Annotated in this window: 48 protein-coding genes, 4 tRNA genes and 1 other RNA gene (1 of these 53 cut by a window edge); 25 read left to right on the top strand and 28 right to left on the bottom strand. The window is 70.7% G+C overall.

All coding sequences use genetic code 11. The features are described 5' to 3' along the window. Window positions 1-1,339, bottom strand: a 1,339-nt coding sequence (locus CF8_RS00545; protein WP_198016919.1) for a DNA polymerase III subunit gamma and tau, incomplete at its 3' end; no start/stop codon positions are given. Between the two features lie 115 nt (window positions 1,340-1,454). Continuing rightward, an RNA gene (gene ffs / locus CF8_RS21300) (signal recognition particle sRNA small type) lies at window positions 1,455-1,545 on the bottom strand. Window positions 1,546-1,661: 116 nt separating this feature from the next. On the opposite strand from ffs, the gene CF8_RS00550 reads away from it, so the two are divergent. After that, window positions 1,662-1,751, top strand: a tRNA-Ser gene (locus CF8_RS00550). Window positions 1,752-1,846: 95 nt separating this feature from the next. Here CF8_RS00550 and CF8_RS00555 read toward each other — a convergent pair. From CF8_RS00555 to CF8_RS00580, 6 genes are all read right to left on the bottom strand, one after another. Beyond that, a complete protein-coding gene (locus CF8_RS00555) occupies window positions 1,847-3,067 on the bottom strand; it encodes a S8 family serine peptidase (RefSeq protein WP_036489912.1) in 1,221 nt (406 codons plus the stop codon). Next, the gene (locus tag CF8_RS00560) at window positions 3,064-4,479 is read right to left on the bottom strand and encodes a type VII secretion protein EccB (RefSeq protein WP_010831194.1); all 1,416 of its coding nucleotides are present in this window, start codon (window positions 4,477-4,479) and stop codon (window positions 3,064-3,066) included. The genes CF8_RS00555 and CF8_RS00560 overlap by 4 nt, the downstream gene beginning before the upstream one ends. Window positions 4,480-4,481: 2 nt before the next feature. Beyond that, window positions 4,482-5,864, bottom strand: a complete 1,383-nt coding sequence (gene eccD / locus CF8_RS00565; RefSeq protein WP_010831195.1) for a type VII secretion integral membrane protein EccD — start codon at window positions 5,862-5,864, stop codon at window positions 4,482-4,484. 179 nt (window positions 5,865-6,043) lie between these two features. Beyond that, window positions 6,044-6,334, bottom strand: a complete 291-nt coding sequence (locus CF8_RS00570; protein ID WP_010831196.1) for a WXG100 family type VII secretion target — start codon at window positions 6,332-6,334, stop codon at window positions 6,044-6,046. Between the two features lie 36 nt (window positions 6,335-6,370). Beyond that, window positions 6,371-6,679 carry a WXG100 family type VII secretion target gene (locus CF8_RS00575; RefSeq protein WP_010831197.1) on the bottom strand — a complete coding sequence of 103 codons (309 nt, stop codon included), beginning with the start codon at window positions 6,677-6,679 and terminating at the stop codon, window positions 6,371-6,373. 134 nt (window positions 6,680-6,813) lie between these two features. Beyond that, complete coding sequence (locus CF8_RS00580; RefSeq protein WP_156887115.1) at window positions 6,814-8,172, bottom strand: hypothetical protein; 1,359 nt, start codon at window positions 8,170-8,172, stop codon at window positions 6,814-6,816. Window positions 8,173-8,337: 165 nt separating this feature from the next. Here CF8_RS00580 and eccCa point away from each other — a divergent pair, with 165 nt between their 5' ends. Next, on the top strand, window positions 8,338-12,336 hold the full coding sequence (eccCa, locus tag CF8_RS00585; RefSeq protein WP_010831199.1) for a type VII secretion protein EccCa: 3,999 nt from the start codon (window positions 8,338-8,340) through the stop codon (window positions 12,334-12,336). A gap of 185 nt (window positions 12,337-12,521) precedes the next feature. On the opposite strand, the gene CF8_RS00590 is transcribed toward eccCa, so the two are convergent. The 3 genes from CF8_RS00590 to CF8_RS00600 form a co-directional block, all read right to left on the bottom strand. Continuing rightward, window positions 12,522-12,749: a hypothetical protein gene (locus CF8_RS00590; RefSeq protein WP_010831200.1), complete on the bottom strand. Its 228-nt coding sequence runs from the start codon at window positions 12,747-12,749 to the stop codon at window positions 12,522-12,524. Between the two features lie 108 nt (window positions 12,750-12,857). Beyond that, window positions 12,858-13,334, bottom strand: a complete 477-nt coding sequence (locus CF8_RS00595; protein ID WP_010831201.1) for a nuclear transport factor 2 family protein — start codon at window positions 13,332-13,334, stop codon at window positions 12,858-12,860. Continuing rightward, on the bottom strand, window positions 13,331-14,905 hold the full coding sequence (locus CF8_RS00600; protein ID WP_010831202.1) for a helicase HerA-like domain-containing protein: 1,575 nt from the start codon (window positions 14,903-14,905) through the stop codon (window positions 13,331-13,333). Before CF8_RS00600 ends, CF8_RS00595 begins: the two co-directional genes overlap by 4 nt. Before the next feature lie 67 nt (window positions 14,906-14,972). Here CF8_RS00600 and CF8_RS00605 point away from each other — a divergent pair, with 67 nt between their 5' ends. Together CF8_RS00605 and CF8_RS00610 are read left to right on the top strand one after the other, a co-directional pair. Beyond that, entirely contained in the window at window positions 14,973-15,272 is a 300-nt protein-coding gene (locus CF8_RS00605) for a type II toxin-antitoxin system VapB family antitoxin (protein WP_010831203.1), read from the top strand. Beyond that, the gene (locus tag CF8_RS00610) at window positions 15,269-15,772 is read left to right on the top strand and encodes a LytR C-terminal domain-containing protein (protein WP_010831204.1); all 504 of its coding nucleotides are present in this window, start codon (window positions 15,269-15,271) and stop codon (window positions 15,770-15,772) included. Before CF8_RS00605 ends, CF8_RS00610 begins: the two co-directional genes overlap by 4 nt. A 3-nt stretch (window positions 15,773-15,775) precedes the next feature. Here CF8_RS00610 and CF8_RS00615 read toward each other — a convergent pair whose 3' ends face one another. Next, window positions 15,776-17,287, bottom strand: a complete 1,512-nt coding sequence (locus tag CF8_RS00615; protein ID WP_010831205.1) for a potassium/proton antiporter — start codon at window positions 17,285-17,287, stop codon at window positions 15,776-15,778. Window positions 17,288-17,378: 91 nt separating this feature from the next. On the opposite strand from CF8_RS00615, the gene CF8_RS00620 reads away from it, so the two are divergent. The 5 genes from CF8_RS00620 (at window position 17,379) to CF8_RS00640 (ending at window position 22,795) form a co-directional block, all read left to right on the top strand. Continuing rightward, the gene (locus CF8_RS00620; protein WP_010831206.1) at window positions 17,379-18,851 is read left to right on the top strand and encodes an FAD-binding protein; all 1,473 of its coding nucleotides are present in this window, start codon (window positions 17,379-17,381) and stop codon (window positions 18,849-18,851) included. Then, a complete protein-coding gene (locus CF8_RS00625) occupies window positions 18,848-20,026 on the top strand; it encodes a pyridoxal phosphate-dependent aminotransferase (protein WP_036489915.1) in 1,179 nt (392 codons plus the stop codon). Before CF8_RS00620 ends, CF8_RS00625 begins: the two co-directional genes overlap by 4 nt. Window positions 20,027-20,119: 93 nt before the next feature. Then, entirely contained in the window at window positions 20,120-20,548 is a 429-nt protein-coding gene (locus CF8_RS00630) for a hypothetical protein (RefSeq protein ID WP_036489917.1), read from the top strand. 4 nt (window positions 20,549-20,552) lie between these two features. Beyond that, window positions 20,553-21,476 carry a hypothetical protein gene (locus CF8_RS00635; protein WP_156887116.1) on the top strand — a complete coding sequence of 308 codons (924 nt, stop codon included), beginning with the start codon at window positions 20,553-20,555 and terminating at the stop codon, window positions 21,474-21,476. Next, window positions 21,473-22,795, top strand: coding sequence for a hypothetical protein (locus CF8_RS00640; RefSeq protein ID WP_010831210.1), 1,323 nt, complete (start codon window positions 21,473-21,475; stop codon window positions 22,793-22,795). The genes CF8_RS00635 and CF8_RS00640 overlap by 4 nt, the downstream gene beginning before the upstream one ends. Here the strand turns inward: CF8_RS00640 and CF8_RS00645 are convergent. From CF8_RS00645 to CF8_RS00660, 4 genes are all read right to left on the bottom strand, one after another. Further along, window positions 22,780-24,165 carry a vWA domain-containing protein gene (locus tag CF8_RS00645; protein WP_010831211.1) on the bottom strand — a complete coding sequence of 462 codons (1,386 nt, stop codon included), beginning with the start codon at window positions 24,163-24,165 and terminating at the stop codon, window positions 22,780-22,782. The two genes, CF8_RS00640 and CF8_RS00645, sit on opposite strands and share 16 nt — an antisense overlap. Further along, entirely contained in the window at window positions 24,162-25,028 is an 867-nt protein-coding gene (locus CF8_RS00650; RefSeq protein WP_010831212.1) for an AAA family ATPase, read from the bottom strand. The genes CF8_RS00645 and CF8_RS00650 overlap by 4 nt, the downstream gene beginning before the upstream one ends. A gap of 18 nt (window positions 25,029-25,046) precedes the next feature. Continuing rightward, window positions 25,047-25,134, bottom strand: a tRNA-Ser gene (locus CF8_RS00655). A 49-nt stretch (window positions 25,135-25,183) separates the two neighbouring features. Continuing rightward, the gene (locus CF8_RS00660; RefSeq protein WP_010831213.1) at window positions 25,184-25,558 is read right to left on the bottom strand and encodes a hypothetical protein; all 375 of its coding nucleotides are present in this window, start codon (window positions 25,556-25,558) and stop codon (window positions 25,184-25,186) included. A gap of 115 nt (window positions 25,559-25,673) precedes the next feature. On the opposite strand from CF8_RS00660, the gene CF8_RS00665 reads away from it, so the two are divergent. The 3 genes from CF8_RS00665 (at window position 25,674) to CF8_RS21790 (ending at window position 26,613) form a co-directional block, all read left to right on the top strand. Beyond that, on the top strand, window positions 25,674-26,123 hold the full coding sequence (locus CF8_RS00665) for a hypothetical protein (protein WP_156887117.1): 450 nt from the start codon (window positions 25,674-25,676) through the stop codon (window positions 26,121-26,123). 93 nt (window positions 26,124-26,216) lie between these two features. Further along, window positions 26,217-26,307, top strand: a tRNA-Ser gene (locus CF8_RS00670). A 165-nt stretch (window positions 26,308-26,472) separates the two neighbouring features. Continuing rightward, a complete protein-coding gene (locus tag CF8_RS21790) occupies window positions 26,473-26,613 on the top strand; it encodes a hypothetical protein (protein ID WP_156887118.1) in 141 nt (46 codons plus the stop codon). Window positions 26,614-26,618: 5 nt separating this feature from the next. Here CF8_RS21790 and CF8_RS00675 read toward each other — a convergent pair whose 3' ends face one another. From CF8_RS00675 to CF8_RS00685, 3 genes are all read right to left on the bottom strand, one after another. Next, window positions 26,619-27,647 carry a LuxR family transcriptional regulator gene (locus CF8_RS00675; protein ID WP_051204080.1) on the bottom strand — a complete coding sequence of 343 codons (1,029 nt, stop codon included), beginning with the start codon at window positions 27,645-27,647 and terminating at the stop codon, window positions 26,619-26,621. 119 nt (window positions 27,648-27,766) lie between these two features. Next, window positions 27,767-29,587: a phosphoenolpyruvate carboxykinase (GTP) gene (locus CF8_RS00680; RefSeq protein WP_010831216.1), complete on the bottom strand. Its 1,821-nt coding sequence runs from the start codon at window positions 29,585-29,587 to the stop codon at window positions 27,767-27,769. Between the two features lie 337 nt (window positions 29,588-29,924). Continuing rightward, a complete protein-coding gene (locus tag CF8_RS00685; protein WP_010831217.1) occupies window positions 29,925-31,760 on the bottom strand; it encodes a phosphoenolpyruvate carboxykinase (GTP) in 1,836 nt (611 codons plus the stop codon). A gap of 203 nt (window positions 31,761-31,963) precedes the next feature. Between CF8_RS00685 and CF8_RS00690 the strand changes: the two genes are divergently transcribed. Further along, window positions 31,964-32,036, top strand: a tRNA-Arg gene (locus CF8_RS00690). Window positions 32,037-32,114: 78 nt separating this feature from the next. Here the strand turns inward: CF8_RS00690 and CF8_RS00695 are convergent. Continuing rightward, window positions 32,115-32,600, bottom strand: a complete 486-nt coding sequence (locus CF8_RS00695) for a DUF6328 family protein (RefSeq protein WP_010831218.1) — start codon at window positions 32,598-32,600, stop codon at window positions 32,115-32,117. Between the two features lie 103 nt (window positions 32,601-32,703). Here CF8_RS00695 and CF8_RS00700 point away from each other — a divergent pair, with 103 nt between their 5' ends. From CF8_RS00700 to CF8_RS00735, 8 genes are all read left to right on the top strand, one after another. Next, complete coding sequence (locus tag CF8_RS00700) at window positions 32,704-33,663, top strand: TIGR03557 family F420-dependent LLM class oxidoreductase (protein ID WP_010831219.1); 960 nt, start codon at window positions 32,704-32,706, stop codon at window positions 33,661-33,663. 18 nt (window positions 33,664-33,681) lie between these two features. Then, complete coding sequence (locus tag CF8_RS00705) at window positions 33,682-33,954, top strand: DUF7218 family protein (protein ID WP_010831220.1); 273 nt, start codon at window positions 33,682-33,684, stop codon at window positions 33,952-33,954. Window positions 33,955-34,051: 97 nt separating this feature from the next. Further along, the gene (locus CF8_RS00710; RefSeq protein WP_036491790.1) at window positions 34,052-35,509 is read left to right on the top strand and encodes a S8 family serine peptidase; all 1,458 of its coding nucleotides are present in this window, start codon (window positions 34,052-34,054) and stop codon (window positions 35,507-35,509) included. A gap of 193 nt (window positions 35,510-35,702) precedes the next feature. Next, a complete protein-coding gene (locus tag CF8_RS00715; protein WP_036489921.1) occupies window positions 35,703-35,876 on the top strand; it encodes a CsbD family protein in 174 nt (57 codons plus the stop codon). Between the two features lie 126 nt (window positions 35,877-36,002). Next, a complete protein-coding gene (recC, locus tag CF8_RS00720; RefSeq protein WP_010831222.1) occupies window positions 36,003-39,371 on the top strand; it encodes an exodeoxyribonuclease V subunit gamma in 3,369 nt (1,122 codons plus the stop codon). After that, on the top strand, window positions 39,371-42,709 hold the full coding sequence (locus CF8_RS00725; protein ID WP_010831223.1) for a UvrD-helicase domain-containing protein: 3,339 nt from the start codon (window positions 39,371-39,373) through the stop codon (window positions 42,707-42,709). The genes recC and CF8_RS00725 overlap by 1 nt, the downstream gene beginning before the upstream one ends. Next, window positions 42,706-44,481 carry an exodeoxyribonuclease V subunit alpha gene (recD, locus tag CF8_RS00730; RefSeq protein ID WP_010831224.1) on the top strand — a complete coding sequence of 592 codons (1,776 nt, stop codon included), beginning with the start codon at window positions 42,706-42,708 and terminating at the stop codon, window positions 44,479-44,481. The genes CF8_RS00725 and recD overlap by 4 nt, the downstream gene beginning before the upstream one ends. Before the next feature lie 9 nt (window positions 44,482-44,490). Continuing rightward, window positions 44,491-45,090, top strand: coding sequence for an amino acid-binding ACT domain-containing (locus tag CF8_RS00735; protein WP_010831225.1), 600 nt, complete (start codon window positions 44,491-44,493; stop codon window positions 45,088-45,090). A 117-nt stretch (window positions 45,091-45,207) separates the two neighbouring features. On the opposite strand, the gene CF8_RS00740 is transcribed toward CF8_RS00735, so the two are convergent. Continuing rightward, window positions 45,208-45,648 (bottom strand): nitroreductase family deazaflavin-dependent oxidoreductase, encoded by a 441-nt coding sequence (locus CF8_RS00740; RefSeq protein WP_036491797.1) that lies wholly within the window; start codon window positions 45,646-45,648, stop codon window positions 45,208-45,210. Between the two features lie 56 nt (window positions 45,649-45,704). Here CF8_RS00740 and CF8_RS00745 point away from each other — a divergent pair, with 56 nt between their 5' ends. Then, window positions 45,705-46,640, top strand: a complete 936-nt coding sequence (locus CF8_RS00745) for a 1,4-dihydroxy-2-naphthoyl-CoA synthase (protein ID WP_010831227.1) — start codon at window positions 45,705-45,707, stop codon at window positions 46,638-46,640. 27 nt (window positions 46,641-46,667) lie between these two features. Here CF8_RS00745 and CF8_RS00750 read toward each other — a convergent pair whose 3' ends face one another. Beyond that, a complete protein-coding gene (locus CF8_RS00750; RefSeq protein ID WP_010831228.1) occupies window positions 46,668-47,828 on the bottom strand; it encodes a tyrosine-type recombinase/integrase in 1,161 nt (386 codons plus the stop codon). Window positions 47,829-47,890: 62 nt separating this feature from the next. Beyond that, window positions 47,891-48,118 (bottom strand): helix-turn-helix domain-containing protein, encoded by a 228-nt coding sequence (locus CF8_RS00755; RefSeq protein WP_084622738.1) that lies wholly within the window; start codon window positions 48,116-48,118, stop codon window positions 47,891-47,893. Between the two features lie 72 nt (window positions 48,119-48,190). On the opposite strand from CF8_RS00755, the gene CF8_RS00760 reads away from it, so the two are divergent. Next, window positions 48,191-48,871: a helix-turn-helix domain-containing protein gene (locus CF8_RS00760; protein ID WP_156887119.1), complete on the top strand. Its 681-nt coding sequence runs from the start codon at window positions 48,191-48,193 to the stop codon at window positions 48,869-48,871. On the opposite strand, the gene mobF is transcribed toward CF8_RS00760, so the two are convergent. From mobF to CF8_RS00785, 5 genes are all read right to left on the bottom strand, one after another. Further along, window positions 48,836-51,451 carry a MobF family relaxase gene (mobF, locus tag CF8_RS00765; protein ID WP_051204081.1) on the bottom strand — a complete coding sequence of 872 codons (2,616 nt, stop codon included), beginning with the start codon at window positions 51,449-51,451 and terminating at the stop codon, window positions 48,836-48,838. The two genes, CF8_RS00760 and mobF, sit on opposite strands and share 36 nt — an antisense overlap. 352 nt (window positions 51,452-51,803) lie before the next feature. Then, entirely contained in the window at window positions 51,804-52,562 is a 759-nt protein-coding gene (locus CF8_RS00770; RefSeq protein WP_010831232.1) for a sulfite exporter TauE/SafE family protein, read from the bottom strand. After that, the gene (locus CF8_RS00775) at window positions 52,559-53,236 is read right to left on the bottom strand and encodes a FadR/GntR family transcriptional regulator (protein ID WP_010831233.1); all 678 of its coding nucleotides are present in this window, start codon (window positions 53,234-53,236) and stop codon (window positions 52,559-52,561) included. The genes CF8_RS00770 and CF8_RS00775 overlap by 4 nt, the downstream gene beginning before the upstream one ends. A gap of 272 nt (window positions 53,237-53,508) precedes the next feature. Further along, entirely contained in the window at window positions 53,509-54,492 is a 984-nt protein-coding gene (locus CF8_RS00780) for a quinone oxidoreductase family protein (protein WP_010831234.1), read from the bottom strand. A gap of 77 nt (window positions 54,493-54,569) precedes the next feature. Continuing rightward, window positions 54,570-55,418: a maleate cis-trans isomerase family protein gene (locus CF8_RS00785; RefSeq protein ID WP_010831235.1), complete on the bottom strand. Its 849-nt coding sequence runs from the start codon at window positions 55,416-55,418 to the stop codon at window positions 54,570-54,572. Between the two features lie 189 nt (window positions 55,419-55,607). Here CF8_RS00785 and dctP point away from each other — a divergent pair, with 189 nt between their 5' ends. Both dctP and CF8_RS00795 read left to right on the top strand, forming a co-directional pair. Beyond that, window positions 55,608-56,678, top strand: a complete 1,071-nt coding sequence (dctP, locus tag CF8_RS00790) for a TRAP transporter substrate-binding protein DctP (protein WP_036489926.1) — start codon at window positions 55,608-55,610, stop codon at window positions 56,676-56,678. 91 nt (window positions 56,679-56,769) lie between these two features. Next, window positions 56,770-57,167 carry the 5' portion of a TRAP transporter small permease gene (locus CF8_RS00795; RefSeq protein WP_036489928.1) on the top strand. The gene runs 268 nt beyond the window's last position, so 398 of the gene's 666 nt are visible here — the first part of the coding sequence; the start codon lies at window positions 56,770-56,772; its stop codon lies off the right edge, out of view.

The raw sequence follows: 57,167 nt of genomic DNA on the forward strand, positions 1-57,167 counted from the left end.
CCGCCGGCTGGGCGGTCGGGGCGGGTGCGGCGGGCGCCGGGGTGGGGGTCGGGGCAGGTGCCGCCGGGGCAACCTGGTTCGGGGCGGGCTCAGCCGGCGCGGGCGACGCCGCAGCAGCAGTGGGACGGGCGGGTCGGTCGGCGGGCGTGCTCACCGCACCCGACACGTCGAGACGGCGCTCGATCCGGTCGAGCCGGGCCATCACGCCGTCGCTGGTGTCGTCGGCGCCCGGCAACAGGACCCGCGCGCAGATGAGCTCGAGGAGCAGGCGCGGCGCGGTGGCGCCACGCATCTCGGTCAGCCCGGACGCGACGATGTCCGCGGCACGGCTGAGCTCGACCGCACCGAAGCGGGCGGCCTGGGCGACGAGGCGCTCGCCGGCGTCCTGGGGCACGTCGAGCAGGCCGGAGGCGGGGGCCTCGGGCACCGCAGCCACGATGACGAGGTCACGGAGCCGGCGCAGGAGGTCCTCGGTGAACCGGCGCGGGTCGCGACCGGTCTCGACGACCTTGTCCACGACGCCGAAGACGGCCGCACCGTCGACAGCGGCGAAGGCGTCGACCACCTCGTCCAGCAGGGTCTCCGGCGTGAAGCCGAGCAGCGCGGCGGCCAGGTCGTAGGTGACGCCCGCGGATCCGGCGCCGCCCATCAGCTGGTCGAGGACCGAGAGGGTGTCGCGAGCCGAGCCACCACCGGCGCGCACGACGAGCGGCAGCGCGGCCGGCTCGATTGCGACCTTCTCCAGCTCGCACAGCTGGCTGAGGTAGTCGGAGAGCTGGCGCGGCGGGATCAGCCGGAACGGGTAGTGGTGGGTGCGCGAGCGGATCGTCGGCAGCACCTTCTCCGGCTCGGTCGTGGCGAAGATGAAGCGCAGGTGGGGCGGCGGCTCCTCGACCAGCTTGAGCAGGGCGTTGAAGCCCTGGTTGGAGACCATGTGGGCCTCGTCGATGATGTAGATCTTGTAGCGGTCGCGCACCGGGGAGAAGAAGGCCTTCTCCCGCAGGTCACGCGCATCGTCGACACCACCGTGGGACGCCGCGTCGATCTCGATGACGTCGATCGAGCCGCCGCCGCGCCGGGCCAGCTCGCGACAGCTGTCGCACTCCCCGCACGGGTCGGCGATCGGCGCACGCGCGCAGTTGAGCGCGCGGGCCAGGATCCGGGCCGAGGTCGTCTTGCCGCAACCGCGCGGTCCGGAGAAGAGGTAGGCGTGGTTGACCCGGTCGTTCGCGAGCGCGTTTCGCAGCGGCTCCGTGACGTGGTCCTGACCGATGACCTCGGCGAACGTCTCGGGCCGGTAGCGGCGATACAGCGCCAACGGTGACTGGGGGGACTCCACGACCTGAACCCTACGCACCGGCACCGACAGCGACCACAGGGGAACGACCGTGGGTTTCGTGACGGCTCGCGCGTGCTGTCGCTGCGCTCCCACGGGCTCGGACCTCGGGGCATGAAAAGGCCCCCCACGCACCCGACAGAGCTCGTCTGCCCTTGCTGCCTTCCGGCCCTGGGGGAGTTCAACAAGATGCCGCCACGTGGGGGGTTGGCGCAGAGTCTAGGTGAGGCGCCCGGCTGCGCCCAACCGGGCCCGCCCGGCGCCGTACGACGCGATCGAGGCACTCGATTTCACGCGCCGTCAACCGACCGGTACGCTCCTCGGCGGAGGATTCGCCTAGTGGCCTATGGCGCTCGCTTGGAAAGCGGGTTGGGTGTGAAAGCCCTCAGGGGTTCGAATCCCCTATCCTCCGCCAGTCGCAACGGCGCCGGTCTCGACCGGCGCCGTTCGCCATTTCAGCGACAGCTCGAGACGGATCCTCTCGACGTCGCGCGCGGCCCGACAACCGGCTCAGCGGCGGGTGAGCGAGCGCAGCATGAACGCCAGCGCCAGCAGCGCACCGCCTGCGAGCCCGCCCCACAGCAGCAGGGCGCGCGAGGAACCGAAGAGGTCGAGCCGGGCCGGCGGGGGCGGCGGCATCGAGTCGCGCCGGTCCTCCGAGACCGAACGCTCGATCCGGCCGTTGCGTCGCGGGTCGAGGGAGCGGGTGAGCGCGTCGTGGGCCTGGACGACGCCGGCGCCGGTCCACGGGTTCGTGGCGGACTCCGACCCCTCGGTCGTCGCCATCAGCCGGGCGACGGTCTGCTGCGGTGTGTCGCGCGGGTAGTGCGCCCGCAGCAGCGCCACGACCCCGCTGACCTCGGCAGCGGCCCACGAGGTCGCCAGCTGGTCGACGTGGCAGCGCTGGCCGTTGGCGTTGACCGAGAGCGCGTCCACCGTGGGCGCGGCGAGGTCGGTGTCCAGGTTGGGCACCGTGGAGCCGATGGCCGAGCCGCCGAGCGGCGGCGCGGCACTGACCGCGAGCACGCCGGGATAGTCGGCGGGATAGACGGACGCGTCGTTGTCGGGCGTGCCCTTGAACGTCTCGGAGGGCTCCGCGGCGTTGCCCGCCGAGGCCACCACGACGACGTCGAGCTCCAGCAGTTCCTTCACGGCACGGCGCAGGTTGGGGTCGTCCTTCGTGACCGAGAGCGCGATGTTGACCACCTCGAACGGGTTGGTGCGGTGCAGCGCGATCGCCTGGTCGATCCCGTCGGCGATGCCCTGGGAGGTGACGTCCTTCTCCTGCTGCGACACGTCCGCCGGCGAGGTGTCGAAGACGCGGACATCGATCACCCTGGCTCCCGGCGCCACTCCCTCCGGTCCCGCGATCAGGCCGGCGACGATCGTGCCGTGGCCCGACAGCAGCGGCCCGCCCGCGTCCGGCAGCGCGACCGCGGCCGCCAGGTCGATTCCGAGGCCGGCTGCGACACCGCTGTCGATGACGGCGACGCCGACGCCGGAGCCGTCGGTGACCTCCTGCGCCTGCGGCACGTGCATCCGCTCCAGCGGCGGGTTGTCCCGCTCCGTGCTGTCGGCCAGGACCTCGGTCCCCGGGATGTCGGCCTCCGAGCAGACCCCGCCGTCCGCGGCGTACGCCGATGGCAGCACGCCCGCAACCGCCGTCCCGGCGAGGGGCAGCACGCCGACCACACCAGCCGCCAGCAGCCCGGCGGCGGACCGACGCCTCATGACTCCTCGGCGGAGGCGTCCTCCGGCGGGGCGTCCTCGGGCACCCGTCGGGCCGAGTTGACCGACAGCTCGACCTTGTCGTCGAAGAAGCCCATCCACGCGCTCGGCACCACCGGTGCGTCCGTGTCGCCGTAGCCGATGTAACCCGGCACCTCGGCCCCGATCAGCTGGTACTTGTAGCCGGCGGAGTCGATGACGTAGGGCGTGCCCTCGGTGCCCGCGTCGTCCCCACCGGACAGGACGTAGGCGCCGCCCGCGGGCTGCACCTCAACGCGACGCCGGCCCTGGGCGAGGCCCTCGGGGGACGCGTCGCCCGTCGGTTCGTCGGCCAGCGTCACCCGGTGGGGCTCCCCGGAACCGGGGTGGAGGACCGCACACATCTCCTCCGCCAGCACGGGCGTCGGCAGGTCGTCGGGCCACTCGGTGGGGTACGCCGCGGGCTGGGTGCCGCCACGCGGGGCGGCATCGACCGGCTGGGTGCCGGGGCCGACGGCGTCGTAGATCGTGGCGGCGAACGCGGACAGCTGCTGCGGGCCGTCGTCGGCCAGCAGGTAGGCGTCGCCATCGGGGGTGGTCAGCAGGTCACCGACGCGGTAGCGCGAGAGGTCGGTCTCGACCTCGGGGCCGTAGTCGACCGGGCCGGAGCCGGTCACCCCGAAGGAGTCCTGGGTCAGCGAGCCGCCGCGCGGAAAGAGGTTGAGCCAGTCCGCGCTGACCTCGGGGGCCTGCTCGGTGGACCCGAAGCCCAATCCGGTGGCGATCGTCCCGGCGTCGGCCAGGGTCGGCGGCAGCTCGAAGCGGTGGGCCGCCCCCTCGGGGCCGGAGCTGTCCGGCGCGATCAGCCACAGCGATGCGCCCTTGCGGACGAGGAACGCGGACCCGGCCAGCTCGTCGACCGCGGGGCTCGGATCGACCGCGACCTGGATCCCGGCGGCGGGCGCCGTGCACGCCGTCCAACCGTCCTGGATCAGGCCCTCGGGGTCGGGCAGGCCCGCGGGCGCGTCGTCGATGCCAAGGTCCTCGCCGAGGGTCACCTCGCGGATGTACTTGTCCCGCACCTGGAAGGGCGCGAGGTCGGGCTCGCCGAGCAGCAGCTGGGCGGAGATGTAGTTGGGCACGCGCCGGATCACCGGGTCGTCGCCGCCCTCGAGCACGACGTACTGCTCGCCGGTGTCCTTGCTGGTGACGAAGCTGCCGGCCTCGAGCCACTGGGAGTTGGGGCGACCGATGAGGAAGCCCGCGATGGCGGCTCCGGCCAGCAGCAGCAGGGAGATCGCGACACCACCGATGAGCACCCGGCCCGGGCGCACCGGCTCGACCTCGCGACCACCGGGCGCGCCGCTGATGAAGGCGGTGACCAGGCGACGCTTGCTGAACGAGTGGGCCTCGACCAGGTCCTTCTTGGTGGCCACCCTCAGCCCCTGATCTTGTCGAAGAAGCCGGCCGCGACGACCATCAGCGGCAGCAGCGACAACAGGGTCGCCGTCTCGACGGCGTCACCGATCCGTCCCCGGCGTACCGACGGCGAGGCGGGCACGAGCGTCGACACGAGGAGTACGGCGCCGACGACCGCGAGAGCGATGGCAGCACCCGCGCGCCACCCGTCGTGGATCAGCAGCATCGACAGCGCGGTGGAGACCAGACCGAGGATGCCGGAGACCAGCCCGGCCAGGACCTCGGAACCCGCTCGATATTGGCGGGTGCGGAACATGACGGCCAGGCAGCACACGCCAGCCAGGATGGTGCCGAAGACGCCGCGGCTCACGGCCAGCGGCGCCAGCAGCACGAGCAGCGTGCCCACGGTCGCCGACACCGCGAGCAGGATCTCGTGTGCGACACGGGCGTCGGCACCGACCTGCGCGAGGTCGATGTCGTCGGGGTCGGCGGTGATGTCGTGCAGGGAGTAGATCTGGTCGACCTTCGTCCCGGTGACGCCCAGCGCCAGCCACGGGAAGATGCTGCCCGCCAGCACGACCAGGGTCATCAGCACGGTGAACACGACGCTCGGCTCGAAGTCGGAGACCTGCATCAGCAGGCCGCTCGCGGCGAGCACCGCACCCACGACGATCGCGGGGATGACCAGCGAGCGCCCCTCCTGCAGGCCCGCCACGGCCACGACACCGACCAGCAGCATCGCCGCCCCGGCGGTCGCCAGCGGTGCACCGAAGAAGTCAGCGGGCAACGGCCACTGCCACGAACCCAGCTCACCGGGGGCAAGCAAGAGGCCGGCGACGCCGGCGTAGACGACAGCGATCAGGGCGACCGCGACACCCGCATCCGGCTCGTCCTGGCCACGGGCCAGCACGATGCCGCCGACGACGAGCAGCAGGGCGGCGGTGGCAGCCGCGAGTCCGCCCATGATGCTCTCGCCCTGGAGCAGCAGCGCCAACGCACCCAGGCCGAGCAGGAGGCCTCCGGCCCCGAGGGCGGTACGGCGACCGGCGGACGCCTCCCAGGGCTTGAGCTCGTGCTCGACGACGTCGGCCATGGCCTCGACGATGTCGTCGTAGACCCTCGGGGCCTCGTCGTCGATGCCGGCGGTGACGGTCAGCAGGCCGCCGTCCTCGATGCCCTGGATCAGCAGGCCGGCGTCACCCGCGAGCCGGCGCCCGTCCTGGGCGACGAGGCGGTAGCCGCCGTACACGGTGCTCGCATCGAGCAGGCCGACGCTGCGCGCGAGCTCGGGCACGAGCTCGGCGACCGGGACCGCGCCCGGGAGGACCAGGTCGACGCGGCGTGAACCCGAGGCGACGGTGACCCGGACGAGGCCGGATCCGACGGGCGTCGTCTGACTCATGCTGTGGTCCCCCGTGTGGTTCGTGGTTCGGCGATGACACTGCCCGGCCTCCGAGTGGCCCGCTCGCCGATCGGTTGCAGACTATATGGATCGCGGGGCCGGTCATGAAGGCCCGCACACGACCGAGGCCGGCCCCCCGAAGGGCGGCCGGCCTGGAGTCCAGCTGGTCGTGGTGCGACTCAGAAGCGGCCGGCACCGCGAGCGTCAGCGGCCTTGTACTCCTGGTTGGACGTGTCGACGTTCTGACCGGCCTGGTTGAGCAGGATGATCATGTCGGTGATGGCCTTGTCCCAGGTCGCCTTGGCCTCGCGGTAGGCCTCCTTGGCCGCACCGGTCCAGTCGCTGGCGAGCGGCTTGAGCTCGTCCTCGAGGGTGTTCAGGCGGGCCTCGATGTCCTTGGCCGCGGCGATCACGTCGGCCGCGCCGGTGTCAAGCTTGCCGTGCTCTACTTTGATTCCGTCGAACGACATAACTGTCTCCTTCTAGGTCTGTGGTGGTCGCGGCGGTCAGCCGAGGCGGTTCTGCAGGTTGAGGTGGGAGTCGGACTGCGCCTGGTCGGTGGCGACGTTGTCCTTCTCGGTCTCGATCATCGAGGCGGCCAGCTGGTCGAGCGCCTTGAGGATCTGCTCCTGCTTCTCCTGCCAGGCGAGCATCAGGTTGCCGAAGGACGAGGCACCCTGGCCTCCCCAGCCGGCCATCATGTCGTTGACCCGGTCACCGACGGTGTTGCACTTCGTCTTGACGTCCCCGCGGGCCGTGTTGACGAACTCGGCTCCCCTGGAGAGCGCCTTTTCTGTCTGGCTGAGGTTGCTCATCTCAATCCTTCCCCCTCGGCGGGTCTGTCCCGCCAGAGTTCACTGTGTGGGTGCTGCTCTGACTGTGCCGCTCGGGGAGACGTCCCGGCCCCCCGCGCTGAGGTCGATGTACCCGGGCACTGGAGCGCTAAACATCAAGAAGTCATTTCCCACAGGGCGCGGAAGAGTCCGGACGCCACGACCGTCGCCGCGAGGGCCAGCGCTCCGCTCAGCCCCTCGGCCACCTCGGCCTTGCGCGACCACCAGACCGAGCGCCACCCGCGACCCGTGGCGACGGCCGCCGCGAGGCTGATCGCGCCCAGGGTCGTGACGCCCACCAGGCACCAGGTCGTCCACGTCGTCGTGAGGTCGCCGATCTCGAAGGCGACCAGCCACGCCCAGCACGCCAGACCGGCCGCACGCAGCAGCCGGCGCGCTGCGGCGTGCCTGTACTGCCGGGCAGCGAGCAGGATGGCCGCGCCGGCGAAGAAGGCCAGGCACCTGGCCCCGATCCGGTCCAGGTCGATGCTCGCCGTGTGCAGGAGCAGCGGGGTGGCGATCAGGGCGATGAGCAGGATCGCGGCGCAGGATGCGGTGACCGTGCGCGTGGCGTCACTGACCAGGCGGTGCATCGCCGACTCCGGGATCACCAGGCGCCCGCGGCGACTGCTCGTCTTGTCGCGCGCCGACCACGCCGTCACGGCGAGCCGGTCGAGATCGAGGAGCGCCTCGTCGGGTACGTCGATGGCGAGCGAGGGAGCGAAGCGCGCACCGAGCATGGCCAGGACGAGGAGGACCGCCCAGGAGACGCGGTCGTTCCACTCCATCAGCGGACTGATCGCACACACCCCGAACACGAGGCAGCCGACGACGATCCACACCGTCAGCACCTGGTCGCGGTCCTCGACCATGGCCCGGGTGATCGCGGCGGTCAGCGCTGCCGCCAGCGCACCCACGGCCACCACCGCCCCGGTCAGCTGGTCGCCGGGCTCGAAGAAGGCGGCGAACGCGGCGGCCGCGGCGAAGGCCGGCGCCGCGGCGGTGCGCTGCCTCGCGTGCCGTCCCCACGGGAGCGCGGCGGTGAGCGCACACGCCATCAGGACCCCCACGGTGACGGTGCGCAGTGCCGCGTTGCCCGACAGGGCGGCGTACCAACCGGACAGGGCGGCGGCACCGGCGGCGAGGCTCAGCACGACCGCCGCGACCTGGGGCGTCTCGGCGACGAGCTGGGCGCCGGAGCCGTCGTCGTCGCTGGCCCTGGCCCGGCGCACGCCGGTGGCCGCGATCAGCACGGAGCCCGACTCGACCCCCATCTCGGCGATCGCTCGGTCGGCACGGAGGTGCTCGCCGAGCGCGGTCTGGAGCAGCGGGATGCCGGTCATGCCGGCCTGGTCGGCGTAGGCCCGGCCGACGTCGACGGGGGTGGCACCGATCGGGACCACGAGGTCGAGCACGCCCACGGGGCCGTGCACGCTGATCGCGATCGTGGCGGCAGGCCCGGAGGATGTGCTCACCTCGGACACCGCATCGGACACAGCTCCCCCTTGACCTCGTGCACGCCGACCTCCGAGTCCGGCCGACCCTGTGCAGGGTAGTAGGTGGCCGACGACCCACCTATCATCGTCGCGAATGACCGGGCCTGCATCGACCGGCGAGCCCATCGTCTCGAGGGGGAACGCGTGAGCACAGCACTGCGAGGCGGGCACCGGCTCGACGAGCCGGAGATGCCCGGCGGGCAGATCGTCCTGCAGCCGCCGCCGGAGCTCCAGGACAACGAGGGCGCCAGCGGTGTCCTGATGAACGCGATCCCGATGCTCGGCAGCCTCGGCTCGATCGTGCTGGTCGCGACCATGGGCGGTGGCGGCAACCGCACCCGCAGCTTCCTGGCGGCCGGCATGTTCCTGTTCGCCACGCTCGGCTTCATCATCGTGCAGATCGACCGGCAGCGGAAGCAGCGTGCACAGCAGGTCACCGGCTCGCGCACCGAATACCTGCGCTACCTCGCCAACATCCGCAAGGTCGCACGCAACGCTGCCGACCAGCAGCGTCGCGCGCTGATGTGGCACCACCCCGAGCCGACCGCGCTGCCGGCGCTGGCCGAGGAGCGCACCCGCCTGTGGGAGCACGGCCCGGGCGACGACAACTTCCTGCACGTCCGCTACGGCCTGTGCGCCCAGCCTCTGTCGCTGGAGCTGATCCCGCCGGAGAGCGCACCGGTCGACCAGGTCGATCCGGCAGCCGCGTCCGCGCTGCACCGACTCCTCGTCGTACACCGCCTGCAACCCAACCTGCCGGCCTCGATCGACCTGCGCGCCTTCGACCGGATCGAGCTGTGCGGTCCCGAGGAGGACGCCCGCTCGGCCGCCCGCGCGATGATCTGCTCGGCCACCGCCTTCCACAACCCCGACCAGCTCGTGGTCGCGGTGCTCAGCTCGGAGGCCAACCTCACCCACTGGGATTGGGTCAAGTGGCTGCCGCACGCCCAGAGCTCGCGCGAGATGGACGCCGTCGGACCGCGGCGCCTCGTCGCCACCTCGATCGACGACCTGGGCAACCTGCTGCCGCCCGACCTCAGCGACCGGCCCCGCTTCGGCGCCGACGAGCGCCCGCCCACGCCGCACATCCTGCTGGTGATCGACGGCGGCCACCTGCCGCCCGGCAACCACGTCGTGCCGCCCGACGGGCTGCACGGCGTGACCCTGCTCGACATGCCCGCGCGCTGGGACGAGCTCGAGGACTCCACGCGGCTGCGCCTGCAGTTCGCCGAGGGCCGCCCGGAGCTCGACAAGCTGCCCGTGCTCGGGATCCGCCTGCGCGAGGAGCCCGTCAAGGCCCTGATCGACCAGTGCGACCTCGCCACCGCCGAGGCCTTCGCGCGCCGGCTGGCGCCGCTCAAGACAATCAGTGCCGACGCCTCCTCGGGCAGCGCCGTCGACATCACCTCGGCCAACCCCGACCACATGGAGCTGCTCGGGCTCGGCGATATCCACACCTTCGACCCGACCAGCTCGTGGCGCCCGCGCCCGGCCCGCGACCGACTGCGGGTGCCGATCGGCATCGGTGACTCGGGCGGCCTGATCCACCTCGACATCAAGGAGTCCGCCCAGCAGGGCATGGGGCCCCACGGCCTGTGCATCGGCGCCACCGGCTCCGGAAAGTCGGAGTTCCTGCGCACGCTGGTGCTCGGCCTGGTCATGACGCACTCGCCCGACCAGCTCAACCTCGTGCTCGTCGACTTCAAGGGTGGTGCGACGTTCGCCGGCATGGCCGACATGCCGCACGTCTCGGCCGTCATCACCAACCTCGCCAACGAGCTCACCCTCGTCGACCGCATGCAGGACGCCCTGTCCGGTGAGATGGTGCGTCGCCAGGAGCTGCTGCGCGACGCGGGCAACTACGCATCGGTGCGCGACTACGAGAAGGCGCGCGCCAATGGCGAGGACCTCGCCCCGATGCCGTCGCTGTTCATCGTCGTCGACGAGTTCTCCGAGATGCTCTCCGCCAAGCCGGAGTTCATCGACCTCTTCGTCGCCATCGGCCGGCTCGGCCGCTCGCTCGGGCTGCACCTCCTGCTGGCGTCCCAGCGGCTGGAGGAGGGTCGCCTGCGCGGCCTCGAGTCCCACCTCTCCTACCGCGTCGGCCTGCGCACCTTCTCGGCCGGCGAGTCGCGCGCCGTGCTCGGCGTGCCCGACGCCTACGAGCTGCCCGCGGTCCCCGGTCTCGGTTACCTGAAGCCCGACCAGTCCACGCTGCTGCGATTCAAGGCGGCGTACGTCTCGGGGCCGCCCAGCGGCCGGGCCCGGGTCAGCCGCGACGAGGGCGGCCACGTGCGCGGCATCCTGCCCTTCACGATCTCCGAGGTCCTCGCGCTCGAGCCGCTGGAGAGCGAGGACGACGTGGTGTCGATGCCGGTGCAGCAGCAGGGCGAGCAGCCCTCGCTGCTCGACATCGCGGTCGACCGGATGATCGGTGTCGGCAACCCCGCACACCAGGTCTGGCTGCCGCCGCTCGACGTCCCCGACACGCTCGACGAGCTGATGCCCGACCTCGTGGAGGATCCCGAGCTCGGCCTCGTCTCGCCCCAGTGGCGCAACCTCAACGGCCTGGTGATCCCGCTCGGCACCGTCGACCGACCGCGCGAGCAGCGCCGCGACACGATGACCCTCAACCTGTCGGGCGCCTCGGGCCACGTCGCCGTCGTCGGCGGTCCGCGCTCCGGCAAGAGCACCCTGCTCCGCACGATCGTCACCAGCATGGGCCTCGTCTCGACGCCGGCGGAGTCGCAGTTCTTCGTGCTCGACTTCGGCGGCGGCACGTTCGCGCCGCTGTCGCGGTTCCCGCACGTCTCGGGTGTCGCGTCCCGGTCCGAGCCCGATGTCGTACGCCGTGTGGTCGCCGAGATCCAGGGCGTGGTCGATCGCCGCGAGGCCTACTTCCGCGAGCAGGGCATCGACTCGATCGAGACCTACCGCAGCCGTCGGGCCCAGGGCCGCGCCGACGACGGCTGGGGCGACGTGTTCCTGGTCATCGACGGCTGGAGCACCCTGCGTGCCGAGTTCGACGACCTGGAGATCGAGCTCCAGCAGCTCGCCGGTCGCGGTCTGACCTTCGGCCTGCACATCATCGCCGCGTCCACGCGCTGGGCCGACTTCCGCGCAGCGATGCGCGACGTCTTCGGCTCCAAGCTCGAGCTGCGGCTCGGCGACCCGGTCGACTCCGAGATCGACCGCAAGGTCGCTGCCCTGGTGCCGACCGGTCGGCCGGGTCGAGGCCTGGTGCCGAGCAAGCTGCACTTCCTCGGCGCGCTGCCGCGGGTCGACGGCGACGGGGACTCCGCCACGCTGGGTGAGGGCGTCGACGACCTCATCGAGCGCGCGACGGCCGCCTGGAAGGGCGCACCCGGGCCCAAGCTGCGGCTGCTGCCGGAGCTCATCAGCCTCGACAGGATCCGTGAGGACGCCGTCCGCCGCAAGATCGACGAGAAGCGCATCCTCATCGGCATCAACGAGAAGGAGCTGGCTCCGGTCGCGATCGACGTCAACGCCGAGCCGCACCTGCTCATCTACGGCGACGGCCAGTCCGGCAAGAGCGCGCTGCTGCGCAACTACGTCCAGGAGGTCATGCGCACGCGGACCCCGAAGGAAGCGCAGATCGTCATCGTCGACTACCGGCGCTCGCTGCTCGGCGAGGTCCCCGACGAATACCTCCTCAACTACCTCACCTCGGCCACCCAGGCGACGCCGACGCTCAAGGACATCGCGGCCTACCTCGAGAGCCGGATCCCCGGGCCCGACGTCACGCCCGACCAGCTGCGCAACCGGTCGTGGTGGACGGGGGCCGAGGTGTTCGTCGTGGTCGACGACTACGACCTCGTCGCAACCGCCCAGTCCTCACCGGTCCAGGCCCTGCAGCCGTTGATGGCGCAGGCGCGCGACACCGGGCTCCACCTCGTCGTGGCCCGCCGCGTCGGTGGCGCGTCGCGCGCGTCGTACGAACCCGTCCTGCAGTCGATGCGCGACCTGGCGATGCCCGGCATCCTGCTCTCCGGTCCGCGCGACGAGGGTGCCCTCATCGGCAACCTGCGCCCGCAGCCGGCGCCGCCCGGCCGCGCTCGCGTCGTCACGCGTGACAAGGGGATCGAGGTCGCGCAGCTCGCGTGGACCGACCCGACGACGTGAGTGATCAAGACGAGCGGGCGACCGAGCTCACCAGGCACTACGTCCGCGTGCGCAGCCGACTCAGATGAATCTCCACGCGTGTGCGTGGAGATTCATCCCTGGACCGATGCTCGAGCCTGAAAGTCCACGCATGTGCGTGGAGCTTCATGACCGCTACGTCAGCTCGACGGTTGCACGCCCCCGACTCAGTCAGTGGTCCTCTTCGCCTCGCCCTCGGTGGACGTATCCACCATCCCGCCGCCGCTGACGGCCTCATTGGCCTCCTGATCCGCCGATGGCGGCTCCTCCTCGGGCAGCGAGCTGGGGGTCCCGAGTGTTCCGCCCCGACCGGAGCCGGTCCCGGTCTCCTGCGTCTCGACGTCGGTGGCTTCCGGGTCGTCGGCGCGGTCGCGGCTGCTGTAGTCCTGGCTCATCCTGTGCTCCTCGGGTCGGGGGCCGCCGACCGAGATCGCCCGGCGGGAACCTGGCGGTACCCAGATGGAGCACCCGCAGACACCGGAGCGGTGCCCTGGGGCAACAGTTCAGGCGGGGTGCTGTCCGCGCGAGCGCGCGCCCTGCTCGATGGTCGAGCCGGCGACGGTGGTCTTCTTCTCGAAGATCCGCTCGTAGCCGGTGTGGGACATCCGCCAGCCCTCGGGCGTGCGGACGTAGCGGTCGGAGTAGAGCGCCGCGCCCTCGAGCGCGAAGTCGAAGGCCGGCGCGTAGACCTGGTCGTGGAGGTACCACGTGCCGGTGGCCGAGTCCCCGTCCACGCGGATCTCCGGGTGGTGGCCATGGTGCATCGTCACCAGGTCGGGCACGAGGGAGGTCCTGATGAACGCCAGGATCGCGTCGAGGTCGGCACAGTCCTGGGTGGGGTACGTCGCTGTCGCCTCCGGCACGAAACAGGCCGCGAGACCGGGCCAGTCCTTGGTGTCGATGCAGCGGAAGTAGGCGTACTTCAGCTGCCGTATCTCCTCGAGGTCCAGCAGCAGGCGCAGGTCGTCTCCGTGGGTCATCGGCGGCCGGACTTGAACATCCCGCGGGCGACCTCGCGCGCCGCCGTACGCATGAAGTCCTTGAAGGCACTGGACCGCACCACGTCCATGACGATGCCGTCGTCGTCCTTCTTCGCCTGCTTGGTGACGCGCTCGACCTTCTGCTCGCGCGCCATCTCCTTGACCTTGGCGTCCTCGGCGGCCTTCGCCGCGCCCTCCTCGATGCGGGCGGCGAGCTTCTCGCGGGCGGACTCGCGGTCGATGACCTCGCTGTACTTCGCGAACAGTGGGCTGGCCTTGACGGCCGCCTCCATCACGGCGGTCTCGGCCATCCCCATCAGTGACTCGGGGGCTCGCAGCCGGGTCCACGCGACGGGGGTGGGTGCACCGCGCTCGTTCATCACGGTCACGACCGCCTCGCCGATGCCGAGGCTGGTGATCACCTCGCCGAGGTCGTCGTAGGCGGAGTTGGGGTAGGTGTTGACCGTCTGCTTGAGCGCCTTGGCGTCGTTGGGCGTGTGGGCGCGGAGCTGGTGCTGGATGCGCGAGCCGAGCTGGGCCAGCACCTCGTCGGGCACGTCGGTGGGGCTCTGCGTCACGAAGAAGACGCCGACCCCCTTCGACCGGATCAGTCGCACCGTCTGGGCGATCTGGTCGAGGAACGCCTCGGAGGCGTCGTCGAAGAGCAGGTGTGCTTCGTCGAAGAAGAAGACGAGCTTGGGCCGGTCGATGTCGCCGACCTCGGGCAGGTCGTGGAAGAGGTCGGCGAGCAGCCACATCAAGAACGTGGAGAACAGCGCGGGGCGGTCCTGCAGGTTGGGCAGCTCGACCAGGCTGATCACGCCCTTGCCGTCCGCGGTGACCTTGAGCAGCTCGCTCGACTCGAACTCCGGCTCGCCGAAGAACGTGTCGGCGCCCTGGCTCTGGAAGGAGATCAGCTCGCGCAGGATCACCCCGGCGGTGGCGCTGGAGAGCCCGCCGAGCCCCTTGAGGTCGGCCTTGCCCTCGTCGCTGGTGAGGAACTGCACGACGGCGCGCAGGTCGGCGAGGTCGAGCAGCGGCAGCCCGGCCTGGTCGGCGTAGTGGAAGACCAGCCCGAGGCTCGACTCCTGAGTGTCGTTGAGGCCGAGCACCTTGCTCAGCAGCATCGGCCCGAAGGACGTCATCGTGACGCGGAGGGGCACGCCGATGCCCTCGCCCCCGAGGGCGTAGAACTCGGTCGGGAAGCCGGTCGCGGTCCACTCCTGGCCGACGGACGTGGCCCTGGCCTCGATCTTCTCGCCGCCCTCGCCGGGGACGCTGAGGCCCGACAGGTCGCCCTTGATGTCGGCCGCGAAGACCGGCACCCCGTTGGCGCTGAGCTGCTCGGCGAGGAGCTGCAGCGTCTTGGTCTTGCCGGTGCCGGTCGCGCCGGCGACGAGGCCGTGGCGGTTGAGCATCCCGAGCGGGATCCGGATCTGCACGTCGGAGAGGTCGGTCGCGTTGAGCATCAGGCCGCCGAGCTCCAGCGCGGTGCCCTCGAAGGCGTAGCCGGGCGCCACGGCAGCGGTGATCGGGTCCTGTGGTGCCGGCTGCTCGGGAGTCTGCGTCATGGGCGGAAGCCTAGTCAGGACGAGCGGCCCGGGACGCGGGGTTCGGGTGCGTCGATATAGTCGCGCCGTGATCTTCAAGGGGGTGGGCCAGGGACGTCCCTACCCCGCCCACGGGCTGGAGCCTCGCGACTGGGCCAAGATCCCGCCGCGGCAGGTGCGCCTGGACCACCTGATCACCACGAAGGACACGCTCCAGCTCGCGACCTTGCTGGACGACGACTCGACCTTCTACGGCGACCTCTTCGCCCACGTCGTCGAGTGGCAGGGCGACCTCTACCTCGAGGACGGCCTGCACCGCGCCCTGCGCGCCGCCCTCCACCAGCGCAACGTCCTGCACGCACGAGTCCACGAGGTGGCGGCCCCATGACGGCATCCCTGAAGTCCGCGCTCACCCTGCTCGCACTCGGAGCCCTGCTCGTCATCGCAGCGGTCTGGGGCTGGCACGCGGTCACGAAGCCGTTCCCCAGCACCGAGCCGCCTCCGCTGTGCACCGACGTCACCGTCAACACCGGCACCGAGGTCTTCCGCGACCAGGTCGCCGTCAGCGTCTTCAACGGCAGCAACCGCAACGGCCTGGCCGGCGCGACGATGGCGCAGCTCGAGGAGCGTGGCTTCGTCGGCGCCGACAGCGACAACGCCCCGACCAAGGTCGCCGGCGTCCAGATCTGGACCGACCAGCCCCGCAACGCCGCCGTGCGGCTCGTGGCCCGTCAGTTCAAGGCTGCGAAGATCGTCTCGGGCGACGAGCTCGGCCGCGGGATCGTGGTCGTGGTCGGCGAGTCGTTCAAGGCGCTGCGCAAGAAGGAGGTCGAGTCGGTCACCGCCGTGGAGACCTCCACCTTCTGCAGCCCGTCCGCCGGCCAGTAGGCCCTAGTCCCGCTGCGGGTTCCCGTCGCCGAGCCACTGGGCCAGTCGACCTCCGGACGACACCTGGCGCAGCCGCTCCTCGGTCGCCTCCCGCGACCTGCGCGGCGTCACGACGAGCAGGTCGTCACCGTGGCGCAGCACCGTGCGTCGTTCGGGCACCAGCATCTTGCCCTGGCGGATGACCAGCGACACCGAGGCGCCGGCCGGCAGCCGGAGCTCACCGACCTCGACGCCGTGCATGCGTGAGCTGGGCGCCAGCGTCACCTGCAGCAGGTCGGCCGCCACCCGTTCCAGTGGCGCCGCCTCGACATCGAGCCCGCGGGGCTCGGATCTCCGCGCGACCCGCAGCACGCGGGCGACCAGCGGCAGCGTCGGCCCGGTCAGCAGGGTGTAGACGACCACCATCACGAACACGATGTCGAAGAGCTTGTCGGCGCCGTCCACACCCTCGGCCAGCGGGATGGTCGTCAGCACGATGGGTACGGCGCCGCGCAGCCCGGCCCAGGAGATGAAGGACAGCTCACGCCACGGCATGGGTTGGGCGACCGAGCTCACCAGGACCGAGAGCGGGCGGGCGACGAAGGTGAGGATCAGCCCGGTCACGATGCCCAGGCTGACGATCTCGAGGGTGATGCGATCCGGCGAGAGCAGCAGGCCGAGCATGACGAACAGCCCGATCTGCGCCAGCGACGCGAGCCCCTCGGCGAACGACCTGGTCGCCACCCGGTGCGGGAGGTCCTGGTTGCCGAGCAGCAGCGCGGCGACGTACACGGCGGCGAAGCCGGAGGCGTGCAGGGCCGAGGCGCCGCCGTAGGCGACGAAGGCCAGGCAGAGCACGGAGAGCGGGTAGAGACCGGACGACGGCAGCGCGACGCGGCGCATGATCCAGGCACCCACGACGCCGGCCAGGACTCCGATCAGGGCGCCGACCGCGAGCTCGAAGACGATCAGGCCGGCGACGTGGAGGAGCCCGCTCTCCGCGGCGGCACCGGTCGAGATGACGGAGACCAGGACGACGGTCGGGGCGTCGTTGAGGCCCGACTCCGCCTCGAGCGCGCCCGTCAGGCGCTTGGGCAGCGGCACGACGCGCAGCACCGAGAACACCGCAGCGGCATCGGTCGGGGAGCAGACCGCGCCGAGCAGGATCGCCAGCTCCCACGGCAGGCCGAGCAGGAAGTGTGCGCCGACCGCGACGACCGCCACCGAGACGGCCACCCCGACGGTCGCCAACGAGACGCCGAGCCTGATCGAGGGGCGCATCTCGCGCCAGCTGGTCGTCAGGCCGCCTTCGGCCAGGATCAGCGCGAGCGCCCCGAAGCCGAGCGCGTGTGCGAGCTGGGCGTCCTCGAAGTTGATGCCGAGCACCGACTCGCCGAGCAGGACGCCCATGAGGAGGTAGAACAGCAGGCTGGGCAGGCCGACCGTGGCCGAGAGCCGCACCGCGAGGATCGCCACGAGCGTGACGAGCGAGCCCACGAGCAGGAAGGAGTCGAGCTGGTGGACATCGAACGTCACTCGCGCCTCATTCCTCGTCGGCTCGGAGTCGGGTCCTGATCCTATCGGTGCAGGGCTCCCGGCAAACTGCAACGTGTTCTAGTCTGGCGCCATGGTCGAGACCAAGGGCACCGCGCTGCCGTCCGTGCTGGACGAGTCGTCGCTGGCAGGAGCGGAGGCTTTCGACGTCGTCGTCGTCGGCTTCGGGATGGCAGGCGCGTGCGCGGCCCTGGAGGCGGCCCGCGCCGGCGCCCGGGTGCTGCTGCTCGAGCGCGCGGCCGTCCACGGCGGCACGTCGTCGATGTCGGGCGGCCACTTCTACCTCGGCGGCGGCACCGCCGTACAACGCGCCACCGGACACGACGACTCACCCGACGCGATGTTCGACTACCTGATGGCCGTCACGCCCTCGCCCGATCCGGTCAAGATCCGGGCGTACGCCGACGAGTCGGCCGCCCACCTCGACTGGCTCGAGGCACTGGGGTTCGAGTTCGAGCGGTCGTTCTTCCCGGGCAAGGCCGTCATCCAGCCCGGCACCGAGGGGCTGATGTTCACCGGCAACGAGAAGGTCTGGCCGTTCCGCGACCGGGTGACGCCTGCACCCCGCGGGCACAAGGTGCCCAGGCCGGGTGACACCGGCGGTGGCGGGCTGGTGCTCGACCTGCTGGCCGAGCGGATCGCCGAGACCGACGCGGAGGTGCGCTTCGAGACCGGTGCGACCAACCTCGTGACCGACGCGTCCGGTGCCGTCGTCGGTGTCGCGTGGAGGCGCTTCGAGGAGACCGGCGTCGTGCGCGCCGGCTCGGTGGTGATCGCCGCCGGGGGCTTCGTGATGAACCCCGACATGGTCGCCGCCCACACGCCTTCGCTCGGCTCCAAGCTCTTCACCCTCGGCTCGACCTACGACGACGGGCTGGGGCTGCGCCTCGGGAAGTCCGTCGGCGCCGCGTGGGAGCACATGGACGAGGCCTTCATCACCGCTCCGTTCTACCCGCCCTCCGACTTCGTCAAGGGCATCGTCGTCAACCAGGAGGGCCGGCGCTTCGTCGCCGAGGACTCCTACCACTCGCGGACGTCCTCCCACGTGATGGAGCAGCCCGGCTCCGCCGCCTACCTCATCCTCGACAGCGCACACATGGCCGAGCCCGCGATGCCGCTGTGCCCGTTGATCGACGGGTGGGAGACGGTCGAGGAGATGGAGGCCGGGCTCGGGCTGCCGACCGGCTCGCTCGTCTCCACCCTGGCGGCCTACAACGAGCACGCGCACGCCGGCGAGGACCCCGAGTTTCACAAGCACCCCGACTGGCTGGCCCCGCAGGACCAGGGGCCGTGGGGAGCCTTCGACCTCACCTTGGGCTCGGCGCTCTACGCCGGCTTCACCCTCGGCGGGATGGCGTGCGACGTCGACGGCCGCGTCCTGTCCGAAGGCGGGAACGTCATCACCGGCCTCTACGCCGCCGGCGCCTGCGCGGCCAACATCGCCCAGGACGGCGCCGGCTACTCCTCCGGCACCCAGCTCGGCGAGGGCTCCTACTTCGGCCGGCGGGCCGGGCGTCATGCCGCCGCATCTACATTGCCTGCATGACTTCCCGCCTGGCCGTGGCCCAGCGCGCCAACGTGCCGCCGTTCCACGTCATGGACCTGCTGGCCGCGTCAGCCGAGCGCCAGCGCACCCACGGCGACCTGGTCAACCTCGTGGCCGGCCAGCCCAGCACGGGCGCACCGCAGCCGGTGCGCGACGAGGCGATCCGGCTGCTCGGCGGGTCCGACCCTCTCGGCTACACGGTGGCGGCCGGCGTCCCGGAGCTGCGGGAGGCGATCGCCGTACACCACCGGCGTCAGCACGGGATCGACGTGAGTGCCGACGACGTGGTCGTCACGACGGGCTCCAGCGGCGGCTTCCTGCTCGCCTTCCTCGCGGCCTTCGAGCCCGGTGACCGGGTGGCCATGGCGCGGCCCGGCTACCCCTGCTACCGCAACGTGCTGACGGCGCTGGGGTGCCAGGTGGTCGAGATCCCGTGCGGGCCCGAGAACCGCTTCCAGCCCACCGTCGAGCAGCTCGAGGCGTGCGGCGACATCAAGGGGCTGGTCATCGCCAGCCCGGCCAACCCGACCGGCACCATGCTGCTGCCCGCCGAGCTCGCCGCGATCGCGAGCTGGTGCGAGGACGCCGGGGTGCAGCTGGTCTCCGACGAGATCTACCACGGCATCGAGTACGCCTCGCCCGCCCTGTCGCGCAGCGCGTGGGAGACGTCGCGCGAGGCGATCGTCTTCAGCTCGTTCTCGAAGTACTTCTCCATGACCGGCTGGCGGATCGGCTGGATGCTGGTCCCCGAGCGGCTGCGCCGGGCCGTCGACATCCTCACCGGCAACTTCACGATCTGTCCGCCGGTGATCGCACAGTGGGCCTGCGTCGCGGCGTTCACGGACGCGTCGTACGCCGAGCTCGACTCCCACGTCGAACGCTATGCCGGCAACCGGCGACTGCTCCTGGACGGCCTCGCCTCCCTCGGCATCGACCGCCTGGCGCCGGCTGACGGCGCGTTCTACGTCTATGCCGACGTGGGCCACCTGACCGACGACTCGATGGCCTTCTGCCACCGCCTGCTGGCCGAGACCGGGGTCGCGCTCGCACCCGGCATCGACTTCGACACCGAGGTGGGCGATCGCCACGTGCGGCTCAGCTTCGCCGGGCCGCAGGAGGCGGTCCGGCTCGGGCTCGAGCGCCTCGGGGACTGGCTGCCCGCACAGGTCATGTGAAAGCAGACCCACCTGACGGGTTTGAGATCCACCCGCCCGGGGAAGGGCGGTGCACAGGTAATGCACGGGGACGACGAAGAAAGGTGTGATCCGATGTACGGCGACTCAGCCGCATCGCGAAAGCGTGTCGCCCAGCTGCGCGAGCAGGGCGGCGACATCCGCGCCGCAGCCGACCGCCTGGTCGCCCAGGCCGAGAGCGTCCCCTGGCACGGACGGGCTGCCGAGGCCATGCGCACCCGCATCAAGGAGCGCGCCAACCACCTGCGTGTCGCCGCCGGCCACCACGAGACGGCCGCCGACTCGCTGGCTCGCCACCTCACCGAGGTCGACGCCCGCAAGGAGGCGATCGAGGCGACCCGCCACCGCGCCGAGTCCCTCATGACCGACGCCGCTTCACGGATCGCAGCGCTCGAAGCCCACGGCGAGGCACACCCTGCGGACGAGGATGCCGTCCTCGCCGCCTTCACTCCCCCTCCGGCCGGTCACAAGGACTGGCTGAGCGTCGAACTGCCGGGACTCTGACATGGTGACGATCGACCTGACCACGCCCCCGCCCGCGGCTGCCAGCTTCCTCGACGGCCTGCCCCGCCGCATCGCCCTCACGCTGCCCGAGCTGCGCCACGTCGCGAGCCTCGCCGGCGACGCGCCCCTCCCCTTCGACCTCGTCGAGGCCTCGGGTCCCGCCGGCCTCGAGGGCCGCCTCGGCCAGTCCCGCGGCTCCGCCGAGGACCAGGCGTACGCCGCCGCGCTGGCCTCGCTCCACGACGCCGACGAGTCGCTGCGCCGCCGCGGCCTGATCACCGACGAGGGGATCGACCCCGGCCTGACCGGCGCGATCGGCCTGCTCGCCACCCCCACGCTCGCCCTCGACCTCGACGTCGCGGCCCCCGGATCCCAGGTCAAGGCCTGGCACCGGCAGGCCGGCGGCGCGGTCGCGACGCTGGCCACCAGCGACGGACTGGTCTTCGAGCTCGCGTGGTTCGCCGCCGACCAGTGGCCCGGTGAGCTCGCCCGCGTGGCCGCCATCCCCGGCGACGTCGCCCTGGGCGAGTCCTCGGTCCCCGAGGAAATCGACCTGCCCTTCCACCTCGTCGACGCGATCGGCGAGGCGCTGCGCTCCGGTCGGTCCGACCTGGTGCCGGTGCTGATGAGCCAGCACGGCGACGGCATCGCGGACGGCCGGGCCGAGCCCCTCGACGACACCGTCGCCGCGACCGCGGTCGGCGCCATCCACACCGAGGGCCGTGGCCGGCTCCGGGTGCTGGCCGCCCGGGTGTCCGACGAGGAGGCGACCGACGTCGGCCTGGTGTCGTGGGTGTTGCTGGCCGACGGCTGGCACTCCCTCTCGCCGCACACCACCGATGCCGAGTCCAGGCTCCGCGTGCGCCGTACCCTCCCCGCCGATCTCGCCACCGAGCTCGCGCCCGTCCTCGCCCAGGTGATCGCATGAGCACTCCCCCGCACGCCCAGACCCCCGGCGGCCGACGCATCTCCGAGGCCGCCGTCGAGGCCGACAAGTACCACCAGATGCTCGCGCTCGCCGACTTCTTCGACGCCTCGGGTGCCGAGATGCGCGAGCGTGCCCGGCTCGGCGGCGCGATCCTCGCCGACCCCGACGTGGCGGACTCCGCGGAGCTCTCGGAGGCGACCCATGCCCAGGCCGAGGAAGACATCCGCGCCGCCACGACCGGCAAGCACGGCCTGCTGACCCGCTCGGTCGAGCTCGATGCCGACGCCCTCGTCGTGCGGGCCACGGTCCTCACCTACCAGTGGATCGACGAGCTGCAGGCCGCGGCCTTCAAGACCCTCGGCTCCATCGCGGGTCGTGCCATCGGCTACCTCGCTCCCGAGGTGGCCCTCGGTGGCGCCATCGTGTCGGCGGGCCTGATCGAGACCGACTCGCTCGACCGCGACGGTGTCGCGGCCTACCTCAACGAGCTGGCCGACAGCCACCCCGAGCTGATGGAGCACCTCACCGACGGTGGCGGGCTGCTCGAGGGCCTGCAGATGCGCTCGCTGCTCACGGCCGGCGTCATGTCCTCGGAGAGCGGCGCCGCTGCCGCGCGCGGCGGCCTGCGTGCGATCGGTGTCGAGCCCTTCCCCACCGACGCGGCCTCCGCACTGCGCGACGCGGCCGCCGGGTTCGCGGAGATCCCCGCCGATCCCGCCGGCGAGCCCGCCGCCGACGCGGCCCTCCCGGCCTCGATCGAGGACCTCATGGTCAAGCTGACCACCGCCGATCGCCGGATCAGCGTCCAGCGCATCGGCGCGGGCCGCTACATCGCCTACCTCCCCGGCAACAAGGCCCACGAGGGTGGTCGCCTGCGACTCGTCGGCAACGACAACACGACCTACGTCCGTCAGGTCGTGCGCGCGATCGAGCAGGCCGTCGACGGTGAACCGGGCGCCCGCGTGATGCTCGTCGGTTCGTCGTACGGCGGCGCAGCGGCGGCCGAGATCGCGTCGGCGGCCGCCTCGCCGGCCTTCGTCGTCGACCAGGTCGTCACCGCCGGCGCCCCGTCCGCCCAGGTGCCCTCCATCCCGGAGGAGACACGGGTGCTCTCCCTGGAGGACCGGGCCGACCCGGTCGCGCTCCTCGGGTCGCTGATCAACGCCGACGTCGCCAACCGCGTCACGGTCGTCTACGACGGCGCCGACGCGGGCGAGCAGCCCTACGTCGCCGGCGGCCGCGCGGCCGACTCGGCCCAGCACCCGGGCCTGCGCGCCGAGATCCGCCGGATCACCGAGCTGGGCTACCTCGCCGGCTGAGTCCCCATCGAGATCGCGGAGACGAACTCCTCGAGCTGGGTGAGGTTGCGGCACTCCACCATCGGCACGATCTCGCCGTAGGCCGGGGCCGCGCTGTCACCGGTGCCCCAGTGCCGGGTGTGCTCGGGGTTGAGCCACCACACGTGCCGCACCGCGTCCTCCAGCTCACGCAGGACGGGCAGCGCGAGGTCGCTGTAGTTGGAGCGCGCGTCGCCCAGGATCAGCAGCGACGTCTTCGGCCCCAGGGCGTCGGCGTGCTCCTCGGCGAACTTCGTGAAGGCGCGGCCGTAGTTGGTCCGCCCCCACAGCGCTGCGTGGGCGGTGCTGGCAGCGAGGTTCTCCATGACCTCGACGACGTCCCCGCCCGGTGTGAAGTGGTGGGTGACCTCGTGGACGTGGTCGACGAAGGTGAAGGCGCGCACCTTGTGGAACTGCTCGCGCAGCGCGAAGACGAGCAGCAGGGTGAACTGCGCGAAGTTGGCGACCGAGCCACTGACGTCGCACAGCACGACGAGCTCGGTGCGGTGGGGTCGCTTCGGGCGGTGGTGGGTCTCGATCGGCACGCCGCCGGTGGACAACGACGCGCGGACCGTGCGCCGGAAGTCGAGCGCCCCGCGGCGGCGCGCGTGCTGCTGCTTGGTGAGCCGGGTCGCGAGCCGGCGGGCGAGGGGATAGATCTCGCGCCGCATCTCCTCCAGGTCGGAGCGGCGGGCCGCGGTGAAGTCGAGCCTGTCGATGGTCGGTCGGACCACGATGTTCGCGACGTGCTCGGGTCCCTTCTCCTCCGCGATGCGGCGACGCGCGTCGTCCTCCACGAGGCGGGTGAAGGAGCCGATGCGACGCCCGGCGATCCGTTCGGCGTCCTCCTCGACCATGCCGTCGGCCATCAGCCCGGCGACCAGCTGCCCGATGAGCTGTTCCGGGGAGACGCGCTGGAGAGCGGTGTACGCCGACCAGCTGGACAGCCCCGGACCACGGCCGGGCATCGCGCCGAACCTGCCGACCGCCTCGACCGCGAGATCCTGCAGCCGCTGACCCTCCGCGTCGGTGTCGGCGAGCGCGTCGGCCAGCTCGTCGGTGAACCTGGTGAGCGCCGCCCCGTTGTCGCGCACGCCGTCGGACTCCGGCTCGCCCACCACCCCGACGCCGACCAGTCGTGGGTAGTAGAGGTCGAAGATCGCGTCGAAGGTGACGCGTTGGGCCTGCTTCTTGACCAGCGTGGCGGCGTACGCCGTGCGCACCACGTCGCGCTCTCCCCACCCGATGCGTCGCATCGCCTCGATCGCGTCGAGACCCTCGGCGAGTGAGACGGACAGGCCCGCCGAGCGCAGCGCCTCGATGAAGCCGATGTGGGTGTCGAGCAGGGTCATTTCCCGGCCAGTCTCAGTTCCTTGACCGCGCGTGCCTGGTCGGAGGAGTGCTTGAGGACGACACCCAGCGTGCGCTGGATCGCCGCCTCGTCGAGGTCACCGATCTCCAGCGCGATCAAGGTGCGCGCCCAGTCGACCGACTCGGCGATCGAGGGCGCCTTCTTCAGCTCGAGCTCGCGCATCCGGGCGACCACGTCGACCAGCTGCTTGGCGACGGCGTCGTCGAGGCCGGGGACCTGCGAGGTGACGATCTCGCGCTCCCGCTCGGCGTCGGGATAGTCGAGGTGGAGGTAGAGGCAACGACGCTTGACTGCCTCGGACAGCTCGCGGGTGGCATTCGAGGTGAGGACGACGAAGGGCCGGCGGGTCGCGGACACGGTGCCCAGCTCGGGGATGGTGACCTGGAAGTCGGACAGCACCTCGAGCAGCAGCCCCTCGACCTCGACGTCGGTCTTGTCGACCTCGTCGATGAGCAGCACGGTCGGCTCCTCGCGGCGGATGGCGGTCAGGAGCGGGCGGGTCAGCAGGAACTCGTCGGTGAAGATGTCGTCGTGGGTCTCGCTCCACGCCTGGTCGGCACCGCTGGCCTGGATGCGCAGCAGCTGCTTCTTGTAGTTCCACTCGTAGAGCGCGCGGGCCTCGTCCAGGCCCTCGTAGCACTGCAGCCGGATCAGCTCGGCGCCCGTGGAGCGGGCCACTGCCTTCGCGAGCTCGGTCTTGCCGACGCCCGCGGGGCCCTCGACCAGCAGCGGCTTCTCGAGCGCGCCGGCGAGATAGGCGGTCGTCGCGGTCGCTGCGTCCGCGAGGTAACCGGCCTCGTGCAGGCGGGCGCTGGCGTCGTCGGGGCTGCTGAACCAGGTCACCCGGCGGAGCCTAACGCTTGGCGGAGGAGGCGGGATTTGAACCCGCGGTAGCTCTCGCTACGACCGCTTTCAAGGCGGTTCCGATAGGCCGCTCCGGCACCCCTCCTCGTGCCGCCCGAGGACGGCACTGCAGCATTCTAGGAGATGCGGTGGGGCTACTCCGAGCCGCCCAGCTCGAGCTCGACGTCGTCGTAGGCCAGGTCGTGCAGCCGCTGCAGGTGGTGGTTGATGTCGGTGAGCAGTCGCAGGCCCTGCATCCGGACCTGGTCGAGGTCGGGACTCTCGAGCACCTCGGGGCCCAGCTCGCCGATGCGGGCCAGCAGGGCGCGGCGCTCACGCAGCGCGGTGCCGCGGCGCGCGCTCAGCCAGGCGTCGTCGGGGTGCTCCGACTCGCGCATGAGCACGTCGCGCACGCCGGTCATGCGTTGACGCACGGTCCAGCGCCAGTTGCCCGCGGCGACGCCCCCGACGTCGCGGGGCGCATCGAGGGCGCGGTGCAGCTCTGACAACGCGGCGGTGGCACTCGTCATGCGCGGCCTCCCGGAGTGGTTGACGTTGACAGTGATGATCCGAGTGTGACCCGCACCACAGAGTTGGACAAGGGCTGGATTGGCACAACCTCGGCCGCCTGTGTTCAATCCTCACGTGCCGTCCGAATACCGAGTCGCTCCCCCCGTCGCTGCCCGACTGATGGGGGTGCTGCTGATCGCCATCGCGGCGCTGGTGTTCATCACCACCGGGCTGGTCGCCTTCCTGGACCTGCACACCGCCCTCCTGCTGGTTCCTGCGCTCATCGGGATCGGTGCCCTGCTGACCGGCGCGGTCGTCCTCGGCCGCCGTGGCTGGGTCGTCCGGTTCACCGAGGACGGCTACCGCGTCCAGTGGGTGCGCGGCGTCGGCGTCGCCGCCGCTCGCTGGAAGGACGTCGAGGACGCCGTCACCACCACCTCGGCCGACTCACCCGTCGTCGTGCTCCGCCTGCGCTCGGGGGCGACGACCACCATCCCCGTGGAGCTGCTGGCCGGTGATCGTGAGGATTTCGTCCGCGACCTGCAGGCCCATCTCCAGCGCGGACACGGCTTGCGGCCGCTCTGAGGAGCCTGCGCGAGGGCCGGGTCGGGTGCGATTCGGCAAAGGCCCGACGCGCCTAGTAACCTCATCCGTGCTCTGGCCCTGAGGCCCGAGCATGGAGGCGTCGCCTAGTCCGGTCTATGGCGCCCGCCTGCTAAGCGGGTTTGGGGCTACAACCCCATCGAGGGTTCAAATCCCTCCGCCTCCGCCCACCTCTGGCCCTCATCCGTGGGGGCCAGAGTCCATTTCGGCACTCGTGCGAGAACGTGCAATGCACAGACTCGCAGCGTCACCCATGATGGACATCTGGCCCAGGTCACCGACAATGGAGGCCGGTCTCGGTTCAGACTGACACACAACAGAGGATGAAAACATGATCTCCGGACGACGCATCGCAGCAGCGGCCCTGACCGCAGTCCTGTCGGTCGGCGCGGTCGCTCTGACCGCCGGCACCGCTGGCACGGTTGACGCACGCACCGACACCTCCTGGCCCGAGGTCAGCTCCAACCTCTGACCCGATCAGAAACCGGGGTCGGGAGCCGGCCCCAGCCCCTCCCCTGACGGCACGTCACGACCGGTGATGCCGCGGCGCCCCATCTCGTAGCCCAGCTGGAACCGGGAATCGACCTCGAACTCCTGCTTCAGCTCCGAGACGTAGCCCGCATAGGTGCGCGGGCTGACGCCCAGCCGCGCAGCGCCGCTCGGATCTGCGTGGCCGCCGATCAGCATCCGGATCGTCATGGCCCGCTGCTCGGCGGCGATGTCTCGCACCACCGACGTGTCCTTGTTGGTGAACGGACGGGCCCGCTCCCAGGAGCGGTCGAAGATGTCGGCGAGGTAGGCGATGACCGACGGCTCGCGCACCACGAGCGCCGAGTTGTGCTCGCGGCCCGGGATGATCGCGATCCGCCGGTCGACGACGATCAACCGGTTGAAGAACTCGTCGAGGGTGCGGACCTGCGCTCCCTCGGCCGTGACCGCGGCGACGTAGTTGACCGTGGCGGCCGACCGGCGCGCGGCGTGCTGGTAGAGCGTGCGCATCGAGACGCCGCGTCGCAGCGCCGCCCGGTCCCGCTCGACGACCACGTCGGGCAGGTGCTGCATGGCGCGGTTGGTCTGCGGCTGGGCCGTCAGCAGCTCTTCCGCGGCGTCAGCCACCACCGAGGTGATGTGGGCCCCGATCGCGCTGCCCCGCAGCTCGGTGAAGGGCCCACGCAGCGCCTCCGGCGAGCGACGCCACGCATGGGTGAGGCCCTGGAAGGCCTTGGCCCACTGGGCCGACTCGGCGATCAGCTCGGCCCCCTGCTGGCCGAGCGGGGAGACGACGCGCGACTGGACGATCGAGGGATCGACCGGCACCCACCGGTCCTCGCTCTCGTCGAAGGTGACCAGGCCGATGTCCTGGAGCAGCGCGAACGGTCCCGCAGCGCTGCCACCCTCCTGGATACGCGGATCCTGCGCGTCGAGGCCGGCTGACCCCACGAGCTCCTCGTAGAGGTCGGTCGCGGCTGTCTCGAAGACGGAGCGCTCATCAGGCCCGTAGTTCACGCCAACAACACCTCCCAGCGTCGTCGTGGCTTTCAATGACCGGCCGATCTTTCCACAACAACGGCTCCGGCCCGCCGGGATCAGGGATCCTGGCGGGCCGGAGTGGTGACGCTGGGCGATCAGGCGCCGAGGCGCTCCTTGAGACCGTCGAGCTCGGTCCACAGGACGGCCGGCAGGTCGTCGCCGAACTTCTCGAACCACTCGGTGATCTGCGGGATCTCGGCCTTCCACTCCTCGACGTCGACCGCGAGGGCGGCCTCGATGGCCTCCGGGGTCATGTCGAGGCCGTCGATGTCGAGCGAGCCGGGCGCCGGCACGTGGCCGATCGGGGTCTCGACCGCGGCGGCCGTGCCCTCGAGGCGCTCGATGACCCACTTGAGGACGCGGCTGTTCTCGCCGAACCCGGGCCACAGGAAGTCGCCGTCCTCGGAGAGGCGGAACCAGTTGACGTAGAAGATCTTGGGCATCTTCGACTCGTCGTTGTCCTTGCCCATGTTGATCCAGTGGCTGAAGTAGTCACCGGCGTTGTAGCCGATGAACGGCAGCATGGCCATGGGGTCGCGACGCACGAGGCCGACGGCCCCGACGGCGGCAGCGGTCGTCTCCGAGGAGAGCGTGGCGCCCATGAACGTGCCGTGGGTCCAGTCGCGGGCCTCGGTCACGAGCGGGACGGTGGTCTTGCGACGCCCGCCGAAGAGGATCGCGTCGATCGGCACGCCGCGCGGGTCGTCGTACTCGGCAGCGAGCATGTCGCACTGCTTGATCGGCGTGCAGTAGCGGCTGTTGGCGTGGCTGGACAGCTCGTCGCTGTCCGGCGTCCAGGGCTGGCCCTTCCAGGACGTCGCCTGGGCCGGGGTGTTCTCCAGGCCCTCCCACCACACGTCGCCCTCGGGGGTGAGCGCCACGTTGGTGAAGACCGAGTTGCCCTTGTTGATCGTCGCCATGGCGTTGGGGTTGGTGTGCTCGTTGGTGCCGGGCGCGACGCCGAAGAAGCCGAACTCCGGGTTGACGGCCCACAGGCGACCGTCCTCGCCGACGCGCATCCACGCGATGTCGTCGCCGATGGCCTCGACCTTCCAGCCCGGGATGGTGGGCTTGAGCATGGCGAGGTTGGTCTTGCCGCACGCGCTCGGGAAGGCAGCGGCGATGTACTTCGTGACGCCGGCCGGCGAGGTGAGCTTGAGGATGAGCATGTGCTCGGCCATCCAGCCCTCGTCGCGCGCCATGACGCTGGCGATGCGCAGGGCGTAGCACTTCTTGCCGAGCAGGGCGTTGCCGCCGTAGCCGGAGCCGAAGCTCCAGATCATCCGCTCCTCGGGGAACTGCACGATGTACTTGGTGTCGTTGCACGGCCACGGGACGTCGGCCTCGCCCTCGGCCAGCGGCTTGCCGACGGAATGGAGCGCGGGGACCCACTGCACGTCCTCGCCGATCTCCTCGATCTTGCGGAGGACCTCGGTGCCCATCCGCGCCATGACCCGCATCGAGACGGTGACGTAGGCGGAGTCCGTGAGCTCGATGCCGAACATCGGCTTCTCGGCGTCGAGGTGACCCATGACGAAGGGGATGACATACATCGTCCGGCCCTTCATGCAGCCGGCGTAGAGCCCGCGCATGAGGTCCTTCATCTTCTCGGGCTCCATCCAGTTGTTGGTGGGCCCGCAGTCCTTCTCGTCGACCGAGCAGATGAAGGTCTTGTCCTCGACTCGCGCCACATCAGTGGGGTCGGAGGCCGCGTGGAACGAGTTGGGCTTGATCTCGGGGTTCAACCGCGTGAACGTGCCGGTGCCCTCGAGGGCCACGGTGAGCTGCTCCCACTCCTCGTCGGAGCCGGTGCACCAGTAGATGTTGTCGGGCTGGGTGAGCTCGGCGATCTCGGTGACCCACGCCAGGATTCCTTGGTGGGTGGTCGGAGCCGAAGTTTCTGAAATGGCGGTCATGCCTGCGGATTCCCTCTCGCGCATTCGCGGTGGTCGCCTCGCTGAGCGAAGGCGCCTCCGGCCGTCGAGCGCATCGACGGTGGTGTCGTGGAGTGTTGATTGACCCGTCCGGCAACGCTGCGGCGACGGTTGTCGCCGAGGCTAACGTCCGCCCTGCGGCGTACATATTGGAACGATCAAGGGCTGTGACCCAGGTCCCACGCGCGGCTCAGATCGGCGCGTCAGGGTGGATGCTACGGGTTTCGCGGCGACGGTTGCGAGGTGATCGGGTCATGGACGCAGACAGCCGGCCGCGGGCGAACCGCGGCCGGCTGTTGGTCGTGCACTGTTCGAGGCGTCAGGCCTGGTCGTCCTCGAGCGCCTTGGCGACCCGGCGGTGGGCCTCCCAGATCGCGTCGGGCATCCGGTCGAACTGCTGGAGGTGCTCCTCGCGGAAGCCCATCTCCTGCTTCCAGCGGTCCGTGTCGATCGACAGGATCGTGTCGAGGTCCTCGGGGGTGATGTCCACGCCCTCGAGGTTGAGCTCCTCCTTGGTCGGCAGGATGCCGACCGGGGTCTCGCGACCCTTGACCTCACCGTTCTTCAGCTGCAGCAGCCACAGCAGCGGACGCAGGTTGTCGCGGTAGCCGGGCCACAGGAAGCGGCCGTCCTCGCCACGCTGGAACCAGTTGACGTGCGCGAAGATCGGCTGGTCCTTGGCCGCCCCGACGATGTCGAGGTAGTGCTGCGCGTAGTCGCCCTCGCCGTACGCCATGAAGGGGCGGTTGGACATCGGGTCGTAGCGCAGCAGGCCTTCCTTGCCCTCCGCGGCCGAGGTGGCCTCGGCGCCCAGGGTCAGGCCGTCGTAGACACCCTCGGCGAGGTCGTGGATCGCGCGGATCAGCGGCTCGCGGTCGCGGGTGCGGCCACCGAAGATGATCGCGTCGATCGGGACACCGGTCGCCGCGTTGTAGTCCTTGGCGATGTTGGGCACGTTGTCGAGCGTCGTGGTGAACCGGCTGTTGGGGTGGGCCCCCGGCTCGCCCGCCTGCTCGGGCGTGCGCTCCGAGATCGGGTTGCCCTTCCAGTCCAACCAGCCCGTGACGTCGGCCGGCGGCTCGGGCGTGCGGCCCTCCCACCAGACCTCCTGGGTGGTCGGGTTGTAGGCGATGTTGGTGAAGATCGCGCCCGAGCCCGGGTCGACCGAGTGCAGCGCGGTCGGGTTGGTGTTCTCGTTGGTGTCCTTGGCGACACCGAAGACACCGAACTCCGGGTTCATGCCCATCAGCTTGCCGGTGGACTCGTCGACCCACAGCCACGCGATGTCGTCGCCGTAGAACGAGACGTGGTAGCGCTCGCCGAGGACGTCGGGGGCCAGCATCATCGCCAGGTTGGTCTTGCCGGAGGCACTCGGGAAGCCACCACAGATGTGGTAGTCCTTCCCGGTCTCCTTGTCGTGGATGCCGATGAGCATGTACTGCTCGGCGAGGAACTTCTTGCTCGCCCACCCGTCGTAGGCACCCTGGCGCAGGCCGTGGGCGATCTTGCCGAGCAGCGCGTTGCCGCCGTAGGACGAGCCGAAGTGCAGGATCGTCCGCTCGTCACCGACGGTGACGAAGTAGCGCTGGTCCTCGGGCGTGCCCTGGCCGAGGTTCTCCAGGTCGCCGGTGACGTGGACGGCGCGGACGAACTGGTCCCCGGCGTCGTTGAGGTGCTCGGCACCGACGCGCGCCATCCGCAGGATGTGCAGCACCACGGTGCGGGTGTCGGTGACCTGGACGCCGGTCGCCCACGGGGCGAGCTCGTTGCCGGGGGGCGCCATCAGGTAGGGGATGACGTACATGGTCTTGCCCTGCGAGGCTCCGCGCATGCGGTCCTCGAGCATGGGGACCATCTCGGAGGCCGGGCGCCAGTTGTTGTAGACGCCCTTGTCCTTCTCGTCGTTGGACGCGACGATCGTGCGCTCCTCGGAGCGCGCGGTGTCCTTGTGGTAGCTCCGCGAGTAGTAGCGGCCCTCACCCGCAGGCATGAGCTCACCCGCCTCGAGAGCCTCCTGGATCAGGCGCGCGTCATCTGCGGGGCTGACCACCTCGATCCGCTCTGCGCCGGTGAGATCGGCGTACTTGCGGACGTATTCGCGGACCGCCGGGTTGGTCAACCCAGCTGCATCCAATGCCGCCTCGACATCTGCCATCGAAAAGTTCTGCCTCTCGTGAGGTGCCGGGGTCGCCTCGTTCGCCCCCAGCCGCGCAACGTGCACGACACCATAACGACCCTCCACCGGTCGGGGCGCGTCAGTCCATCAGCGGCCTCACCAATGCTGGGGAAGCGGGCTGATTTCGGGTTGACCGTAGGGGTCCGCTATCCTCATCCGGTCGTGCTGTTGCAGCGCGACATGCGCCTGTAGCTCAACGGATAGAGCATCTGACTACGGATCAGAAGGTTTGGGGTTCGAATCCCTACAGGCGCACAAGATGGCCCCGACTCCCACGAGTCGGGGCCTTTTGCGTGCGCCCGGATCGAGCCGATGCTGCGAGCCCTTCCTGCGTCACGTCGTGTGAGTCGCGCCCCGCGAGACGAGGTGGGGTACGGCGACGAGCAGGACCAGCAGGACCAGCAGCGACACCCCGCTGGCGAGGGTCGCGGCGGTCCGGTCGAGCACGACGTCGACCACGAGGAACGCGATGCCGGCCAGCAGCAGCGCGATCAGCCCCAGCGCGAGCTCGGTCAGCACGTGCGCGGCGCGGACCAGCCTCGGCTTGGCGCCACCCTGGAAGACCTGGCGGTGGATGGCGACCGGCGCGAGCGTGACGCCGACGGTCAGGAAGGCGAGGGCGAGGAGGCCGAGGTACCACCGCTGCTGGAAGTCGTCGAGCTCGGTGAAGCGCGACTGGAACGGCAGCGTGACCAGGAACGCCGCAAGCAGCTGGACACCCGTCTGGCTGACGCGCAGCTCCTGGAGCAGGTCGGTCCAGTTGCGGTCGGCGCGCTCCTCGGGGGTCTCGCGCCGGCCCTGCCCGCTCGGCTCGCTCATGCGGCGAGCGTACGGCGACGCCCCGCCCGCGCGCTCCGCCCGAAGGGAGGTGGCCGGCCGGTCAGGTCGCGGGGCAGGGTGAGGAGGGACCCGAGGAGGCGACATGCGATTCGGATACTTCCTCTCGAGCGAGGAGTACACGCCCCAGCAGCTGGTCGAGCAGGCGAAGCTGGCCGAGAAGGCAGGCTTCGAGGCCCTCTGGATCAGCGACCACTTCCACCCGTGGAACGACGCGCAGGGCCAGAGCCCGTTCGTCTGGTCGGTCATCGGCGCGATCGCCGAGGCCACCGACCTGCCAGTGACCACCGCGGTCACCTGCCCGACCTACCGCATCCACCCGGCGATCATCGCCCAGGCCGCCGCCACCAGCGCGGTGCTGCTCGAGGGCCGCTTCACCCTCGGGCTCGGCTCGGGCGAGGCGCTCAACGAGCACATCCTCGGCCAGGCGTGGCCGACCGCGCACACCCGCCTCGACATGCTCGAGGAGGCCGTCGACGTCATCCGGCAGCTCTTCACCGGCGAGGTGGTCCGGCACGAGGGGCGGCACTACACCGTGGACACCGCCCGCATCTACACGCTCCCCGACGAGCCGCCGCCGATCTACATCTCCGGCTTCGGGCCGCACGCCACCGACCTCGCCGCGCGCATCGGCGACGGCTACATCACCACGAGCCCCGACCAGGAGCTGCTGACGCGGTTCGGTGAGGGGTCCGGCGGCAAGCCCGCGCAGATGGGGACCAAGGCCTGCTGGGCGCCCACCCGCGACGAGGGCGTGGAGATCGCCCACCGGTTGTGGAGCACGAGCGGCCTGCCGGGTGAGTTGGCCCAGGTGCTGCCGTCGCCGCAGCACTTCGAGCAGGCGGCCGAGCTCGTCACCCCGGAGCAGACCGGCGAGAAGGTCGCCTGCGGCAGCGACGTCGAGGTCCACATCGAGGGCCTGCGACCGGCCGTGGAGGCCGGCTTCGACGAGGTCTACGTCGCCAACATGGGGCCTCACTACGCCGACATGATCGCGGCGTACGGCGCCGAGGTGCTGCCCGCACTGCGTGAGTCCACCGCGTGACCACCTGAAGGAGGAGACATGCCAGGCAAGAAGGAACCCGGACCGTCCGTCAAGGACGCCGAGATGTACGAGGCGCTGCGCGACGACGGCGCGAGCAAGGAGAAGGCCGCGCGGATCGCCAACGCAGCCGCGGCCGAGGGCCGCTCGACCGTCGGCGAGCGCGGCGGCGAGGCCACCGACTACGACGACCGCACGGTCGAGGAGCTGCGCGAGCGTGCGGCCGAGCTCGACATCGAGGGGCGTTCCCAGATGAGCAAGGACGAGCTGATCGAGGCCCTCCGGCACCACTGACCCGCACGCGTGACCCCGTGTGAGCGTGGTCGTTGAGCCCTCAGACCCTGGTCGGGTGCGCTCGGCGCCCGACATCCCCAACGGAGGTTCAACGATCGTGCGACTCAAGACCACCCTCGCGCTGGGCGCCGCCGCCCTCGCGACCACGGCCAGTCTCGTGGCCCCGACGACGCTCGTCGCACAGGCCAACGCCGCCGACGACCGCGCCAACGTCTCGGCCTTCCTGGCCGAGCAGCTGTCGACGTTGTCCGCCTCGGCGCCCGCCGCCGTCATGGTGCACGGAGCGACGCTGACGCAGGCCCAGGCGGCGGTGACCAACACCGGGATGAAGCGGGTCACCACCTTCCGCAAGATCGGCGTCGTCGTCGCGACCGGCACCGCGTCGCAGATCCAGGCCGTGCGCAGCCAGCCCGGCGTGACATACGTCGAGGGCAACGCCCCGATCGAGCTCTTCCAGGACACCAGCAACGTCGCCACCCGTGGCTTCGAGGCGACCCAGACGCTCACCGGCGCGGACGGCACGAGGCTGACCGGCAACGGCGTCAGCGTCGCGGTCATCGACTCCGGCATCGACCCGACCCACCCCTACTTCAAGGAGGCCGACGGCAGCAGCGCCGTCGTCGCCAACCTGAAGACGCTCTGCGACCCGTTCGACCTGATCTGCTCGGTCCAGAAGGTCCCCAACTCCGTCGACACCGACACGCTGGCCGTCGGCGGCCACGGCACCCACGTCAGCGGCATCGTCGCCGGCAACCCGGTGACCATCGCCGGTGGCAAGAAGCTGCAGGGCGCCGCTCCCGGCGCCAAGCTCGTCTCGCTGTCCACCGGCGCAGGCCTGTTCATCATCGGTGCCGACGCGGCCCTCAACTGGGTGCTGGAGAACCACGCGGCCCCGTGCGGCGCGGGCGTCCCGGCGACCACCTGCCCGCCGATCAAGGTCACCAACAACTCCTACGGCCCCTCCGGCGGCGGTGACCTCGAGCCCGAGTCGGCGACCGTCAAGATCCAGCGTGCGCTGGTCGCCGAGGGTGTCGTGACCGTGTGGGCCGCCGGCAACGACGGTGGCAACGGCTCGGAGAGCCTGACCAACCCGCCCGGCCAGGACCCGACCGGCGGCATCCTCTCGGTTGCCTCCTACTTCGACGAGAACACCGGCACCCGTGACGGCGTCGTGTCCGAGTTCTCCTCGCGCGGGGACGCCTCGCGCACCCAGACCTGGCCCGACATCTCCGCCCCGGGCGAGGACATCACCTCGGCGTGCCGCCTCTACCTCGTGATCTGCTCCACGGGCGGCGCTCCCGAGAACGGTCCGGGCATGCTCGACGTCGGGACGTTCAACACGATCAGCGGTACGTCGATGGCTGCACCTCATATCGCCGGCATCGTGGCCCAGCTCTTCCAGGCCAACCCGTCCGCTTCGCCGGCCCAGGTGGAGGCCGCCCTCAAGGCGACCGCCCACAAGTACACCGACGGAGCCCACTACGTCAGCGGAACGTCGTACGACAAGGGCTTCGGCCTGGTCGACGTGGTCGCAGCTGCGGCAGCGATCCGCTGAGAGAGGCCGCGCGCTCCTCTGAGTGAGCGCATGGCCTGAGTGCCGGGGGGCACCGCGGCGGCCGACGCACCAAGGGGGTGCGTCGGCCGCTCGCGATTTCGACACATTGCACCCACAGGGGTGATGAACGGTCCGGTGACCCGTGACAGGTTCGAAGTGCGTCCGAACGGGGCGCGACGACGAAGGGAACCGCATGGGACTCGACGACAAGATCAAGAACAAGGCAGAAGACCTCTCGGGCAAGGCCAAGGAGGGCGCCGGCAAGGCGACCGACGACGAGAGCCTGGAAGCCGAGGGCAAGGGCGACCAGACCTCCTCGGACATCAAGCAGGCCGGCGAGAAGGTCAAGGACGCCTTCAAGCACTGACGCTCCCTGCACGTTGTCAGGACAGACAACACCGGACGGGACATCGACTCGAGCAGTCGGTGTCCCGTTCCGGATTTCGCGCATCCAGCATCCACCGCTGTCGGTGCCTGATGGCAGGCTGCGGCCATGGCAGTCCACGTCCACGTCGCCGAGCGCACCGACGCCCTGGCTGATGCCCTGGCGGCGTTGCTCGCGACCCCGCTGGCGGATCCCTTCGCCCGCGAGGTGGTCGTGGTGCCGGCGCGCGGCGTGGAGCGGTGGTTGACCCAGCGGCTCTCGCACCGGCTCGGGGTGGGGCCGCGGGCCGGTGACGGCGTGTGCGCGGGCGTGGACTTCGTGACGCCCTCCTCGCTGGTCGCGATGCTGCTCGACAAGGACACTGAGGACCCGTGGGACCCGGAGCGGCTGGCGTGGCCGTTGCTCGACGTCATCGACTCGGTGATGGGCGAGCCCGGTTTCGGTGACCTGACGGCCCACCTCGGCGGCGGCGACCCCGACGACGAGCGCAGCACCCGCCGTTATGCCGTCGCCCGGCGACTCGCCGGGCTGTTCGCGTCCTATGCCAGCCAGCGACCGACGCTGATCACCGACTGGCGGGCGGGTCGCGACACCGACGGCACGGGCGGCGAGCTCGAGGGCGACCTGCGCTGGCAGGCCGAGCTCTGGCGACGGCTGATCGCCCGGATCGACGTTCCTCCTCCGGACGTCCGGCTCGCGACCACGCTGGAGCGACTGCGCAGCGGCGGCGCCGACCTCGACCTGCCGCCCCGGCTCTCGCTGTTCGGCCACACCCGGCTGCCCGAGACCGAGGTCGCGCTCCTCGACGCGCTCGGCGCCCTCCGCGACGTCCACCTCTGGCTGCCACAGGCCTCCCCGGCGTTGTGGTCGGCCCTCGAGCCGACCGCTCGCGAGGGTCAGGTGCCGAGGTCGGCCGACGACTCCGCCGACCTCGTCGGCCACCCGCTGCTCGGCTCCCTGGGGCGCGACTCGCGCGAGCTGCGACGCACGCTCGGCGCCGTACCAACAGCGCCCACGTCGGGCACACCCCGACCGCCCGACACGCTGCTGGGCTGGCTGCAGTCCGACCTGCGCGCCAACGCCGCCCCCGACCCCGCGACCCGGGCCCGACGCACGGGCGCGGACTCGTCCGTGCAGGTCCACGCCTGCCACGGCTCCGCGCGCCAGGTCGACGTGCTGCGCGAGGTGCTCGTCGGGCTGCTCGCCGACGACCCGACCCTCGAGCCCCGCGACATCCTGGTGATGTGTCCCGACATCGAGAGCTATGCACCCCTCATCTCGGCCGGGTTCGGGCTCGCCGACATCGCCGAGGGCCAGGGCCACCCGGCCCACCAGCTGCGGGTGCGGCTCGCGGACCGGGCACTCGGTGCCACCAACCCGTTGCTCGGCGTCGCGGCCCAGCTCGTCGAGCTGGTGCGCGGACGGCTGACCGCGACCCAGGTCCTCGACCTCGCCGGCTCCGACCCCGTGCGCGCGCGTTTCGGCTTCGGCGACGACGCGCTCGAGCGGATCGCGCAGTGGGTGGGCGAGGCCGGCATCCGGTGGGGCTACGACGCCGACCACCGCGCCGGGTTCGGGCTCGGCGGACTGTCCGCCAACACCTGGGCCGCCGGCCTCCGCCGGGTGCTGCTGGGAGCCGCGATGTCGGGGCTGGACCACCGACAGGTCGCCGGAGCGCTGCCGGTCGACGACGTCAGCGACGGTGACCTCGAGCTGGCCGGCCGGTTCGCGGAGTTCATCGACCGGATGCACACGTTCCTGACCGGCGCCGAGGCCGCGCGCACGGTGGCCGACTGGACGGGCGTGCTGGGCGACGGCGTGCACCAGCTGACCGCGACCGCGCTCGACGACAGCTGGCAGGTCGCACAGTTCGACCGCGAGCTGGCCCGGATCGCGGCCGGAGCGGCCGGCAAGGACACCTTGCTGCGGCAGGCCGACGTCCGCGCGCTGCTGCAGCAGCGGCTCCGGGGGCGACCGACCCGCTCCAACTTCCGCACCGGCACGCTGACGGTCTGCACGATGGTGCCGATGCGCTCGGTCCCGCACCGCGTGGTGTGCCTGGTCGGACTCGACGACGGTGTCTTCCCGCGCGCGACCGGGGTCGACGGTGACGACGTGCTGGCGAGACGACCGCGCACCGGTGAGCGCGACGTGCGCTCGGAGGACCGCCAGCTGCTGCTCGACGCGATCGCCGCGACGACCGAGACCTTGGTGATCACCTACACCGGGCGCGGCGAGCACAACGGCGCCGAGCGACCGCCGGCAGTCCCGCTCGGAGAGCTGCTCGACGCCCTCGACCGCACCGCGGCCGAGCCGGTCCGCGACCGCGTGCTCACCCAGCACCCGCTCCAGCCCTTCGACGAGGACAACCTCGTCCCCGGCCGGCTGCGCGGCACGCGCCCCTTCACCTTCGACCGCTCCGCCCTCGCCGGCGCCCAGGCTGCCCGGGGCGAGCGGCTGGTCGTGCGTGAGCTGGTGCCGACGGCGCTGCCGCCCGCCGAGCCGACTCCCGAGGTGGCGCTGGCGGACCTGCAGGACTTCTATCGGCACCCGGTGCAGGGCTTCCTGCGCAGGCGGCTGCGGATCACCAAGCCCTACGACGCCGACGCGATCAAGGACGCGATCCCGATCACCCTCGACAACCTCGAGCAGTGGGCGGTCGGCGACCAGCTCGCGACGGCGGTGCTCGGCGGGGCCGAGGGTCCCGCCGTCATCGAGGCACTCCGAGCCGGCGGCCAGCTGCCGCCGGGTCCGCTCGGCGACGGGGTGCTGGAGACGATCAAGACGAAGGCAGGGCCGCTCGTGCTGGCCGCGCGCGGCCTGCAGACGGGTCCGCCCCGCACCCTCGACGTTGACATCGACCTCGGTGATCGCCGCGTCACCGGCACCATCGGCGACATCTTCGGCAACAACCTGGTCGCGGTCTCCTTCTCCAACCTCGGCGCCAAGCACCGGCTGGCCGCGTGGCTCAACGCGCTGGCCCTCGCCGCCGGTCGGCCCGACGAGAACTGGACGATCCACACCATCGGCAAGCACCGCTCCGGCGGACAGGTCGCGATGGTCAGGCCGCTCGCCGAGCACGACGCCCGCGCGTGGCTGCGCGACCTCGTCGCCCTGCACGAGGCCGGGCTGCGCGAGCCGCTGCCGCTTCCGGTCAAGACGTCGCTGGCCTGGACCGAGGAGTTCCGCCGCACCCAGGGCGGCAGCGACGGCGACCCCGACGCGCGGGGCCGCGCCGAGTGGACGACACCGCGCTTCAACGACTCCGGCTTCCCCAAGGAGGACGCCGACGCCTGGCACGTGCGCGCCTTCGGCGAGCACGCCGACTACGACCTGCTCGCCGCGCCGCTGCGGGCGGGAGAGGACGGCCCCGCCCCCCACCGGCTGGGTCACTTCTCGTGGCGGCTGTGGAGCCCGCTGATCGGCGACGACTCCCCCACCGGCCGCCCCGGCAACGAACAGATCCGGGGCATCTGATGGAGACCTTCGACATCACCCGCGACCTCGAGCCCGGCATCACCCTGCTCGAGGCGAGTGCCGGCACCGGCAAGACCTGGACGATCGCAGCCCTCGTGACCAAGCACGTCGCCGAGGGCCGGGTCGCGCTCGACGAGATGCTCGTCGTCACCTTCACCCGCGCCGCCAGCCAGGAGCTGCGCGAGCGGGTGCGCGCCCAGCTCGACGAGGCCGTGCAGGTGCTCGCCGACCCGGCGTCGCGCGAGTCCGGCAACCGCCTTCACGACTGGCTGCTGGGAGCCGACGCGGCCGAGGTCGCGCAGCGGCTGCGCCGGCTCACCGCCGCACTGGTCTCCTTCGACGAGGCCACCATCGCCACCATCCACCAGTTCTGCCAGCTCGTCCTGCGCAGCCTGGGCGTCGCCGGCGACACCGACTCCGGCGCCACCCTGGTCGAGGACCTCGAGCAGCTCACCTCCGAGGTCGTCGACGACCTCTACCTCGCCCGCTTCGGCAAGGAGGAGAAGCCGCCGTGGAGCCGCACCGAGGCGCTGGCGCTCGCCCGCGAGGTGGTCGGTGACCCGCGCGCGGTGATCGAGCCGGTGGCGGTGCTGACCGAGGCGCCCGACTCACCGGCGGCGATACGCGTGCGGTTCGCGACCGAGGTGCTCGACGAGGTCGAGCGCCGCAAGCGCCGGCTCGGCGTGCTCAGCTACGACGACCTCCTCAGCCAGCTCGCCGACGCCCTCACCGAGCTCGACGCCCCGGCCCGCGCGCGCATGCGCCGGCGCTGGAAGTTCGTGCTGATCGACGAGTTCCAGGACACCGACCCGGTGCAGTGGCAGGTCTTCCAGCGGGCCTTCGCCGACTCGACCACGATGGTGCTGATCGGCGACCCCAAGCAGGCGATCTATGCCTTCCGCGGCGGCGACATCGTCACCTACCTCGCCGCGGCCGACGCCGCGCGCACCACCCAGACGCTGGGCGTCAACTGGCGCTCCGACCAGCCGCTGCTCGACGGGCTCCAGGCCCTGCTCGAGGGCGCGACCCTCGGCGACCCGCGCATCGCCGTACACCCCGTGACGGCGAACTATCGCGAGTCGCGCCTGTCCGGTGCGGGCGCGCCGTTCCGGCTCCGGGTCGTACGCCGCCAGGAGCTCGGCAAGGGGCCGCGGTCCAAGCCCCCGGTGGCCGTCTGGCGCGAGCACGTCATCACCGACGCGGCGCACGACATCAAGCGGCTGATCCAGAGCGGCGCGACCTTCGAGGGCCGGGCGCTGGTGCCCGGAGACATCGCCGTGCTGGCCGCGCGACGCAGCGAGCTCGAGGCGACGCAGGAGGCGCTCGCCGCCGTCGGCGTGCCGTCGGTCATCAACGCGGGCGGCTCGGTGTTCCACACGCCCGCGGCCGCCGAGTGGGTGACCTTGCTGGAGGCGCTGGAGCAGCCCCACCGCGCCGACCGGGTCCGGGCCGCCGCGCTGACCTCGTTCTTCGGCTACTCCGCGGCAGCGCTCGACGCCGGCGGCGACCAGCTCACCGACTCGCTGGCCGAGCGCGTCCGCACCCTCACCGACGTCTTCACCACCCGTGGCGTCGCCGCCGTCCTCGAGGTCACCGTCGTCGCCGGCCTCACCGCGCGGGTGCTGGGACGCGTCGGCGGCGAGCGCACCCTGACCGACATCCGCCACATCGGCGAGGCGCTCCACCGCGTCAGCGTCGAGGACCAGCTCGGCATCGTCGGTGTCCTCGGGTGGCTGCGCGAGCAGGTCGCCGACGACAAGGTCGAGGTCGCCTCCGAGCGCACCCGCCGACTCGACTCCGATGCCGCGGCGGTCCAGCTCGTGACGATCCACGGCAGCAAGGGCCTGCAATATCCCGTCGTCTACCTCCCGACTCTGTGGAACCGCTATGTCGGCAACGATCCGGAGATCCCGCTCTTCCACGACGACGAGGGCCGGCGCTGCCGCGACGTCGGTGGCCGCAGCCCCTTCCACCGCCACTCGGTGGCCCGCCACTGGCGCGAGGACGCCGGTGAGTCGCTGCGGCTGCTCTACGTCGCGCTGACGCGGGCCCAGTCGCAGGTCGTCGCGTGGTACGCCGCGGCCGAGCGCAACACCCCGGCGTCCCCGTTGCACCGGATGCTCTTCGGGCGCCGGCCGCAGGGAGTGGCCGTGCCCGACGAGCAGGCACTGGTCGCCGAGGACCGGTTGCTCGAGATCCTGGGGCACTGGCAGGCCGCCGGCGGCCCGGCGGTCGAGCTCGCCGCACTGACCCCGCCCGACCCGACGCCGCTGGAGCGGTCCACCGAGCCGCTCGCCGTGCGCACGTTCTCCCGCATCGTGGACACCGCGTGGCGCCGTACGTCCTATTCGTCGTTGTCGGCCGCGGGCGCTGCCCACAGCGATGCCGGCGCCTGGTCCGAGCCGCTGTCCGAGCCCGAGGATCCACCCGAGTTGGGCGACGCCTTCCTGCTGACCGAGGCCGCACCGCCGCCCGACGTGGAGACCGCAGCGGTGCCATCGCCGATGGCCGACCTGCCCGTGGGTGCGACGTTCGGCTCTCTCGTGCACGCGGTGCTCGAGCACGCCGACCCGGCGGCGCCCGACTTCCGTGCCGAGCTGCTCGCCCACATCAGCGAGCAGCTCGTGTGGTGGCCGGTCGACCTCGATGCCGAGGCGCTCGCCGACGCCCTGGCGGCCGTCTGCTCGAGCCCGCTCGGTCCGCTGGCCGACGACCTGACGCTGCTCGACCTGCGACTCCCCGACCGGCTGCGGGAGCTCGACTTCGAGCTGCCGCTCGCCGGCGGGGACGACGCGGCCTACCCCACCGTCCCGGTGCGGCTCGGCGACCTCGCCCCCTTGCTGCGTCGACACCTGCCTCTGGGCGATCCGGTGCTCTCCTACGCCGACACCCTCGACGGCGACCCCGACCTCGCCGACCAGGAGCTGCGGGGCTACCTCACCGGCTCGATCGACGTGGTGCTGCGGGTGGCGGGCCGCTTCCTGACCGTCGACTACAAGACCAACTGGCTGGGCGACCTGGACGCGCCGCTGACCGCCCACGACTACCGTCCGGCGGTGCTCGACGACGCGATGGGCCACTCCGACTACCCGTTGCAGGCACTCCTCTACACCGTGGTGCTGCACCGCTTCCTGCGCTGGCGGCTGGCCGACTACGACCCGGCGACCCACCTCGGTGGCGTGCTCTACCTCTACCTCCGCGGCATGTGCGGTCCGGACACCCCGCGCATCGACGGGGCACCCTGCGGCGTCTTCGCCTGGCGCCCACCCTTGGCTCTGGTGGAGGCCATGTCCGCCCTGCTGGACGGTGCCGACGAGCGAACGGGGGCACGCGCATGAGCGATCTCTTCGAGCCGGTCGATGCCCACGACCGGGACCTGGCGCTGAACGCCCCACCGGTGTTGGCCGCGGTCAACGCGGCCGGCCTGATCACCGCGGCCGACGTGCACATCGCGACCACCCTGGGCCAGCTCGGCGGCGAGCACGACCAGGACGTCCTGCTCGCGATCGCACTGACGTCGCGGGCCGTCCGGCACGGCTCGGTGTGCCTGGGTCTCGCCGACGTCGCCACCCAGCTCGGCGACCTCGACCTGGCCTGGCCCGCCATCGACTCGTGGTCGGCGGCGATCGAGCGGAGCCCGCTGCTGGGCCTCGGTGTGCTGCACTGGGAGCACGGCCTGCTCTACCTCGACCGCTACCACGAGCAGGAGACCCAGGTCCTCGACGACCTGATGGCCCGGGCCGCATCGACCCCGCCGACGGATCCTGCCCTGCTGGCCGCGTCCTTGGCCCGGGTCTTCCCGGACGAGGGCTATGCCGAGCAGCGCGCCGCCTGCCTGCACGCAGGCAGTCACTGGACGACGGTCATCACCGGCGGCCCGGGCACCGGCAAGACGACCGCCGTGGCCGGGCTGCTGGTCGCCCTGCACGAGCAGGCCGAGGCGCGCGGCGAACACCTGCGGATCGCGATGGCGGCCCCGACCGGCAAGGCCGCCGCCCGCCTGGAGCAGGCCGTGCGCAACAACGCCGGCGACTTCAACGAGACCGACCGGGCCCGGCTGGCGGGGGTCACCGCGATGACCCTGCACCGCCTGCTGCGCCCCCACCCGGGCAACCGCACCCGCTTCCGCCACCACCGCGGCAACCGGCTCCCCCACGACCTCGTCGTCGTCGACGAGACCTCGATGGTCTCGCTGACCATGATGGCGCGGCTGCTCGAAGCCGTGCGCCCCGACGCCCGGCTGGTCTTCGTCGGCGACCCCGACCAGCTCTCCTCGGTCGACGCCGGCGCGGTGCTGACCGATCTCGTCCGCGGCTACGACGGTCGCCCGGACACCCCGGTCGCGGCGTTGCGCACCGCCCACCGCTACGGCGAGGAGATCGGTGCACTGGCCGAGGCGCTGCGCCTCGGTGACGCCGACGCCGCGATCGAGGCGCTCCGCGCTGGCCACGACCAGGTCGAGTGGGTCACCGATCCCGATCCAGCCTCGGCGATCCGCGCGACGGCGCTGCCGGCGGCCCTCGCCGTACGCGACGCAGCCGCCGCAGGCGACGGAGCCAAGGCGCTCTCTGCTCTCGACCGCCACCGGTTGCTCTGCGCGCACCGCGACGGCCCCTTCGGCGTGCGCCACTGGAACCGGCGGATCGAGCAGTGGCTGACCCAGGAGACCGGTGACCCGCTCTACGAGTCGGCCTACCTCGGGCGGCCGGTGCTGGTGACCGCCAACGACTACACCCTGGGCATCTACAACGGGGACACCGGCGTCGTCGTCGACACCCCCGCCGGTCGCCGGGTGGCGATCGAGACGAGCACCGGTGCGCTCGACCTCGCACCGTCGCGGCTCGGCGACGTGGAGACGCTGCACGCCATGACGATCCACAAGAGCCAGGGCAGCCAGGCCGACGTCGTGACCGTGCTGCTGCCCGACGAGGAGTCGCGACTGCTCACCCGCGAGCTGTTCTACACCGCCGTCACGCGGGCGCGCAGCAAGGTCCGCGTCATCGGCTCCGAGTCCGCGGTCCGCGCCGCCATCGGCCGCCAGGCCCAGCGAGCCAGCGGCCTGCGGGCCCGTCTCGCAGATGGAAACACCGGTGCAACACCCCGCGGCTAGCCTGTCGGGGTGCCCTTCCTCCTGAGACTCGCCCTGCCCGACGTGCCCGGCTCGCTGGGGCGCGTCGCGACCGCGATCGGCCAGGCAGGTGGCGACATCGACGCGATCGAGATTGTCGAGAAGGACGGCGACGGCACCGCGGTCGACGACGTGCTGCTCGAGATGGCGCCGGGCGCCATGCCCGACTCGGTCGTCTCCGCGTGCAACGCCCTCGAGGGCGTGGAGGTGCTCTGGATCAGCCGGTACGCCGCTGGCGGCAACCTGTTCCTGGACCTCGAGGTGGTCGAGGAGCTGACCGCCCACCCGACCGAGGCACTCGACCGCGTCATCGACCTGCTCCCGATCACCTTCCGCGTCGACTGGGCGGTGCGCGTCGGTCGCGACGGCGCTGTCGGGCGCAGCACCGAGGCTGCCCCCGCGGAGATCGCGTGGGTCGACATCCAGCGGCCCTCACGGCTCCCCGACGACGAGGTGACGGTGCTGTGCGGCGCCCCGCTCGGCCCCGACCTGATCGTGCTCGGGCGCCGGGGCGGTCCCGAGTTCCTGGACTCCGAGCTGGCGCGCCTGGGCCACCTGCTCGGGCTCGCGCGCTCGATCAACCGCGCCTGATCACCTTCGCTCGCCGCTCGCCGCTCGCCCTTGGCGGTGCAACAGCAACCGTTCCGAGCCCCGCGAACGGTTGCAAACCCACCGCCCGAACGTGAGCACGCTCCAGCAGGCGACGACTCAGGCGCGCTCGAGCACGAACAGCGGGATCTCGCGGTCCGTCTTCTCCTGGTAGGACGCATAAGTCGGCCAGGTGGCCACGGCGAGCTCCCACCAGTCGGCTCGCTCCGCGCCCTCGAGCAGTCGCGCCGTGTAGGTGTGCTTCTCGGCCTTGTCCTGCACCTCGACCTCCGGGTGCGCGACGAAGTTGGCGTACCACTCCGGGTTGTCGGGGGCACCGCCCTTCGAGGCGACCGCGAGGTAGGCGCCGTCGCGCTCGACACGCATCACCGGGTTCTTGCGGAGGTCGCCGCTCTTGCGGCCGACCGAGGTCACGACGACGATCGGGTAGTCGGTCCCGGAGAGGGTGCCGCCCCTCTCACCGTTGCTGGCCTCGTACTCCTCGACGTTCTTGCGGACCCACTCGGTCGCGCTGGGGACATAGGTTCCGTTGAGTGCCATGACCACCACAACACCACCCCGGCCGGGGCCATTCCGGCCCGACTACGCTCCCCCGCATGAGTGCGATCGAAGGCGTGTCCGAGACGTTCGACCCCGCGGCCTGGGACGACGTCCCCGGTTTCGAGGACCTGACGGACCTCACCTACCACCGGGCCAAGGCACACGGCACCGTGCGGATCGCCTTCGACCGGCCGGACGTGCTCAACGCGTTCCGCCCGCACACCGTCGACGAGCTGCTGCGGGTCCTCGACCACGCTCGCCAGTCTGCCGACGTCGGGTGCGTCCTGCTCACGGGCAACGGACCCAGCGACAAGAACGGCAAGTGGGCCTTCTGCACCGGCGGCGACCAGCGCATCCGGGGCAAGGCCGGCTACCAGTACGAGACCGACGGCCACACCGACGAGGCAGCGCCGCCGAACCCGATCGACCGGGCCAAGCTCGCGCGCCTGCACATCCTCGAGTGCCAGCGGCTGATCCGCTTCATGCCCAAGGTCGTCATCTGCGTGGTCCCGGGCTGGGCGGCCGGCGGCGGCCACAGCCTGCACGTCGTCAGCGACCTGACGCTCGCGAGCCGTGAGCACGCCCGCTTCAAGCAGACCGACGCGGACGTGGGCTCGTTCGACGGCGGCTACGGATCGGCGTACCTCGCTCGACAGGTCGGGCAGAAGTTCGCCCGGGAGATCTTCTTCCTTGCCGAGGAGTACGACGCCGAGACGATGTTCGCCATGGGTGCGGTCAACCGCGTGGTGGACCACGCCGACCTCGAGGCGACCGCGCTGGAGTGGGGGGCGAAGATCAACGGCAAGTCCCCGACCGCGCAGCGGATGCTGAAGTACTCCTTCAACCTCCTCGACGACGGCTTGGTCGGACAGCAGCTCTTCGCCGGCGAGGCGACGCGGCTGGCCTACATGACCGACGAGGCGCAGGAGGGCCGCGACCAGTTCCTGGAGAAGCGCGAGCCCGACTGGTCGCCCTACCCCTGGTACTACTGATCTGGGCTATTCCCGCAGGTCAGCGGCCTACTGGGTCTCCACCTGTGGCAGAGATGTGGCAAGAACTGTCGCCGCCATGCCAGATGCGGCCGCTCGGGTCTTGTCCTCAACGGTCGGCCAGAGGTGGGCGTACGTGCCCAACGTGGTTGTGGCAGAGGCGTGGCCCATCGACCGTTGCACGGTGACGACATCGCATCCCGCCGCGATCAGCCCGCTGGCGAAGTAGTGCCTGAGATCGTGCAGTTTGTGGTTCGTGCCGGCGGCGGTGCGGGTTGAACGCCAGCGATAGTCGACGAGATTGTCCTGCCACGGCTTCCCTCCTTCGTCGAAGAGCCAGCGAGCTGGGTCGCCGTCCGGGCTGTGCTGGCCGACGTGTTGCGAGAGGATTGTGACGAGTTCGTCCGCCAGGTAGATCGTGCGCTCCGACTCGTACTTCGGTGCCCTGATCAACACGGTGACCCCGCCGACGGCTTCGACGAGGTCCTTACCCTCCGCGATGTCGGACATCTTGGCGCGCTGGATCTGGCGGGTGACACGTAGCGTGCGACCCAGGAAGTCGATGTCACGCACCTGGACTCCGAGCGCCTCACCCCGGCGTAGCCCAGCGAAGGCGCACAGCGCGACATACGCCGTGAACCCCGGCCGAGACTTTGGCCGGTTGGGCGGGTCCGCAGCGTTGAGCAGCTTCGCCACGTCGACGCTGCTGGGGATGCGCATCGCTGCCTCGGCCTTGCGCTTGCGCGGCAGCACAACGCCGATTGTCGGGTCGCTCGGGATCAGACGGTCGGCGACTGCCGCGCGAAAGACACCTCGGACGATCGTGAATCGCGTGTCGATGGTCGTCGAGGCGAGCTTGGTCGTCATGTGCTTCACCCACCCCTCGATGTGAGACCGCCGGATCGAGCGCAGCGGCATGTCGCCGAAGGTGACCCCCGCTGCCGCCAGATCGGCGTTCTCCCTCGTTGACGACACCCAGACCTGACGGGGCGCCAAGTCGGCGTAGAAGGACGCGAACGTGACCCGACCAGCGCGCGGGTCGACCCAGTCACCGCGGACGACCTTGGCCTCTTCGGTCGTTACCCACCGACTCGCGTCGATCTTTCGCTTGAACGACTTGGTGTGCTGCTTGCCAGCCTCGTCGCGATATGCGCCGCGCCACGCCTCGTCTTGTTTCCATACCCAGCCCATGACTGTCACTCCTTCCGAGCTGTCTTCATGATGCGCCTGAACGCCGACACGTCCAGGTCGGCTTAGTCGTGCTGTGGACGGTTGGTCTGTTCGGTGAGCCAGAGGACGAGGTCGGCTCGCCAGTAGCGGACGTGGCGGCCGACCTTGAAGGACCGGGGTCCGCAGCCGAGGTGGCGCCAGTAGCGCAGGGTGCCCTCAGGCACGCGGAGGAAGGCGCAGGCTTCTTGCAGGGTCAGCATCTCGTCGCCGGGGTTGCGGCGTGGGTTCGGGATGGTGGGCTGAGCGGTCATGGATGGCTCCTGGGTGATCGCGACCGTGGGGGTCGGGAAGCAGGACGGTCCTGCCTCGGCAGACAGGTGTGCATGGCGTCCCAATCGATGATCAGCGATCATTGGTGGGTGGAACCGGTGACGGTGATCGAGGCAGCCCGCAAGGCCGCGGGCATGTCACAGCGTCAGTTGGCGGACTGGGCCAGGACTCAGCAGTCGTCGGTCTCGGAGTACGAGTCGCGCCGAAAGTCACCGACTCTGGCGGTCGTCGAACGGCTTCTCGATGCGGCCGACCACGACCTCGTCGCCCAGCCACGAGTCTTCTTCGAGTACGTGGACGATCCGGACCTTGGCGGGTACTTGGTTCCGGACCGGCTCTGGCAGGTCCCGATCCCGGAGTGCTACTCGCGCGTGGTGGTGTTCTACCTACGAGCGATCACCGGCTACGACGTCTGGGATCTCGCGATCCCAGAAGAGCGCCTCGAGTTCTACGGACTGGCGGTGCACCATGGCAACGAGGAGATCCTGCTCAATGCCGTCGATGGGGCGCTGTTGGTCGAGGCGTGGCCGAGCCTGGACCTCCCAGACGTCATCCGAGCTGCGTGGCAACCACTGATCGATGCCGCCAAAGGTGTTGGTCCCAAGCGGAGGCGGCCGCGGGATCCGGGCGGCTTCTCTGCGAGGTTGGCCGCCGAGATGGGCATGCGCTGGCCGATGCCCACGAAGTCCCGCCCTCGCTCAAAGGCCAAGCGGGACGCCATCCGCCGGCGTTGACGGGCGGCGCTCGGGCACTGGTCGGCGCTGCTGTGCGCCGTACACCTCGATCGCGTCGATGGCCCGGCGTCGAGCATGTGCCGGTCCCAGGTCTGCGCGATCGCGGCTGAACACGTCGATCCACTGTTGCCTGGCGTCGTCGACGGACTCGGCGACGACGTGGGCTGTGTTGGATGCGCGGCCGCGCGTCATGGCGACGTAAGCCGCCGCGGCACCGGTGTGTTCCCCGATGACGACGTGCGCGGACTCGACGGTCTCGCCCTGGGCGCCATGCACCGTGGTGGCGTAGGCGAGCTCGACGAAACGTGCCGCGTAGTCAGGCTGAATCTCTCGATCCCGGCCTTGTCCGCGCAACACGAGGCTGCCGTCCTCACCCAAGCCGGTGACTGTCCACGTCTGGCGGTTCGCGACCTGAAGGCCGGGGTCATTGCGGCGCGTCGTGACCCGGTCGCCGAGCCCGATCTGCTCACCACGAGCGGTCGTGACGACCGGCTCGCGACAGGTGGCCGACTGCGTTGCGTGCCGATGCTCACGGATGGCAGCGTTGAGGTCGGCGACCTGTTCGCGGGTGTCGGCAACGACCAAAGCTCCCCTGGCCCCGACCTTTGCGACCACCTCGGATCGTTCTACCTCGGAGGCGTGGATCACCACCTGGCCTCGCCGACGCAGCTCGTCGAAAACCCCGCCCGGCTTCTCCCCGGTACGCATCCGCAGACTCAGTGCCGCGTAGCCGGGGTCTACGAACCGGTGCACCTTCTCGAGTGTGACGACAGCGGTGGGGTGTGCCCACGCGACTGCGTGGTCGAGGACGCCACCGCGGCCGACGGCGGGGAGTTGATGCCGGTCCCCGACGAACGCCACCCGGGCACCGGTCTCGTCGGCGATGGTGAGAACCGCTCGGGCGGTGTCCTGGTCGAGCATCCCGGCCTCGTCGACGAGCAGCAGGTCACCGGCCCGAAGCTGAGCCTGTGCCTGGGGAGCAGGGTTGAGTTGCCGGGTCCAGTGGCCGTCGTTGTCCCAGCGCCATCCGTGCTGGTGGATCAGCCAAGCAGCGGAGTGTCCCTCGGCAGCGGTCTCTGCGGCGGCGACCTCGGCGGCCTTCAGTGTCGGGGTCACCACCACCAACCGATGGCCCCGCCGTGACAGTAGGTGTTGGGCCGAGCGCAGGGCGGTGGTCTTCCCGGCCCCTGCGGCACCCTCGACCACGACCAGGGGCCCGTCGCCGGCCAGGGCGCCGACCACGGCGGCTTGGGTCGGGTCGATCCGGACCAGGCCGCGCCCGCCCATGCGGGCGCTGCGGGCTGGTCGATCTGCGCGTCTCCCGAACCGGGTGACGATGTCGGCCTCGACCTCGAGAACCTGTGGCGAGCTGAACGAGCGGACGTGCTCGGGCACATCGGGTCGCGTGAGCAGCGTGACGCACCGGTCGGTGGCCCGGGCGGTGATGTCTTCGGCAAGCTCGATCCGGGCAGCCGGCTCCGCAAGGAGGCCGGTCTGGGCCAACAGAACTTCAGTCTTCCCGCGGACGTCCGCAGCGTTCCAAGCCGACCTCTTCGCCCCCAGAATCGAGACCACCAGTTCCGCCGCGGCATCGCGATCGATCCACCCCGGCCGCGTCCCCGCCAGCGGTACGGCTCCGGTCGGGTCGCGGTAGCCGAGATCCCGCACTTCGCTGTTCCAGCCGTCCACGAGCTCACGGCCATCGATCGGAACGATCTTGTCCGGGCGCGCTTCGGCCCACGCCCGCCGGTCCCACCCCTCCCGCAGCCGCGGACCCGGCTCCTCACCGCGATGCTCAGCCCGCCACGCGGCTTCGTAACGGTCCACGTTGCGGCGGATCTGCGCGGTCCGGGCACTGAACGCCCCGACGTACGGCACCAACTCCCGGATCTCACTCGTCTCCGGGTCCAGGGACAAACCGTGCGCAGCGAGGACCGACCGGAACTGCGGGTCCGTGGCGACAGCGGCGTGCCCAATCCCATTGATCGCCTCAATCGAGTCCCGGATCCCAACCGAGTGCAGACCCCGCCACGTCCCGGACGCCCACACCCGGGCGTTGATCTGCAGGTGTAGATGCCGATGAGGATCCCCTGCCCGCGACGTGTAGTGCCGGATCACCGCCGCCTCGATCCGCTCGACCGGCACCTGCACCTGTCGGTCGCGGGGCCCGACCCGGGTGGTCGCGTGCTGCGCGACCCAGCCGACGATCTCGGTGGCTGCCCTGTCTTGGGCTTCGTCCAGCGCGGCCGAGATATCTGGATGGAGCGCCGCGGCCAGCGACCAGGTCTTCGGACCGTTGACGGTGACCTCGACGAACCGGAGCCCGTTGCTGTCGGTGCGCAGACGGCCCTTCGGCTTCCTCGATTCGAGATCGACACCGGCGACCCATTGCTCGTACGTCTCGCCGTCCATCGACCCCGCGTGCTCGACGCCGTCCGGGGTCGCGGTGAGTCGCTCGGCAACCCCGGTGCCTTCGTCGAGGTAGTAGTCATCAGCACGGGATCGATCTCGCTCGACGTAAGCCCGCGCAGCGTTCGCTGCGCCGCGGTAGAACTTCACCCCGCCATGCACCCGGACCACCCGCCTCAACGACGTCCGTCGACAACCAACGGACCCCTAGAAATGCCGCGTGGGCCGCCCGACCACGGGCGACCCATCTACGAACATTCGTAGCATGCGTGCCGCTCAGAAAGGAGGGGCTGGAGAGCAGGACGGCAAATATCTGGACGGGATTCTGGGGACCGATGTCTGTCAACGAGGTCAATCATCGAGAGGTTGGCGCGGCGATCAGCAATTGGCTGCATCAGTTAAGTGCAGCAGATCTGAGGTTCGCAGCGGGTGCCCGTCCGGTCCCTGTCCGTCGGCTTTCGGGCTGTCCGTGGCCTGCTGTCCTGAGCGCGTACACTACGCTGCCTTGCGTCGGCGGCCGCCCTCAGAGCATCAGCACCGCCGCGGTGATCCCGGCGGCGACGACCGCCCAGCGGAAGACCGCGTCGGGGAGTTTGCGACCTATGCGCGCCCCGACGTAGCCGCCCACGACCGAACCGGCGGCAAGGAGTGCGACCACGTCCCAGCGCGGGTCGGCGACGACGATGAAGATCAGTCCGGCAACGACGTTGCCGACCATTATTGAGAGCGTCTTGAGGCCGTTAACCACGCGTAACTCGAGGTCGGTGCCGAGGCCGAGGACGGCCACCATCATGACACCGGCACCGGCACCGAAGTAGCCGCCGTAGACCCCCGTCAGGGTGGCGCAGGCGGTGGTGGCCGGTGACATGTCCCGCCGTTCCTCGCGCGCCTCCCCGTGGCGCGCGCGCAACCAGGCCGCGATGCGGGGCTGGGCGCCGACCAGGAGGCAGGTGAAGAGGATCAGCCACGGCACGACGGACTCGAAGACACTGGGCGGCAGCGCGAGCAGGAGTGCGGCACCCGCAATTGCCCCGAGCGCGCAGACGACCACGATCACACGGGCGATCGGACCGGCCTCGCGCACCTCCTCCCGATAGCCAACCACCCCGCCGAGTCCACCGGGGATCAGGCCGAGGGTGTTGGACACGTTGGCTACCACGGGCGGCAGGCCGAGCGCGACGAGGACCGGAAAGCTGAGCAGCGAGGCGACGCCGACCGTAGAGGAGAGCACGCCGGCACCGAGCCCGGCCGCAAGAACGATGAGCGACTCGGCCAGGATCACGGCTGCTCGCGGAGCAACGCCACGTCGCTGACCATGACCACGTGCGCGTGCATGGCAGCGGAGGCTGCTGCCGGGTCACCGGCGCGGATCGCCTCGGCGATCGCGCGGTGACCTGCGAGAGAGTCCTGCGGGCGACCGGGCTGGCCCAGGGACTCCAGACGGGTCTCCCGGATCAGGTCGCTGATCTCATCCATCAGGCGAGCAAGCAGCAGCGAGTGAGACGCTGTCGTGACAGCCCCGTGGAAGCGCTCGTCACCCTCGACACCGCGGCCGCCGGCCTCGATGTCGGCCTCCATGAAGGTGAGCGCGTCATCGATCCGGGCCAGGTCGTCGTCAGTGCGCCGGGCGGCTGCGAGCGATGCGATCTTGGTCTCGAGGGCGTCGCGGGTCTCGATGATCTCCGGCAGCCTGTCGGCGTGACTGCGGATCGCCTCGACGATGCGGGTCGACTGGCCGTGACCGGTCGTGACCACCGTGCCATCCCCATGGCGCACCTCGACCGCCCCGATCACCTCGAGCGCGACCAGCGCCTGGCTCAGGGTCGCCCGGCTGACGCCGAGGCGCTGCGCCAGCTCTCGCTCGGGCGGCAGGCGGTCGCCCGCCCGAAGCCCGTTGTCGCCGATCCACGACGAGATGTGGCCGGCCACCTGCTCGTAGAGACGGGTGCGCATCATTGGGCGAGGCAACGACTCTGACATTCGGATAGACTATTGACTCACGGCTCATTGCGCTAGTGACTAGACCAGTGACTCAATAACATGACGCGTCGTCGCCATTCGAGTCGTCGAGCAGATCCCGAGCAGCCTCGCTGTGCCCCATTTCGTTCCCTCGACGTCGAGGAAGCCGGCGCGCAGCTCAGACTGTGGGCGTCTTCTCGGCCCAGCCCTCCGTGGCGCCTTCTCCGTCGGGCTCTCGGTGGGGCATTGCGATCGCCGGCCGGAAAAAATCAGATGCCCATGCTAGGCACGACGAGCAGCTTCCCCGTCGTCCGGCGGCCCTCGAGGTCCTCGTGGGCACGGTGGGCGTCGGCCAGAGCGTAGCGTCCCCCCACGCGCACCTGGAGGATGCCTGACGCGACCTGTGCCAGCACGGCCGTTCCCCGCTCCAGCAACTCCGCTCGGTCCGAGATGTGGTGCGCGAGCGTCGGACGGGTGAGGAAGAGCGAGCCCTTTTTGTTGAGCGTCTGGGGGTCCACCGGTGGCGGCGACCCGCTGGCCGCGCCGATCAGGACCATCAGACCGCGGCGGGCCAGGGAGTCGAGCCCGGCCTCGAACGTCGTTTTGCCCACGCCGTCGAAGACGACGTCGACCCCGCGTTCGGCAGTGAGGGCGCGGACCCCCACGGCGATGTCCTCTCCGTCGTAGAGGAGCACCTCGTCCGCCCCCGCCGCCCGGGCCAGTCGCGCCTTCTCCTCGCTCGAGGTCGTGCCGATGACCCTGACACCCTTATGGGCGAGCATCTGGGTGAGAAGCAGGCCGAGGCCGCCGGCGGCCGCATGCACTAGGGCGACGTGTCCGGAGTGCGCGACGAAGGTGGACTCGCACAGGTAGTGCGCAGTCATGCCCTGCAGCATCACCGCGGCCGCCTCCTCCAGCTCGACAGACTCGGGCACCAGCACAGTGCGATCAGCCGCCACCAGGACCTGCTCGGCGTAACCGCCACCGGTCTCCATTGCCCAGGCAACGCGGTCCCCGATGCTGAGGTCGGTGACGTCGGGTGCCACCGCCGACACGGTCCCGGATCCCTCCGAACCGGCGATGAAGGGGGTGTCCATCGCGTACTTCCCGGAGCGCTGGTAACAGTCCAAGAAGTTGACCCCGGCTGCCGCCACGTCGATCCGGACCTGACCCGGACCGGGTTCGGGTGTGCCGGTCTCGATGACGACGAGCGCCTCCGGTCCTCCCTGCTGCTCGACGACGACTGCTCGCACCGCTGCTCCTCATGTTGTTCCTACATGACCGCTCCGCCCTTCGAGGACCTCGAAGGCACGTCTGTGCAACAGTTGGGCTACTGGGCCATCGCTGGGGCGCCCTCGACGCCCTCGGCGGGGGTGGTTGCACCGGTCGGCACGGGCTCCGGTGCACGCCTGGGAGCCCGCTCCATCGACACGCTGCCGTCTAGCAGGCGTCCTGCGTCAGGAACCTGGGTCGACAGCCCGAGTTCCGCGAGCATCGTGAAGACCGTGGCGGTGGCCGCGGACAGGACGGGGAGTCCGGCCTCGTCCTCGACGGGCTGGATGGCCGGCAGCGAGGGCATCTGCACGCACGCCGACAGCACCAGCGCGTCGGCCTTCGTCGTGTCCACCTTACGCCAGTGCTCGCGTAGCCCCTCCGGGTCGAGACGGGCCACCTCCAGGTTGTCGGAGACCTCGAGGCTCAACGCGTCCATGACCTCGAAACCGGCGTCCTCCACGTAGTCGACGACCAACTTCGTCAACGGTTTCATGTACGGCGTGATCATGGCGATCCGCCGGGCGCCCAGTGCTTCCAGAGCCCGCAGGAGTGCCCCCGCGCTGGACACGACTGGGGCAGGGACACCCTCCCGGTCGAGGACCCCCGTGATCTGGGCCTCGGCGGTGCAGTGGTAGCCGGCGCCCTGCGCCATGATCGCGACGAGGCACGCCGAGGCCACCACGTCGGGCCTGGCGTCGGCGACCTCGAGGGCCGCACGCTCGGTTTGCGCGTTCATCCGGAGCAGCTCCTCGGGCGTCACGTGCTTCATCCGCATGCGACTGCTGTGGAACGTGAATCGCTCCTCGGGAATGCGGCGCTCGCGAGCCTGCAGCATTCTGGGCAGCTCTGTTTCCATGGTCAGGTTCGAGCTGGGGACGATCATCCCCACGCGGTAGTCGGTCATGGTGCGCTCTCCTCGACAGTGCAGGGGTTCGATGGCCGTATGGGTGAGGTTGCACTGAGACCGGTGCTTGACGCCATGTGAGACGTGGGTAACACTCTGACCCAGTGGTCCAGCCACTATGCCACCCAGTCACCCAGAGCGCCACCGCCACCACTTCCCGGGCCCCGATGCCTTCCGAAGGAGACAACCATGAGGATTCGATGCAACCGCCGAGGGATGCTGGCCGCCGCGGCACTCGTCCCCGTCATGACGCTTGCTGCCTGCGGCGGCGACGGAGGGGACAGCGGCACTGCCGCCTCGGGGGAGTGCGGAGACGTGTCCCTGCGTCTCTCGCACCAGTGGCCTGCGGCCACTGGCGACGAGGACGGCGATTTCCGAGCCGAACTCGCCCAGCAGTTCGCCGACAACGTAGCCGAGGCCACTGACGACCAGGTCAGCGTCAAAATCTTCCCGAACAGCTCGTTGGTCGAGTCAACCGAGCAGTACGACGCGATGATGAGTGGAGCGGTCGACATGTCCGTCTTCCCCTTGGACTACGCGTCCGGCCGGGTCCCTGACTTCAGCATCACGCTGATGCCGGCGATGGTCCGCAACCACGAGCAGGCCCAGGCCTGGCAGGAGGCCGAGATCGGCAAGCGCCTTACCGAGGTGATGGACGAGAACGGCGTCCAGGTCCTCACCTGGGTGTGGAACGCCGGTGCAGTCGGCAGCAAGGGTGACCCAGTTGTCAGCCCGTCCGACGTGGCGCCCGGCATGACGATGCGGGCGGCCGGCAGCTACGTGGAGAAGATGCTCGAGGACGCCGGCGCAGGCATCTCGAGCCTGCCGTCGAACGAGATCTACACCGCCATGCAGACCGGGGTACTCGACGCGGCGGTCACCTCGACCGGCTCGTTCGCCTCCTACAACCTCCAGGAGCAGGTGAAGTCCTTCACTTCGCCCTCGGAGAACACGTTCTGGTTCATGTTCGAGCCGCTCATCGTCTCCAACGAGTCCTTCGACAAGCTCTGCCCCGAGCAGCAGGACATCGTGCGCGAGGTCGGCGTCGACCTTCAGGACTACGCCTACACCGCCTCGGAGGAGGACGACGCCCGCGTGGAGAAGGTCTTCTCCGACGCCGGGGTGCAGGTGGAGACAATGGACGACGCTGCCTTCTCCGAGTGGCAGGCGCTCGCCGAGAAGCAGTGGGACGCGTTCGCGTCATCCGCGCCGAACGGCGAGGAGCTCCTCGACCTGGCCAAGAAGGCCTCCGACCAGTAGCCGGACCTTGGGACGGCGGGTCCCGGTCAACGGAGACCCGCCGTCCTGATCCGGTCGCACCGCAGACCCCTCCCTACACCGAAGGATGACCATGCGCGCCCTCAAGTACGTGCTGACGTTCCGATGGGCCAACGTCCTGTCCGAGATCGCCGGACATCTCAGCGCCGTCGCCCTCGTGCTGGCGACGCTCATCATGACCTATGGGGTCTCGATGCGCTACGTCTTCAGCAAGCCCACGGTGTGGCAGACTGAAGTGAGCATCTACCTCCTCGTGTTCGTGACTTTCGTCGGAGCGGCGTACGGGCTCAAGCACCATGCCCACGTCGGGGTCGACCTCCTCGTCGAGCTCCTCCCGCTGCGGTCCCAGCTCGTTGTCAGGATCCTCACCGCACTGCTCGCACTTGGTGTCGCCGGAGCCGTGGTCTGGACGTCCTACGCCACGTGGTGGGAGGCCGTCGAGGGGGGCTTCCGCACTTCCACTGCACTGGG

The organism is Nocardioides sp. CF8, assembly GCF_000389985.1.
Lineage (GTDB): Bacteria > Actinomycetota > Actinomycetes > Propionibacteriales > Nocardioidaceae > Nocardioides > Nocardioides allogilvus.

Excerpts from the sequence above, each read along its gene's own strand:
- CF8_RS00555 (WP_036489912.1), bottom strand. The coding sequence starts at position 3,067 with ATGAGGCGTCGGTCCGCCGCCGGGCTGCTGGCGGCTGGTGTGGTCGGC.
- eccD (WP_010831195.1), bottom strand. The coding sequence starts at position 5,864 with ATGAGTCAGACGACGCCCGTCGGATCCGGCCTCGTCCGGGTCACCGTC.
- CF8_RS00570 (WP_010831196.1), bottom strand. The coding sequence starts at position 6,334 with ATGTCGTTCGACGGAATCAAAGTAGAGCACGGCAAGCTTGACACCGGC.
- CF8_RS00575 (WP_010831197.1), bottom strand. The coding sequence starts at position 6,679 with ATGAGCAACCTCAGCCAGACAGAAAAGGCGCTCTCCAGGGGAGCCGAG.
- CF8_RS00590 (WP_010831200.1), bottom strand. The coding sequence starts at position 12,749 with ATGAGCCAGGACTACAGCAGCCGCGACCGCGCCGACGACCCGGAAGCC.
- CF8_RS00595 (WP_010831201.1), bottom strand. The coding sequence starts at position 13,334 with ATGACCCACGGAGACGACCTGCGCCTGCTGCTGGACCTCGAGGAGATA.
- CF8_RS00600 (WP_010831202.1), bottom strand. The coding sequence starts at position 14,905 with ATGACGCAGACTCCCGAGCAGCCGGCACCACAGGACCCGATCACCGCT.
- CF8_RS00610 (WP_010831204.1), top strand. The coding sequence starts at position 15,269 with ATGACGGCATCCCTGAAGTCCGCGCTCACCCTGCTCGCACTCGGAGCC.
- CF8_RS00620 (WP_010831206.1), top strand. The coding sequence starts at position 17,379 with ATGGTCGAGACCAAGGGCACCGCGCTGCCGTCCGTGCTGGACGAGTCG.
- CF8_RS00625 (WP_036489915.1), top strand. The coding sequence starts at position 18,848 with ATGACTTCCCGCCTGGCCGTGGCCCAGCGCGCCAACGTGCCGCCGTTC.
- CF8_RS00630 (WP_036489917.1), top strand. The coding sequence starts at position 20,120 with ATGTACGGCGACTCAGCCGCATCGCGAAAGCGTGTCGCCCAGCTGCGC.
- CF8_RS00640 (WP_010831210.1), top strand. The coding sequence starts at position 21,473 with ATGAGCACTCCCCCGCACGCCCAGACCCCCGGCGGCCGACGCATCTCC.
- CF8_RS00645 (WP_010831211.1), bottom strand. The coding sequence starts at position 24,165 with ATGACCCTGCTCGACACCCACATCGGCTTCATCGAGGCGCTGCGCTCG.
- CF8_RS00660 (WP_010831213.1), bottom strand. The coding sequence starts at position 25,558 with ATGACGAGTGCCACCGCCGCGTTGTCAGAGCTGCACCGCGCCCTCGAT.
- CF8_RS21790 (WP_156887118.1), top strand. The coding sequence starts at position 26,473 with ATGATCTCCGGACGACGCATCGCAGCAGCGGCCCTGACCGCAGTCCTG.
- CF8_RS00680 (WP_010831216.1), bottom strand. The coding sequence starts at position 29,587 with ATGACCGCCATTTCAGAAACTTCGGCTCCGACCACCCACCAAGGAATC.
- CF8_RS00685 (WP_010831217.1), bottom strand. The coding sequence starts at position 31,760 with ATGGCAGATGTCGAGGCGGCATTGGATGCAGCTGGGTTGACCAACCCG.
- CF8_RS00695 (WP_010831218.1), bottom strand. The coding sequence starts at position 32,600 with ATGAGCGAGCCGAGCGGGCAGGGCCGGCGCGAGACCCCCGAGGAGCGC.
- CF8_RS00700 (WP_010831219.1), top strand. The coding sequence starts at position 32,704 with ATGCGATTCGGATACTTCCTCTCGAGCGAGGAGTACACGCCCCAGCAG.
- CF8_RS00705 (WP_010831220.1), top strand. The coding sequence starts at position 33,682 with ATGCCAGGCAAGAAGGAACCCGGACCGTCCGTCAAGGACGCCGAGATG.
- CF8_RS00715 (WP_036489921.1), top strand. The coding sequence starts at position 35,703 with ATGGGACTCGACGACAAGATCAAGAACAAGGCAGAAGACCTCTCGGGC.
- recC (WP_010831222.1), top strand. The coding sequence starts at position 36,003 with ATGGCAGTCCACGTCCACGTCGCCGAGCGCACCGACGCCCTGGCTGAT.
- CF8_RS00725 (WP_010831223.1), top strand. The coding sequence starts at position 39,371 with ATGGAGACCTTCGACATCACCCGCGACCTCGAGCCCGGCATCACCCTG.
- recD (WP_010831224.1), top strand. The coding sequence starts at position 42,706 with ATGAGCGATCTCTTCGAGCCGGTCGATGCCCACGACCGGGACCTGGCG.
- CF8_RS00740 (WP_036491797.1), bottom strand. The coding sequence starts at position 45,648 with ATGGCACTCAACGGAACCTATGTCCCCAGCGCGACCGAGTGGGTCCGC.
- CF8_RS00745 (WP_010831227.1), top strand. The coding sequence starts at position 45,705 with ATGAGTGCGATCGAAGGCGTGTCCGAGACGTTCGACCCCGCGGCCTGG.
- CF8_RS00750 (WP_010831228.1), bottom strand. The coding sequence starts at position 47,828 with ATGGGCTGGGTATGGAAACAAGACGAGGCGTGGCGCGGCGCATATCGC.
- CF8_RS00755 (WP_084622738.1), bottom strand. The coding sequence starts at position 48,118 with ATGACCGCTCAGCCCACCATCCCGAACCCACGCCGCAACCCCGGCGAC.
- CF8_RS00760 (WP_156887119.1), top strand. The coding sequence starts at position 48,191 with ATGGCGTCCCAATCGATGATCAGCGATCATTGGTGGGTGGAACCGGTG.
- CF8_RS00775 (WP_010831233.1), bottom strand. The coding sequence starts at position 53,236 with ATGATGCGCACCCGTCTCTACGAGCAGGTGGCCGGCCACATCTCGTCG.
- CF8_RS00785 (WP_010831235.1), bottom strand. The coding sequence starts at position 55,418 with ATGACCGACTACCGCGTGGGGATGATCGTCCCCAGCTCGAACCTGACC.
- dctP (WP_036489926.1), top strand. The coding sequence starts at position 55,608 with ATGAGGATTCGATGCAACCGCCGAGGGATGCTGGCCGCCGCGGCACTC.